The following is a 56,435-nucleotide window of genomic DNA, read 5'->3' as shown; positions in this document are numbered from 1 at the left end:
GATGCAGCCGATATTCAGGCACGTGCCGCCCAGCGCCTGGCCCTCCACCAGGATGGTCGGGATACCCAGTTGGCCGGCACGGATCGCCGCCACATAACCGCCAGGGCCGCCACCGATAATCAGCAGGGTGGTATTCAATGTCTGCGTCATGCCTTACTCCAGGAACAGGCTGGCGGGTTGTTCGAGCAGGCCGCGAATGGCCTGGATGAATTGCGCCGCGTCCATGCCATCGACCACGCGGTGATCGAAGGAGCTGGAGAGGTTCATCATCTTGCGCACCACGATCTGGCCCTTGATCACCATCGGCCGCTCGACAATGCGATTGACGCCGACGATGGCCACTTCCGGCAGGTTCAGCACCGGCGTGCTGACAATGCCGCCCAGCGCGCCCAGGCTGGTCAGGGTAATCGTCGAACCCGATAGCTCATCGCGGCTGGCCTTGCCGTTGCGCGCCGCCGTGGCCAAACGTGCGATTTCCTCGGCATTGCCCCACAGGCTGCGGGCTTCGGCGTGGCGCACCACCGGCACCATCAGGCCGACATCGCTCTGGGTGGCGACGCCCACATGCACCGCGCCGAGGCGGGTGATGACCTGGGCTTCGTCGTCGTAACGCGCATTGATCTGCGGGAAGTCGCGCAACGCCACGACCATGGCGCGCACGATGAACGGTAGCAGGGTCAGCTTGCCGCGTGTGGCGCCGTGTTTCTCATTGAGGTGCACGCGCAACTCGTCGAGGGCGGTAACATCGATTTCTTCAACATAGCTGAAATGCGCGGCGCGCCGGGTGGCGTCCTGCATGCGCTGGGCGATCTTGCGGCGCATGCCGATCACCGGGATCTGTTCCTCGGTGTTGCGTTCGGCGTAAGGGTTGGCCGTTGCCGAAGGCTTTGCCGCGCCTTGTTGCAGGTAGGCGTCGAGGTCTTCGTGCAGAATCCGCCCGGCGGGGCCCGTGCCCTGCACCAGGCGCAGTTGAATCCCGGCGTCCAGGGCGTGTTTGCGCACGGCGGGGGAGGCCAATGGGCGCTCGTCGGCGGCACGTGCCACGGGGGCCTGGGCCGCGACAACCGGTGCGGGCTTGCTTTCAACCACGACCGGTGCAGGCTTGGCTTCCATCACCGGTACGGCCTTCGGCGCCTCTTTGACGACCGGCGCATCCTTGGCGTTGCCCACGCCTTCCACTTCAATGCTGATCAGAATACTGCCCACCGCCATGACCTCACCCGGCTCGCCGCCGAGGGAGATCACCTTACCGTGCACCGGCGAGGGAATATCCACCATCGCCTTGTCGGTCATTACGTCCGCCAGCACCTGGTCTTCGACCACCATGTCGCCGACCTTCACATGCCACACCGACAGTTCAACTTCCGCGATGCCTTCGCCAATGTCCGGCATCTTGATAACGTGCGTGCCCATTCAGACCTCCATGACCCGTTTCAACGCCGCACCCACGCGGGACGGCCCTGGGAAATACGCCCACTCCTGCGCGTGCGGGTAGGGGGTGTCCCAACCGGTAACGCGTTCGATCGGCGCTTCCAGGTGGTGGAAGCAATGCTCTTGCACCAGCGACACCAGCTCGGCACCAAAGCCGCAGGTGCGGGTGGCTTCGTGTACCACCACGCAACGGCCGGTCTTCTTCACCGATTTGACGATGGTTTCCAGGTCCAGCGGCCACAGGCTGCGCAGGTCGATGACTTCGGCGTCGATGCCGGTTTCTTCGGCGGCCACTTGCGACACATACACCGTGGTGCCGTAGGTCAGCACGGTGACGGCCGAACCCGGACGCACGATGGCGGCCACGTCCAGCGGCACGGTGTAGTAACCGTCCGGCACCTGGGCTTGCGGGTGTTTCGACCACGGCGTTACCGGGCGGTCGTGGTGGCCGTCGAACGGGCCGTTGTACAGGCGCTTGGGCTCGAGGAAGATCACCGGGTCATCGTTTTCGATGGAGGCGATCAGCAGGCCCTTGGCGTCATAGGGGTTGGACGGCATCACCGTGCGCAGGCCGCAGACCTGGGTGAACACCGCTTCGATACTCTGGCTGTGGGTCTGGCCGCCGTAGATACCGCCGCCGCAGGGCATGCGCATGGTCAGTGGCGCGGTGAACTGGCCGGCCGAGCGATAACGCAGGCGCGCCGCTTCCGAGATGATCTGGTCGGTGGCGGGGTAGACGTAGTCGGCGAACTGGATTTCGGCCACCGGGCGCAGGCCATAGGCGCCCATGCCCACGGCCACGCCGATAATGCCGCTTTCCGAGATCGGCGCGTCAAACACCCGCGAGCTGCCGTACTTGGTCTGCAAGCCTTCGGTGCAACGGAACACGCCGCCGAAATAGCCCACGTCCTGGCCAAACACCACCACGTTATCGTCTCGTTCGAGCATCACATCCATGGCCGAGCGCAAGGCCTGGATCATGGTCATGGTGGTGGTGGTCATGGCGGTTTCCACTTCAATGCTGTTGTTGTGATCGTTCATGTCAGACCCCCAACTCTTGACGCTGGCGCTTCAAGTGCTCCGGCATCTCTTTATAGACGTCCTCGAACATGGTCGCGGCGCTTGGAATCTGGCCACCGGCCAGGGTGCCGTACTGTTCGGCCTGCTTTTGCGCGGCAATCACTTCGGCTTCAAGTTCGGCACTGACCGCCGCGTGTTCCTCTTCGGACCACTGGCCAATCCTGATCAGGTGCTGCTTGAGACGGGCAATCGGGTCGCCCAGGGGGAAGTGGCTCCAGTCGTCGGCGGGGCGGTATTTGGAAGGATCATCCGAGGTGGAGTGCGGACCGGCGCGGTAGGTCACCCACTCGATCAGCGTGGGCCCCAGGTTGCGGCGCGCGCGCTCGGCAGCCCAGGCCGAAGCGGCGTACACCGCGATGAAGTCGTTGCCGTCCACCCGCAGGGAGGCGATGCCGCAACCCACGCCGCGTCCGGCGAAGGTCGTTGCTTCACCACCGGCAATCGCCTGGAAGGTGGAGATGGCCCACTGGTTGTTGACTACATTGAGGATCACCGGCGCACGGTACACGTGGGCAAAGGTGAGGGCGGTGTGGAAGTCGGATTCGGCGGTGGCGCCGTCGCCGATCCAGGCGGAAGCGATCTTGGTATCGCCCTTGATCGCCGAGGCCATGCCCCAACCCACGCCTTGTACGAACTGGGTGGCGAGGTTGCCGGAAATCGTGAAGAAGCCAGCGTCTTTCACCGAGTACATGATTGGCAACTGGCGGCCCTTGAGCGGGTCGCGTTCGTTGGACAGCAACTGGCAGATCAGGTCTACCAGTGGCACTTCACGGGCCATCAGGATGCTTTGCTGGCGGTAGGTGGGGAAGCACATGTCGTCGATGTTCAAGGCCAGGGCCTGGGCGCTGCCGATGGCTTCTTCGCCAAGGCTCTGCATGTAGAACGACATTTTTTTCTGACGCTGGGCGACCACCATGCGGTTGTCGAAGATCCGCGTCTTGAGCATGGCGCGCATGCCTTTGCGCAGAATCTCCACCGGGACGCCTTCGGCCCACGGACCGAGGGCCTGGCCCTGGTCGTCGAGCACGCGGATCAGGCCCTTGGCCAGGTCGGCGGTGTCGGCGGGTTCTACGTCGATGGCGGGTTTGCGCACGGTGCCTGCGTCGGTCAGGCGCAGGTACGTGAAGTCGGTCTTGCAGCCTGGACGGCCCGAGGGTTCAGGGACGTGCAGACGCAGTGGTTCATACTGCTGGGTCATGGCTTTCTACGCTCTATCTTGTGAATTTCTTGTAGTGGGCGCGCTAGCTGACAGTCAGTCCCCGGGTAGGGGAAATCTTGTCCTACAACAATCATAGGCGTGGCGTAGAAGAATATTTATCTCTGTTTCGTTGCGCCCGCGGTCATTTGCGGATAAAAAACCTGCATAAACATAATAAACAGGTGAATTTGTCTCATGCGCAAACTGGACCGTACCGATATCGGCATTCTCAACGCTCTGCAGGAGAATGCACGGATCACCAACGCCGACCTGGCCCGCTCGGTCAACCTGTCGCCCACGCCGTGTTTCAACCGGGTGAAGGCGATGGAAGAACTGGGCCTGATTCGCGACCAGGTCACGCTGCTGGACGCCGACCTGCTGGGGCTGCACGTCAATGTGTTCATTCACGTGAGCCTGGAAAAGCAGAATGAGTTGGCGTTGCAGCAGTTCGAAGGGGCAATTGCGGACCGTCCGGAAGTGATGGAGTGCTACCTGATGGCCGGCGACCCGGACTACCTCATCCGCGTGCTGGTACCGACGATCCAGTCGCTGGAGCGTTTCATGATGGACTTTCTGACCAAGGTGCCGGGGGTGGCGAACATCCGCTCAAGCTTTGCGCTCAAGCAGGTGCGCTATAAAACCGCACTGCCGCTGCCGGCCAATGGCATCAGTCTGGGTGCCTGATAAAAGTGGGAGGGTGCTTGCCCTCGATAGCGGTGGATCAGCTACACATGATGTGTCTGACATACTGCAATCGGGGGCAAGCCCCCTCCCACATTTGATCCCATTACAGATCAGAGACCATTTTCAGAGTTGGTTGACGGGGATTTTCAGGTAGGTCACGCCGTTATCTTCCGCCGGCGGCATATTCCCCGCCCGCACATTCACCTGGATCGCCGGCAGCAGCAGCGTCGGCATTCCCAGCCCGGCGTCGCGTCGGGTGCGCATCTCGACAAACGCCGCTTCATCCACCCCGTCATGCACATGGATATTGCCTGCGCGCTGCTCGGCCACTGTGGTCCGGCACTTAGCCTCTCGGCCTTCCGGCGGGTAGTCATGGCACACGTACAGTTCGGTTTCCAAAGGAAAGGCCAGCAACTTGCGCATCGATGCATACAACTGCCGCGCATCCCCGCCGGGGAAATCACAGCGGGCGGTACCGACATCCGGCATGAACAGCGTGTCGCCCACCAGGATCAATCGGCCGTCGATCAGGTAGGCCATGTCCGCCGGCGTATGCCCTGGCACATGCAGTGCCTGGGCCTTTAGGTTGCCGATGTGAAACACCTCATCCGGCGCAAACAGGTGGTCGAACTGCGAGCCATCTACACGAAATTCCGGCTCCAGGTTGAACAGGTGCTTGAATACGCCCTGGACTTTGCTGATGGCCTGGCCAATCGCGATCTTGCCGCCCAAGGTGCGGCGCAGGTAGGGCGCCGCCGACAGGTGGTCGGCGTGGGCGTGGGTTTCCAGCAGCCACTGCACCTGCAAGCCGTGCTCGCGCACGAAGGCGATGACGTTATCGGCCTGGGCGGTGTCGGTGCGCCCCGAGGCCGGATCGTAGTTGAGCACTGAGTCGACAATGGCGCACGGGCCGCCGTCGGTTTCATAGACGACGTAGGTGTAGGTCGACGATGCCTCGTCCAGAAAGGCTTGAATCAACGCTGGCATGGCGAACGTCCCCGATGGAGAAAAAAGTAGTTACAATCAGTTTACGTTTTCACATAATGTTTCGAGCTTAAGTGACACAAAGGACCCGAGGCAAATGGAATCTACTCTGAGTGAAGGCGAAGTTGCCCAGTTGCGCGCATCGGCGTCCAAGGCCTGCTCCTTGCTCAAGGCCCTGGCCAATGAGGATCGCTTGCTCATCCTGTGCCAGCTGACCCAGGGCGAGCGCAATGTCGGCGAGCTGGAAGCCCTGACCGGCGTGCGCCAGCCCACGCTGTCACAACAGTTGGGCATCCTGCGTGACGAAGGGTTGGTGGCCACCCGTCGGGAAGGCAAATACATTTTCTACGGGCTGGCCAGCCATGAAGTGATTCAAGTGATGAAGACCCTGTCCGGGCTGTACTGCGGCGCGGTCATAAAAAGCTGGGCGTGACGCCATCCGGCAGCGACCCTTGTGTGCATGTATTACAAAGGCGATAGACCATGACCGACCAACACTGGGGCCCTACCATCAGTGGCGATATCGTAGTCATCGGCGGCGGCTCGGCGGGCATCGGCCTGCTGGCCAGCCTGCTCAAGCGCGATCCCCACCTGCATATCACCCTGATCGAACCGAGCGACCACCACTGCTACCAGCCCGCCTGGACCCTGGTCGGCGGCGGTGCCTACGACGTGAAGAAAACCCGCCGCCCACTGGCCGATGTCCTGCCCAATGGCGTCACCTGGGTACAGGCCGCCGTCACCGAACTGCTGCCCGATGCGCAGACCCTGGTGCTCGACAGCGGTCAGCGCGTCACCTGGAACAACCTGATCGTCTGCCCCGGCCTGCGCCTGGCCTGGGAAAAGGTCGAGGGGCTGCAAGACACCCTGGGCAAACATGGCGTCACATCCAACTACAGTTACCAGCACGCTGCTTACACCTGGCAGTTGGTGCAGCAACTCAAGGGCGGCAAGGCGATCTTCACCCAGCCGGCCATGCCGATCAAATGCGCGGGTGCGCCGCAGAAAGCCATGTACCTGTCCTGCGATCACTGGCTCAAACAGGGCACGCTGAACAATATCGACGTCGAATTCAACCTGGCCGGCGCCGCACTGTTCGGGGTGGCAACCTTTGTGCCGCCGCTGATGAAGTACGTGGAAAAATACAACGCCCGCCTGGCGTTCAATGCCAACCTGGTGAAAGTCGATGGCCCTGCGCGCAAGGCCTGGTTCGAGGTGAAGGACCCCGAGGGTAACGTCCGCGTCGAGGAGAAAACCTTCGACCTGCTGCACGTGGTGCCACCGCAAGTGTCCCCGGATTTTATCCGCCAAAGCCCACTCGCCGACGCCGCCGGTTGGTGTGAGGTGAATCCCCATAGCCTGCAGCACCTGCGGTATCCGCATATCTTCGGCCTGGGCGACGTGTGCGGCACCACCAACGCCAAGACCGCCGCAGCGGTGCGCAAGCAAATCGTGGTGGTTGCCGAAAACCTGCTGGCCCTGCGCAAACAGGCGCCGTTGCCGCTCAAATATGACGGCTACGGTTCCTGCCCCTTGACGGTGGAGAAGGGCAAGGTGGTGCTGGCCGAGTTTGGCTATGGCGGCAAGCTGCTGCCGACCTTTCCCCTGGACCCGACCCGGGCGCGTCGTTCGATGTGGTTCCTCAAGGCGACCTTGCTGCCGTGGTTCTACTGGAACGGCATGCTCAAGGGCCGCGAATGGCTGACCCGCCTGAGCAAGGTGGACTGAATGCTGCTCGCCAGTGTGTTGGGATTGTTGATGGGCCTGGTCATGGGCCTGACCGGCGCCGGTGGCGGCATCCTCGGGGTGCCTGCGCTGGTGCTGGGCCTGGGTTTGAGCATGACCCAGGCGGCGCCGGTGTCACTGCTCGCCGTGGGCGCGGCGGCTGCGGTGGGGGCGGTCGATGGTTTGCGCCATGGCCTGGTGCGCTACCGCGCGGCGTTGCTGATCGCCTTGCTTGGCGCGCTGTTTTCGCCGGTGGGGGTGTATCTCGCCCACCAATTGCCGGAAGCCCTGTTGATGGGGCTGTTCAGCGCATTGATGGTGCTGGTGGCCTGGCGCATGTTGCAGCGGGAAAAACGCGAGGCAGGGCCGAGTGACCACGGCACCGCCTCCTGGGGCCAGAAGAACTGCATGCTCGACCAGCACACCGGGCGCCTGGCCTGGACTGCCAAATGCAGCGCGACCCTGGCCGCTCTCGGCGCAGTGACCGGTGCGGTGTCCGGCTTGCTCGGTGTCGGCGGTGGCTTCCTGATCGTGCCGGCATTCAAGCAACTCACCGACGTGCAGATGCGCGGCATCGTCGCCACCTCCCTGATGGTGATCAGCCTGCTGTCGTTGATCGGCGTGGCCGGCGCGTTGCATGCCGGTGTGCGCATCGAGCCGGTGGGTTGGGTGTTTATCGCCGCGAGTATCGTCGGCATGCTGGCCGGTCGGCGTCTGTGTTCGGTGATTCCTGCGCGTACCTTGCAAGTGGGGTTTGCCAGCCTGTGTGTCGTGGTGGCCGTGGGCATGTTGGGCAAGGCCGGTCTTACATCCTAAGTGCCGGGCCTGGACTAAACCGAACTTGCCGGGCACCCGCTGCCCCTCCAAAGCGTCCGCAAATCAGGGCCAAGGCAGCGTATGCCATGGCCCACCGCCTTTTGATAATCGCCTCCGACATCAAGTCCCCGTTGCGGAGCGCACCATGCATAATAATAAGAACGTCCCCCTGCGTCTGTTACCTGTCTTTATCCTCGGCCTGGGCCTCAGCCCATTCGCCGACGCCGAAATCATGCTGTACGACAAGGACGAAACCACCTTCTCCACCGATGGCTACATCAACGCCTTCTACGTCAATAGTGACGTCGGCCGTGCCGGTGACCAATACGACCGCCGCCAGTCGCGTGTGAAGATGGGCTTCTTGCCCAACTACCTGGGCTTCAACATGACCAAGCAGGTGGACGACCTCAAGCTCGGCGACAACCTGAAGCTGGTGGCGGAGTACAACCAGTTCCAGATCGAGGCGCATGACACCCATGCCCAAAATGAAGACACCGATACCTTTGCCGTAGGTGCTGTCCTCACGTGGTAGTCATCTGAAATGCAATCAAAATGTGGGAGGGGGCTTGCCCCCGATAGCGGTGGATCAATCACTCATGCATCGACTGACACCCTGCAATCGGGGGCAAGCCCCCTCCCACATTGGATCTCCATTGGCTTTTGAGAGAGTGGTCTTGAAAGCCTCATCCCATCGCATCCCCCACCCAGTACCCAAGTAGCATAGGCCCATGCCCAGGCCCTTCGTACACTGATGCTTCAGAGGGGGAGGCAACGATGCACAACAGTGAAGGCGTAGTCAGCGCCATGTCCCAGGCCACCGATGCCGGGCAGGCCGCCGAGGAATTGGCCCAGCAACTGCTGCACCCGTACCTGGGTTTTGTGCTGTTTTTCTGTTCCGCGTCCTACGACCTCCAGGCCCTTGGCCAGGCCCTGCAACAGTGCTTCGGCAAGGTGCGTGTGGTCGGCTGCACCAGCGCCGGCGAAATCACGCCCCAAGGCTACGGCCGTAATTGCATCACCGCGATGGGCTTTAACCACGCGCACTTTTCCATCGCCACCGAGCTGATCGATCAGGTCGAGCACTTCAGCCTGATCGGTGCCCAGGACATGGTCGAACGTCTGGTCGGCGGCTGTCGCAGCAATACCCTGGCGCCGATCAAGGGCAACACGTTTGCGCTGACCCTGCTTGACGGCCTGTCCAGCCGCGAAGAAATGGTCCTCGCCGCCCTTAGCGCGGCCCTTGGGGATATCCCGCATTTCGGCGGCTCGGCCGGTGACGACAACTTCCTCACCCACACCCACGTGTACTTCAACGGCGTGTTCCACAGCGGCGCGGCGGTGGTGATGCTGGTCAACACCTGGCTGGATTTCGAGGTGTTCACCACCCACCATATCCTGCCGTGCACGGAAAAACTGGTGGTGACCGGCGCCGACAGCGCGTCACGCCGTGTGTTCGAACTCAACGCCGAGCCCGCCGCCGAAGAGTACGCGCGGCATATCGGTGTGGCGGTGGCCGACCTCGACCACCGCACGTTCGCCGCCCACCCGTTGGCGGTGCGTATCCACGACCAATACTACGTGCGCGCTATCCAGCAGGTGCATGAAGACCTCAGCCTGAGTTTCTACTGCGCGGTGGAAAACGGCATCGTGCTGACGGTGATGACGCCCGGCCCGCTGCTGCCGAACCTGCAGGCTCTGTTCGACGGCCTGCAAGCGCGCCTCGGCGACCTGTTGCTGACCATCGGCTGCGATTGCTTTTTGCGCCGCCTGGAGCTGGAGGACAACGGCACCCTCGAACAGCTCGGCGGTTACTTGCGGGACCAGCGGGTGATGGGTTTCAACACCTACGGAGAACAGTTCAATGGCATGCACATCAACCAGACCTTCACCGGGGTCGCCATTGCCCGAGGCCGGCGCTGACCTGCCCGCTCAGCTGGCCCGGCTGCAACAGGACAACCTCAAGCTGGCGCGGATCAATGTGGCGCTGATCGAGCGCATCGAGTCCGGCATGCCCCAGGGCAACAACCCCTACACCACCTTCCAGCATTCGGTGGTGCTGGCCGAGCAAGTGCGCGAGCGCACCGACGCGCTGAACCAGGCGATGGCCGAACTCAAGGCCAGCAACCACCTGCTGATCAACGCCCGCCTGCGTGCCGAAACGCTGCGTGGCGAACAGGCGGCGGCGCAGAAAGCCCAGGAGAGCGAGCGCTGGATCCGCCTGATCACCGACAACGTGCCGGCGCTGATTGGCTACCTGAATGCCGACCTGGTCTATGAGTTCACCAACAAGGTTTATGAAGAATGGTACTGCTGGCCGCGCGGCATGATGCTCGGCCAGAGCCTGCGCGAAGTGCACAGCGAGCAGCATTGCCAGCGCCTGGATGCCTACGTCGCCCGTGCCTTGGCGGGGGAGAGCGTGACCTTCGAGTTCGCCGAAACCAACATCAACCACCAGGAACGCTACATGCTGCGTTCCTATGTACCGAACATGCTCGCCAGTGGCGAGGTGGTGGGGATCTTCGTGTTGATCCGCGATATCACCGAACGCCGCCGCACGGCCGAAGCCTTGCACCAGGCCTACCAGCATCTGGAACAGCGCGTGGCCCAGCGCACCTCGGAGCTTACGTCGCTCAATGACCAACTGCTCAAGGAAATCGACGAGCGCCGTCGCATGGAAACCCGTCTGCGCGAAGCCAAGCTCGAGGCCGAGCAGGCCAACCTGTCGAAAACCAAGTTTCTCGCCGCCGTCAGCCATGACCTGTTGCAACCGTTGAATGCGGCGCGGCTGTTCACCAGTGCCTTGCTGGAGCGTCCCAGCGAAGCCCTGGTGCGCAATGTGAGCAACTCCCTGGAAGACGTGGAAAACCTGCTGGGGACCCTGGTGGATATTTCCAAGCTGGATGCTGGCGTGATCAAGGCCGATATCGCGCCGTTCGCCTTGAGTGAGTTGCTCGACAACCTCGCCGCCGAGTACACCCAGCTGGCCCGCGCCGAAGGCCTGGCGCTGCACTTTGTCGGCTGCTCTGCGTTGGTGCGCAGCGACATCCAGTTGCTGGCGCGGATCCTGCGCAACCTGCTCAGCAATGCCATTCGCTACACCTACCAGGGGCGGGTGGTGCTGGGTTGCCGGCGTCAGCAGCAGCGCCTGTTGATCCAGGTGTGGGACAGCGGCATGGGGATTGCCCAAGAGCGCTTGGAGGAGATTTTCCAGGAGTTCAAACGCGGCGACGTGCAGCGACCGGACCAGGACCGCGGCCTGGGCCTGGGCCTGGCCATCGTGGAAAAGATCGCCGGGATACTCGGCCATCGCATCAGCGTCAGGTCCTGGCCGGGCAAAGGCTCGATGTTCTCGGTGGAGGTACCGTTGAGCGCCACGGCCCCCAAGTCGCTGCCTGCGCCTTCCATGAGCGAGCCGTTGCTCGAGCGCCTGCAAGGTGCCCGGGTGTGGGTGCTGGATAACGACGCGGCGATCTGCGCGGGTATGCGTACCTTGCTCGAAGGCTGGGGCTGCCGGGTGATCACGGCGCTGTCGGAACAGGACCTGGCGCGGCAGGTGGACAACTACCATGCCGAGGCGGACCTGTTGATTGCCGATTACCATCTGGACGACGACCAGAACGGCGTGGACGCCGTGGCCCGCATCAACGCCCGGCGCGGGAGCGCGGTGCCGGCGTTGATGATCACCGCCAACTACAGCAATGAATTGAAGCTGCAGATACGTGAGCTAGGGCATACGTTAATGCACAAACCCGTCAGGCCCATGAAGCTGAAAACCGCCATGAGCCACCTGCTCAGCCGGCCCTGACGAAATGCAGATCAAATGTGGGAGGGGGCTTGCCCCCGATAGCGGTGCATCAATCAATGGATGTGCTGACTGACACTCTGCCATCGGGGGCAAGCCCCCTCCCACAGTTGATTTGTGGTGTGTCAAAGGGTCAGCGACGCAGGTACGAGCCGAGAATTGAAGCAGCAGATACGGGAGTTGGGGCATACCTTGATGCACAAGCCCGTCAGGCCCATGAAGCTGAAAATCGCCATGAGTCACCTGCTCAGCCGACCCTGACAAAATGCAGATCAAATGTGGGAGGGGACTTGCCCCCTCCCACAGTTGATTTGTGATGTGTCAAAGGGTCAGCGACGCAGGTACGAGCCGAGAATTGAAGCTGCAGATACGTGAGCTAGGGCATACGTTGATGCACAAACCCGTCAGGCCCATGAAGCTGAAAACCGCCATGAGCCACCTGCTCAGCCGGCCCTGACGAAATGCAGATCAAATGTGGGAGGGGGCTTGCCCCCGATAGCGGTGCATCAATCAATGGATGTGCTGACTGACACTCTGCCATCGGGGGCAAGCCCCCTCCCACAGTTGATTTGTGGAGTGTCAGACCGTCAGCGGCGCAGGTACGAGCCGAAATCGATATCCCCGGCACTGAGTATCGCCTGCACCCGGTTATGCACATTCAACTTGCGCAAAATCGCCGACACATGGGCCTTCACCGTGGTCTCGGCAATCTCCAGCGTATAGGCAATCTGCTTGTTCGATTCGCCCTTGGTCATCCGCTCCAGCACCAGCAATTGTTTACGGGTCAGTGCCTGCAAGAGCTCCGGGGCAAACCCCGGGCTGTCATTCATCCGCCGCTGCCCGGTGTTTTTCTGGGTGCGGATGATGTCCGGCGGCAGGTACACATTGCCGTTGAGAATCTGCTGGATCGCCTCGGTCATTTGCAGGCGCGGTGATGACTTGGTGATAAAACCCACGGCGCCGTAGGTGATGGCCTGCAGCACGATCTGTTTGTCCTGCTCGGCCGAGACAATCACCACCGGGATGGTCGGCGATTCGTTGCGCAGGTTGATCAGGCCGTTGAGGCCGTGCATGCCGGGCATGTTCAGGTCCAGCAGGATCAGGTCGAGGTCGTCATGTTCCTGGGTCAGGGCGAGGGCGCTGTCCAGGTCGGCGGTTTCCATCACATCGCTGCCGGGGAAACCGTCGCTGATGACGTTGTGGATCGCCTCGCGAAACAGCGGGTGATCATCGGCGATCAGGATTTTGTACATGGCCGTTCACCTTCTTGTTGTGGTTTTTTATTCAAAGGGTTCGGGTGTCGCAGCCATTACTGGCAGGTTTGCCGCTTCCCATGCATCCAAACCATCGCGGTACCAATACACAGTGGTATAGCCCAGGTTGGCGGCCCGTTTTACCGCGTTCCAACTCAGCCAGCAATCGGCGCGGCAGTAGAACACCAGCGGGCGCGCCAGGTTGCCGCCCGTGTACTTGTAAAGGTGACGCACAAAGTAACCTTGCCACTCGGGCGTGAGGTCGCCGTCGCCGGTATTGGCCAGCCAGTGACTGCCGGGCAGGTTGGCGTGGGGCTGGTCTTCGATGAAACGACCCTGTAGCCACGGGCGGCGGTACACGTCGATCAATACCGGTGCGGGCATCTGGGCCAACAGCGTCTGCAGGGCCGGGGTGTCGACAATGACGGCCCCGGGCAGGTGTTCGGGCGTGGGGCTGCGGTACAGGCTGATGCGGTAGCCATCGGCGGAAAACAGTGGCGTGTCGGCCTGTACGTGCGTGATGAACAGGCACAACAGTGCCGCAAGTGGCAGTCTAGCGGGCAGCATGGCGGGTCCGGTCCTTATCGTTATGCCCCATTACACGCCAGTCCCGCTGCCTTGGGAATGCGACGATAGACAGCAAAACCAGTACCAAAGTAGTAGGTCCCATTGGTCCCCGGGGTTCTAGCATGGCCAGAGGTACTGCCATGGGAGGCACTATGAACATCCTGCTGGTCGATGATCACGCCGTGGTCCGCCTGGGTTACGCCAGCCTGTTGCGCAGCGGGCTGCCGGGTGTGGTGGTGCGCGAAGCCGCGAGTGGCGAGGACGCCTTGACGCGGGTGCACGAAGCGGTACCCAACCTGGTGATCATCGGCTTTGGCCTGCCGGGTATCAGCGGCCTGGAAACCACCCGCCGCCTGCGCCAGCGCCTGCCGCAATTGCGCGTGCTGTTTTTCAGCCAGCATGCCGAGTTGCCCCTGGTGCGCCAGGCGCTGGAGGCCGGTGCGTCCGGCTACCTGACCAAAAGCGCGTTGCCGGCGGTGATGCTGGATGCGGTCGAGCGCATTCTTGACGGCCACACCTATATTGAACAGGACCTGGCCACCCAGCTGGCTTACCACCCCACCGACCGGCGCCTGCAAAGCATGACCCAGCGTGAGCTGGAGATTTTCCTGATGCTCGCCAAGGGCACCCCGGCGCGCGCGATTGCCGCTCAGTTGAGTATCAGCAGCAAGACCGTGTCCAATCACCTGACTTTGCTCAAGAGTAAGTTGCAGGTGAGTTCCCATGCCGAGTTGGTGCATTTGGGTATCGACATGGGGGTGGTGCGGGTGGCGGGTTAACGATCCCAGGTGGTCGGGCAATCCTTGCAACCGTCCATATTCGCGTCCTGGAAATTCGCATAGTGCTGGCGGCTCCCGGTGAGCGTGGCTTTTTCCAGGTTGCTTTCGCCGAACTTGGCTTCTTGCAGGTTGGCGTCGCTGAGGTCGGCGCCTTGCAGGTCGGCCTTGCTCAGCCAGGTCATCTCCAGGTCGGCCGCACGCAGGTTGGCGTGGTGCAGCTTGGCCCCCGACAGCCGGGCAAATTGCAGGTAGGCGGCGCTGAGGTTGGCGTTTTCAAACTGCGCACCCTGGGCGAACAGCCCCCAGCCTTGCACGGCCATCAGCGTGGCGCCGGTGAAGTCGGCCATGCGCAGGTTGGCTTGTTGCAGGCTGGCGCGGGTCAGGTTGGCGCCTTGCAGCTTGGCTTTTTCCAGGTTGGCCAGGTCGAGGTTGGCGTGGCGCAGATCGGCATCGCGCAGGTCGGCACCGGCCAGGTTCATTTTGCTCAAGTCCTGGTTGCTCAGGTCGGCGCCCTTGAGGTTGGCACCGGGGCATTGGCTGTGTGCGGCCAGGGTGCAGCCGTTGATGACCAGCGGCGCGTCGTCGCCCTCGTCGGCGTGAGCCAAGGGCAGGGATAGCAGGATTAAAAATGGCAGATATTTCATCGCGAGACCTCTGGGGATCCTGGGGTGAGCGGGCTTGCTGTGGCGAGCGGGCTTGCCCCGCGTTGGGCTGCGCAGCAGCCCAAAACCTGACGACTCGGTGAGGCTGGAGAAAAGCCGGGGGCCGCTTCGCTGCCCAACGCGGGACAAGCCCGCTCGCCACAAAGGATGACCCCGGCATATAGGGTGAGGTTACTTCTGCGCGGTTTTCAGGTCCCAGCTCGGGATCTTGAACACCCAGAACGACCCACCCTGTGCCACCGGCTTGGTCAGCTCCGCCATGTCGCCGCCCCACAACGGCACCGCGCCGCCGTAGCCGACTGTCACGCCGATGTACTGCTCGCCATCCTGTTCCCAGGTGATCGGCGGCGAGACGATGCCGCTGCCGGTCTGGAATTTCCACAGCTCTTTGCCGGTCTTCGCGTCGAAGGCCTTGAAGAAGCCGTCGCCGGTGCCGGTGAACACCAGGTTGCCCTTGGTCGCCAGTACGCCGGCCCACAATGGCAGGTGTTCCTTGTGCTCCCACACCACCTTGCCGGTGGTCGGGTTCATCGCCCGCAGGGTACCGACGTGGTCGTCATACATGCGCTTGATGCGAAAGCCCATGCCCAGGTACGCCGAGCCCTTCTTGTAGTTGACCTCTTCGGTCCAGTATTCCTCTTTCCACTGGTTGCCCGGGATGTAGAACAGCCCGGTGTCCTGGCTGTAGGCCATGGGGTTCCAGTTCTTGCCACCCAGGAACGGCGGCGAGACTTCCACCGGCTTGCCCTTGGTTTCACCCGGCAAAGGCTTGGCCGGACGCTGGCCTTCGTTTTCCACGGGGCGGCCGGTCTTCAGGTCGATGTGGCTGGCCCAGGTGATGTTGTCGACGAACGGGAAGGCGTTCTGCAGCTTGCCGTTGTTGCGGTCGACCACGTAGAAAAAGCCGTTGCGGTCGGCGTGGCCGGTGGCCTTGATGACTTTGCCGGCCTTGTCCTTGTAGTCGAACAGCACCAGCTCGTTGTTGCCGGAGAAGTCCCAGGCATCGTTCGGCGTGTGCTGGTAGAACCACTTCACTTCGCCGGTGCTCGGGTCGACGCCGACCTGGCCGGAGGTGTAGAGGCTGTCGAAGTCGTGGGGGTTGCCGTCCTTGGAGGTGCGCGCCCAGGTGTTCCACGGGCCAGGGTTGCCGGCGCCGACGATGATGGTATTGGTCTCGGCATCGAAGCTCGCACTCTGCCAGGGCGCGCCGCCGCCGTGGCTCCAGGCCTCGACCTTGCCGGTTTCGGTGGTCGGGTCATCCGGCCAGGACGGAGCCTTGACGTCGCCGGTCGGGGTGCTGTCCTTGCCGTTCAGGCGGCCCATGTGGCCTTCCACGAACGGGCGCATCCACACCTCTTCGCCGGTGTCCGGGTCGCGCGCATACAGCTGGCCGACCACGCCGAATTCATCGCCGGAGCTGCCCTGGATCAGCAGCACCTTGCCGCTGACCTTGTCTTTGATCAGCACCGGGGCGCCGGTCATGGTGTAGCCAGCGGCGTGGTCGCCGAACTTCTTGTTCCACACCACTTTGCCGGTGTTCTTGTCGAGGGCGATCAGGCGTGCATCGAGGGTGCCGAAGTAGATCTTGTCGCCGAAGATCGCCGCGCCCCGGTTGACCACGTCGCAGCACGGGCGAATGTTGTCGGGCAGGCGGTGGTTGTAGGTCCACAGGCGTTTGCCGGTCTTCGCATCGAGGGCGAACACCCGGGAATAGGAGCCGGTGACGTAGACCACGCCGTCGCTGACGATGGCCTGGGATTCCTGGCCACGCTGCTTCTCGTCGCCGAACGAATAAGACCAGGCCGGTGTGAGCTTGAACACGTTCTTGTCGTTGACCTGGGCCAGCGGGCTCCAGCGCTGGGCGTTGGTGCCCATGCCGTATTGCAGCACGTCCTTGGTGGTCAGGTGGTCGTTGGCGATGTCTTCCCAGGTGACGTTGCGGGTCTGTTTGGCAGGCTCGGCGGCGGCGAAGCTGGCCGCACTCAAGGACAGGCTGCCGACCAGCAGGAAGGCCTGCACGGCAAGGCTCAGCGGCGAGAGGGCGGGTAGCGATCTTATTGTCATGGTTGCAGTTCCCAGTGGAGGTTATGGCCTGCACAGGGTGCGATGTGAACGCCGTGGCGAATACGGAAAAAGTCCCGGTGTTGCCGGGACAATTTCCCGAACCGCCTCTGATTTAGCAGTGCCCCACAAGGCCTGCTACCAACGGATGAGAACCCGCCCACCAAAGCAGCATACGGGTCCTGCCGGGTGCTTCCTAAGATGGTTGCCATAGCCTCTGCCAAGAGGTTTTGCGTGCACTCCCGAGGGAAAAAATAATGACAACAAAACGCAACGCCTTGATTACCGCCTGCCTGCTCGCCAGTGCAATCAGCAGTGGATCCGCCTGGGCTCACGGCAACGTGACGCCCACCGCCGTGGAAACCAAAGGCCTCACCCCGATCAAGGACGCCGGCGTGCCGCTGGACGCCGATGGCTGGGCCGCCACCAACCCCTATCGCACCACGCCCGAACATGACAAAGCGGTGGAGGTCGGTGCGTCGGCCTATAACCAGAACTGCGCGGCGTGCCATGGCCTGGAAGCCAAGTCCGGTGGCATCGCCCCCGACCTGCGCATGCTCGATGCCGGCGACGCCGGCGATGAATGGTTCGTGGAACGTGTGCGCCACGGCGCCGTGCGCGATGGCCGGGTGTACATGCCGAAAATGGCCGACTACCTCAGCCAGGAAGCCCTGTGGGCGGTGCGCACCTACCTCGACAGCGTGCACGTCGAGGAGTAAGCCATGGGCCTGCGCGGGTGGTGGCTGTGCTGTGTGCCGATGCTGGCCTGGGGCGCGCCCGTGGACCCGGTGCCCTCGGTGATGTGGGCCTACTATCACCAGCGCTTGCTCGACAATGCAGCGTTTGTGTTCGACGAGCGGGTGAAGCTCCTGGCGCCGCCGTTCGCCGAGGATGCGCGCCAGGTGCCGCTGGAGATCGACGCCCGCGCCTTCAAGGGGGACGTGGTGAAGATCCTTGCCTGGGCCGAGCTGAACCCTCTGCCGCAGATCGTCGATTTCCAGCCGTTGGGGCCAGTACTGCCGTGGCTGTCGCTGCGGATTCGTATCGAACAGGCCACGCCGTTGCGTGCAGCGGTGCTCACCCGGGATGGCATGTGGCATGTCGGCTCGGCCCTGATCGATGCCGCCGGTGGCGGCTGCACCGCGCCCAGCGTGGTGCGCACCCAACCCGGCTGGGAAGAGCACCTGGGCGAAGTGCTCGGCGGCCGTTACCCGCGTGCCGAGTTCAGCCGCGTGAAACTGCAAGTTGCCCATCCGATGGATAACGGCATGATCAGCGGTATTCCCGAATTCTTTATCCACCAGGCCGAGCTGCGCGGCGCAGATAACCAACTGCTGGCACGCCTGGAACTGTTCCCCGCCGTCAGCGAAAACCCCAGCCTGGCCTTCGACATCGAAGGCCGCGAGCCCACGCGCCTGACCCTGCGCGACACCAGCGGCAACCAGTTCGAGGCGGCCATCCCATGAGCCTGCGCTGGATTGTGCTGTGGCTGCTGCTGTTCAGCCTGCCGGTGCTGGCGGACCTGGATTACGTCCTCAAACCTCGGTTGATCGCCGATAACACCTGGCTGCTGGAAGGCAGCACCGACAACTTCACCAGGGACAATGGCGGCAATATCGTCAATGTCGGGTTCATCGTCACCGAGCCCGGCGTGGTGGTGATCGACACCGGGCCGTCCAGGCGCTACGGCGAAGCCCTGCGCCAGGCCATCGCCCGTGTCACCGACAAACCGGTGATCCAGGTGCTGCTGACGCACCACCATCCCGACCACGCCCTGGGCAACCAAGCCTTCAGGGATGTACCGATTGGCGCCGTGGCCGGCACCAAGGATTTGCTGCATGAGCAGGGCGACAGCATGGCCGAGAACCTGTACCGCATGGTGGGTGACTGGATGCGCGGCACCGAAGTGGTGTTGCCCACCGAAGCCCTGCAAGCGGGGGTGAAAACCTTCGGCAGCCACGACCTGCAACTGCTGCACCTGCGCGGCCATACCGGCGCCGACCTGGCGATCCTCGACCGCAGGACCGGCGTGCTGTTTGCCGGCGACCTGGTGTTCTACCAGCGCGCACTCACCACGCCCCACTCACCGGGGCTGGCGATCTGGCTGGCGGATATCGCCACCCTGCAAGGCTTGCCCTGGACCCTGATCGTGCCCGGCCACGGCCCCATTGCGACCGACGCCAAACCCTTCGAACAGATGCGTGACTACCTCACCTGGCTCGATCAATTGCTACGCGACGGGGCAGCCCATGGCAGCGACATGCCCGAGCTGATCCGCAGCCCGATCCCCGAGCGATTCGCGGGCATCAACCTGAGTCGCTATGAACTGACCCGCAGCGTGACCCACCTGTACCCCCACTACGAACGCACCCAGATGCAGCCCATCAACACCCAACAATAAGCAGAGGCCTCACCATGATCTACGCCCAACCTGGCACCCCCGGCGCCATCGTCAGCTTCAAGCCGCGCTACGGCAACTACATCGGCGGTGAGTTCGTCGCGCCGATCAAGGGTGAGTACTTCACCAATACCTCGCCGGTCACCGGTGAAGTCATCGCCGAGTTCCCGCGTTCCAGCGCCGCCGATGTCGATAAGGCCCTTGACGCCGCCCACGCCGCCGCCGATGCCTGGGGCAAGACCTCGGCCCAGGACCGCGCCCTGGTGCTGCTGAAAATCGCCGACCGTATCGAGCAGAACCTGGAAGTGCTGGCTGTGGCCGAGACCTGGGACAACGGCAAGGCTGTGCGCGAAACCCTCAATGCCGACATGCCCCTGGCCGCTGACCATTTTCGCTACTTCGCCGGGTGTATCCGTGCCCAGGAAGGCGGGGCCGCCGAGATCAACGAGCACACAGCGGCTTATCATTTTCACGAACCATTGGGCGTGGTCGGGCAGATCATCCCGTGGAACTTCCCATTGCTGATGGCGGCGTGGAAACTCGCGCCGGCACTCGCCGCCGGTAACTGCATCGTGCTCAAGCCGGCCGAGCAGACGCCGTTGTCGATCATGGTGTTTGCCGAGCTGATCGGCGACCTGCTGCCGCCCGGCGTGCTGAACATCGTGCAAGGTTTTGGCCGCGAAGCCGGGGAGGCCCTGGCTACCAGCAAGCGCATCGCCAAGATCGCCTTTACCGGCTCCACCCCGGTGGGCGCGCACATCATGCACGCGGCGGCCGAGAACATCATCCCGTCCACCGTGGAGCTGGGCGGCAAGTCGCCGAACATCTTCTTCGAAGACATCATGAGCGCCGAGCCTGCGTTTATCGAAAAGGCGGCCGAAGGTCTGGTGCTGGCGTTCTTCAACCAGGGCGAAGTGTGCACCTGCCCCTCGCGGGCGCTGGTGCAGGAGTCGATCTACGAGCCGTTCATGGCCGAGGTGATGAAGAAGATCGTCAAGATCAAGCGCGGCAACCCGCTGGACACCGAGACTATGGTCGGCGCCCAGGCCTCGGAGCAGCAATACGACAAGATCCTGTCCTACCTCAAGATCGCCCAGGAAGAGGGCGCGGTGCTGCTCACCGGCGGCGCGGCCGAGCGCCTGGAAGGCGACCTGTCCAGCGGCTATTACATCCAACCGACCCTGCTCAAGGGCCACAACAAGATGCGTGTGTTCCAGGAGGAAATCTTCGGCCCGGTGGTGGGCGTGACCACCTTCAAGGACGAGGCCGAAGCCCTGGCGATTGCCAATGACAGCGAGTTCGGCCTGGGCGCCGGCCTGTGGACCCGCGACATCAACCGCGCCTACCGCATGGGCCGGGCGATCAAGGCGGGTCGGGTGTGGACCAACTGTTATCACCTGTACCCGGCGCATGCGGCGTTTGGCGGGTACAAAAAATCGGGCGTCGGGCGTGAAAACCACAAGATGATGTTGGATCACTACCAGCAGACCAAGAACCTGCTGGTGAGCTACGACATCAACCCGCTGGGCTTCTTCTGACCCTCTGATTGCAACGCGGTCCCCTGTGGGAGGGGGCTTGCCCCCGATAGCGGTGTGTCATTGACATAAATGTTGACTGACCCGCTGCCATCGGGGGCAAGCCCCCTCCCACATTTTGGCCTCTGTACATTCGCGACTAATGCAGTGCGCTTGATACTTCGAAAGTAGCATTCGCTGCCCCATCTCCCCCATGCATTAATGACCCCACCGGAATTTTCCGGAACAACAAGAGGACTGCCCCCATGTGGACCAAACCTGCGTTTACCGACCTGCGTATCGGCTTCGAAGTGACCATGTACTTCGCCAGCCGTTGATCGCGGGAGCTGTCGGAAGGATGCCTCTTTGGTCTGATTGCATTCGCAGCCGGATCGGTTAGTGTGGAGCGCATTCTTCCAAAATAATAAAAACAGGCTTTCCAATGAGCCCAAATCTGAGCCTCCTGCGTAAATTCGTCTCGCCTGAAATCATCTTTGGAGCCGGTTGCCGGCACAACGTCGGTAACTACGCCAAGACCTTCGGCGCGCGCAAGGTGCTGGTGGTCAGCGACCCTGGCGTGATCACCGCCGGTTGGGTGGCCGATGTGGAAGCCAGCCTGCAAGCCCTCGGCATCGACTACTGCCTGTACAGCGCCGTCTCGCCCAATCCGCGTGTCGAAGAAGTGATGACCGGCGCCGAGGTGTACCGCGAACACCACTGCGACGTGATCGTAGCCATCGGCGGCGGCAGCCCGATGGACTGCGGCAAGGCCATCGGCATCGTGGTGGCCCACGGGCGCAGCATTCTTGAGTTCGAGGGCGTCGACACCCTTCGTGTGCCCAGCCCGCCGCTGATCCTGATCCCCACCACCGCCGGCACCTCGGCGGATGTCTCGCAGTTCGTGATCATTTCCAACCAGCAGGAACGCATGAAGTTCTCTATCGTCAGCAAGGCGGTAGTGCCGGATGTGTCGCTGATCGACCCGGAAACCACGGCCAGCATGGACCCGTTCCTGTCCGCCTGCACCGGCATCGACGCATTGGTGCATGCTATCGAGGCGTTCGTTTCCACCGGCCACGGCCCACTCACCGACCCCCATGCGCTGGAGGCAATGCGCCTGATCAACGGCAACCTGGTGCAGATGATCGCCAACCCCACGGATATCGCCCTGCGCGAGAAGATCATGCTCGGCAGCATGCAGGCCGGGTTGGCGTTTTCCAACGCGATCCTCGGCGCAGTGCACGCCATGTCCCACAGCCTCGGCGGCTTCCTCGACCTGCCCCATGGGCTGTGCAACGCGGTGCTGGTGGAGCATGTGGTGGCGTTCAACTACAGCTCGGCGCCGGAGCGTTTCAAGGTGATTGCCGAGACGTTTGGCATCGACTGTCGCGGCCTCAATCACCGGCAGATCTGCGGGCGGCTGGTGGAGCATTTGATAGCGCTCAAGCGGGCCATCGGCTTCCACGAAACCCTGGGCCTGCATGGTGTGCGCGTGGCGGATATTCCGTTCCTGTCCCAGCATGCGATGGGGGATCCGTGCATCCTCACCAACCCGAGAGAGTCGAGCCAGCGTGACGTCGAGGTCGTCTATGGCGAAGCTCTCTGACGACCAGCAACGCGCACTCGCCGGGTTGCTGGGGCTGGGCGACCAGTCGGCGCGCAAGAGCCATTACCCGGAACTCACGGCGCGGCTGGATGAGCTGGAGGCTGAGCGCAAGCGCTATATCCGTCTCAATGACGAGTTGGAGCAGCGGGTCGCTGCACGCACCGATGAACTGTTGGAGGCCAACCACAACCTGCAACAGCAGATCGCCCAGCGCGAGCAGATCGAACAGGACCTGCGCGACGCCCGCGACGCCGCCCAGGCCGCCAACCGCAGCAAGGACAAATACCTCGCCGCCGCCAGCCACGACCTGTTGCAACCGCTGAATGCGGCACGCTTGTTGATCGCCACCTTGCGCGAGCGTCAGTTGCCCAGCGTCGAGCAGGTGCTGGTGGAGCGCACGCACCAGGCGCTGGAGGGCGCCGAGGACTTGCTCACCGACTTGCTGGACATCTCGCGGCTCGACCAGGCGGCGGTGAAGCCAGATGTGGCGCTGTACCGCCTGGATGAATTGTTCGCGCCGCTGGTCTCGGAGTTCCAGTCGGTGGCCCAGGCGGCCGGGTTGAACCTGCGGGTGCACACCGGCTGCTATGCGATCAGCACCGACTTGCGATTGCTGACGCGGATCTTGCGTAACTTCCTCAGCAATGCCTGCCGCTATACCGACGAAGGTTGCATCCTGTTGGGCGCGCGCAAGCGGGGCGATTGCCTGCGCCTGGAGGTCTGGGACACCGGACGCGGGATTGCGGAGGACCGGCTGGAGGCGATCTTCCTCGAGTTCAACCAGCTCGACGTCGGCCGCGCTGCGGACCGTAAAGGCGTTGGGCTGGGGCTGGCGATTGTCGAGCGGATCGCCGAAATCCTGGGTTACCCGATTGCCGTACGCTCGTGGCCGGGACGGGGCTCGATGTTCAGTATCGAGGTGCCGTTGAGTAACGAGATCCCTCTGCCGATCAGCCAGTTGCCGGCCCAGCCGACCACCGGCAACCCGCTGCCGGGACGGCGTCTGCTGGTGATCGACAACGAGGTGAGCATCCTCGACAGCATGCGCGCGCTACTCGGACAATGGGGCTGTGATGTGGTCACCGCCACCGACCAGACCGGAGCGTTGCTGGCGTTGGAGGGCAGGGCGCCGGAACTGATCCTGGCCGATTATCACCTCGACCATGGGGTGGTGGGGTGTGCGGTGGTCAAGCACCTGCGTGAGCATTTCGAACTGAACATCCCGGCCGTGATCATTAGCGCCGACCGCACCGACCAGTGCCGTAGGGCGTTGCGCCGGCTGGAAGCGCCGTTGCTGAACAAACCGGTCAAGCCCGGCAAGTTGCGGGCCGTGTTGAGCCAGTTGTTGGCCTAGGTCAACACGTCGCAGGTGCTTTTAGCCCATGCTCAAGGCCTGATCTAGAGCCTTGGAGTGGCCCATGAGTGCGGCATCTTTCAAATTACCCCTGGGCCTGGTCATCGCCGTGTTGGTGATGGCCGGGGTGCTGCTGTTGCCGGTGCCCGCCGACTTGCCGGTCGCCGGACACCGCATGCTGGCTATCCTCGCGTTTGCCGTGGTGGTGTGGATCACCGAAGCGGTGTCCTATGAGGCCAGTGCGATCATGATCACGTCGCTGATGGCCTTTCTGCTGGGCACCGCGCCGTCGTTGCAGGACCCCGCGCATGTGATCGGCACCAGCCCGGCGATCAGCATGGCGCTCACCGGGTTTTCCAACCCGGCGCTGGCGCTGGTGGCCGGGGCGCTGTTTATCGCAGCAGCCATGACCCACACCGGCCTGGACCGGCGTATCGCCTTGGTGACCCTGAGCCGGGTCGGTACCAGCACCCGACGCATCCTGCTGGGGGCGATTGCGGTGACGGTGCTGCTCAGCCTCGTGGTGCCCAGCGCCACGGCGCGCAGTGCCTGCGTGGTGCCGATCATGATGGGCGTGATCGCCGCGTTCGGCGTGGACAAACGCTCGAATATCGCCGCCGGCATCATGATCGTGGTGGCCCAGGGCACCAGCATCTGGAACGTCGGCATCCAGACCGCCGCCGCGCAGAACCTGCTCACCGTCGGTTTCATGGACAAGATGCTTGGCCAGCGCGTGTCGTGGATCGACTGGCTGATTGCCGGCGCGCCGTGGGCGTTGATCATGTCGGCGGTGTTGCTGTTCCTCGTGCTCAAGTTGCTGCCGCCGGAGACCGACAGCATCCCCGGCGGTAAAGAGGCGGTGGCGCAGTCGCTGGTGGAGATAGGGCCGATGACCGGCGCGCAGAAGCGCCTGTTGAGCGTTTCGGTGTTGCTGCTACTGGCCTGGGCCACGGAAGGGCGACTGCACAGTTTCGACACCACCTCGACCACCTACGCCGGCCTGGTGTTCCTGTTATTGCCGGGTATCGGCGTGATGACCTGGAAGGATGTGCAGTCGCGCATTCCGTGGGGAACGGTGATCGTGTTCGGGGTAGGCATCAGCCTGGGAACGGCGCTGCTGACCACCCAGGCCGGGCAATGGCTGGGCGCGCAAGTGGTGGCGCATACCGGGCTTGACCAGGTGGGGCCGCTGGGTGTGTTTGCGATTCTTGGTGCGTTCCTGATCCTGATCCACCTGGGCTTCGCCAGCGCCACCGCGTTGACCTCGGCGCTGTTGCCGATCCTGATCGCGGTGTTGCAGACCTTGCCGGGGGATTTCAGCCGGTTGGGCATGACCATGCTCCTGGGGTTTGTGATGAGCTACGGGTTTATCCTGCCGATCAATGCACCGCAGAACATGGTGTGCCTGGGGACCGGGACGTTCACGGCGCGGCAGTTCGCCAAGGTGGGGGTTCTGGTGACGCTGGTTGGCTACCTGTTGATGCTGGTATTCGCTGCGACCTACTGGAGTTGGCTCGGCTGGATCTGAATACACAGGACATCCCAGCGGGGCAGGGCGACAAGTCGACTTGCCCTCGTACATTTCAGGTTCTTCGCATCAATTATGCCCTCGACATGGCAAGATGAACTCCGCTCAGGTTTACTGTCTCTGAGTATGGGTTTACCTGAGTCATCGAATGAACAAATACACCCCCCACACCTGGGAGCCCCACGAGCGCCCGAGCCTGCCCGGTTCGCCGTCTACGCCGCTGCACCCGACGCACAAGCGTTGGCTGTTCGCGATGGTGGGCGTGCTGGTGGCGATTACCGGTGGGTTGGGAAACGCACTGGTCATCGCCAACCTGCAATACCTGCAAGGCGCACTCGGCGCGACCACCGCTGAAATGGCCTGGCTGCCCGCCGCCTATGTGATGACCAACGTGTGCATGAACCTGCTGCTGGTGAAGTTCCGCCAGCAGTTCGGGCTGCGTGCGTTTACCGAGGTGTTCCTGGTGCTGTACGCCTTGGTGACTTTCGGCCACTTGTTCGTCAACGACCTCAGCTCGGCCATCGCGGTGCGCGCGGCCCATGGCATGGTGGGGGCGGCGCTGAGTTCGTTGGGTTTGTACTACATGATCCAGGCGTTCCCGGCCAAGTGGCGCTTGAAGTCCCTGGTGCTGGGGTTGGGTACGGCGCAGTTGGCGTTGCCACTGGCGCGCCTGTTCTCCGAAGACTTGCTGCAAATTGCTGAATGGCGCGGGTTGTATCTGTTTGAACTGGGCATGGCGCTGATCTGCCTGGGCTGCGTATTCCTGCTTAAACTCCCGCCCGGCGACCGCTTCAAGACCTTCGAGAAACTCGACTTCCTCACCTTCGCCATCCTTGCCACCGGTGTCGCCTTGCTCTGCGCCGTGCTGTCCCTGGGCCGCATCGACTGGTGGCTGGAAGCACCGTGGATCGGCATCGCCTCGGCCTGTTCCCTGGTGCTGATCATGGCCGGGCTGGCCATCGAGCATAACCGCGCCAACCCGATGCTGATGACCCGCTGGCTGGGCAGCGGCGTGATGATCCGCCTGGCGCTGGCAGTGATCCTGATCCGCATGGTGCTGTCCGAGCAGTCCACCGGCGCCGTAGGCTTCATGCAGATGTTGAACATGAGCTACCAGCAGATGCACACCCTGTACGTAGTGATGCTGGCCGGGGCGATTGCCGGGTTGGTGGTCAGTGCGTTGACCATCAACCCGGCCCATTTGCTGATGCCGCTGGTGATTTCCCTGGCACTGATGGCCACCGGGTCGGTGATGGACAGTTTTTCCAGCAACCTGACCCGGCCGCAGAACCTGTATATCAGCCAGTTCCTGCTAGGCTTCGGCGGTACGTTTTTCCTAGGACCGACCATGGTATTGGGCACGAAGAACGTGCTAACCAACCCGCGCAACCTGGTGAGTTTCTCGGTAATGTTCGGTATCTGCCAGAACCTCGGCGGCCTGATTGGCGCGGCGTTGCTGGGCACGTTCCAAATCGTGCGCGAGAAGTACCACTCCAGCATGATCGTCGAGCATCTGACCCTGCTCGATCCGCGTGTGGCCGCGCGGGTATCGAGCGGCGGTTCGGCCTATGGCGGCATTGTCGCCGACCCCGAGTTGCGCAACCTCATGGGCATTCGCAGCCTGGCCACGGCGGCGACCCGCGAGGCGAACGTGATGGCCTACAACGATGTCTTCATGCTGATCGCGATCATCGCGATACTGACCATGATCTGGATCTTTATCCGCAGCCTGTGGCTGATGAGCACGACCAAAACAGCAGCCCCTCCCGTTCAACCCAGCGGCGCTTCTTCATGACCGAACCGACTTCCACCACCACGACCACCAACGCCATCGCCGCCACCCCGGAAGGCACCACGCCGCCAGGCGCCTCGGTCACCGAGCCACGTTCCCTGCGGGTGCGCATCGTCTCATCGCTGGGGTTTGCCGCGATTGCCATTGTCGGGGTTCTGATCGTGTTGTATGCCTGGCAGTTGCCGCCGTTCAGCAGCGCCGTGGAAACCACCGAGAACGCCCTGGTGCGTGGGCAGGTGACGATCATCGGCCCGCAACTGAGCGGCTATGTGTTCGAAGTGCCGGTGCAGGACTTCCAATACGTCAAGGCCGGTGACCTGCTGGTGCGCCTCGACGATCGCATCTACAAACAGCGCCTGGACCAGGCGCTGGCGCAACTGGCGGTGCAGAAGGCCTCGCTGGCGAATGTGGTGCAGCAGCGCAACAGCGCCGAAGCCACCATCAAGCTGCGCCAGGCAGCCTTGGTGGACAGCCAGGCACAAGCCCGCAAAAGCACGGCCGATTTGCGCCGCAATGAAGAACTGATCAGCGACGGCTCAGTGTCCAGGCGCGAGCTGGACGTGACCCGCGCCGCCAATGCACAGACCATCGCCGCCGTGGCCCAGGCCCAGGCCAGCCTGGAAATCGCACGACAGGACCTGCAGACAGTGATCGTCAACCGTGGCTCCCTGGAAGCTGCCGTAGCGAGTGCCGAGGCCGCGGTGGAGCTGGCGCGTATCGACCTGTCCAACACCCGCATCACTGCGCCGCGTGACGGTCAGTTGGGGCAGATTGGCGTGCGCCTGGGGGCCTACGTCAACTCCGGCGCGCAACTGATGGCGCTGGTGCCGCCGCAGCTGTGGGTGATTGCCAACATGAAGGAAACCCAGATGGACAACGTGCAGGTCGGCCAGCCGGTGACCTTCACGGTGGATGCCTTGAACCACCGCAAATTCCACGGCACGGTGCAGCATATTTCCCCGGCCACCGGTTCGGAGTTCAGCTTGTTGCAGGCGGACAACGCCACCGGCAACTTCGTGAAGATCGCCCAGCGCGTGCCGGTGCGGATCACCGTAGATCCGAACCAGGCCGAGAGCGAGCGGTTGCGGCCTGGGTTGTCGGTGGTCGTCAGTATCGACACTGCCGGGCGCCTGAAAAACGCTCCACCCTGACACAACACACATCAAAACTGTGGGAGGGGGGCTTGCCCCCGATAGCGGTGTGTCAGCTACCCACTGTATTACTGATTCACCGCCATCGGGGGCAAGCCCCCTCCCACATGTTGTATGTATTTGAGCTTGAAATGGAGTTGCACCGACTGATTGTGTTCCAGCAGTTTCAGGCCCGGCCGTCCTGCCAGGTGATGGGCATTCACCGGATGGCTCACCGGTTCGATGCAGAAGAACCCCAGCCCCGGTGGGCAGTACAGCAGGAAGTAGTCGGCGCCGGTGGCCTGGCATTCCAGCGTGTAGCCCAACTCTGGCTGCTCGATCAGGCAATGCCCGTCCCACTGGCAAAAGCCATTGTCCACCAGGCCTTCCGGCAAGGTTTTCAACGTCTGGAAGTCCCAGGCGGCGGGTACCGGTGCCAACCCCGTGGGCAGTTTCGACGCATCACTCATCCACACCTGCGAGGCCTTGGCCTGCAACCGCGTTTGCGCTGTGCGCGGCAGGTAGGGATGCAATCCCAAGCCATGCCACGCGGGGTTATCCGCCAGATGGGTCACCCGCAACGTGATGCTCAGTTCACCGCCGCGCAAGCAGAACCGCTGCTCGGCGCGATAGGCGAACGGTGTGTCGCACAGCAGTTCCAGCACCACTTCGTCCGCCGACTGGCTGACCATCTGCCACGCCTGTTGCCAGGCCGACCCATGAATGGGCAGCGGGTCGGTCAGGCTGTTCGGCGTGAGCGCCAGCCAGCCGTCGGGGTTATCGAACCCGCCTTGGGCGATCCGGTTGGACCAGGGTGCCAGCGGATAACAGCCAAGTTTGCCCGGCAGACCCGTATCCAGGGCCTGTTGGTCGCTGTGGCGCAACAACGGCTGGCCGCTGGCCCGCACGCGCCAGTTGACGATGCTTGCGCCCACGGCCGGGGCCAGGGTGAGGTGGGTCAGGTTGTCTTCCAGTTCGATCAGCATCACAGCACCACGCTTGGCAGCCACAACGACAGCGCCGGAATGTAGGTTACCGCCATCAGGATCAGGAACAGCACCCCATAGAACGGCAGCAGCGCTTTCACGGTCTTCTCGATGCTCACCTTGCCCACTGCGGCGCCCACGAACAACACCGCACCCACCGGTGGGGTGATCAGGCCGATGCCGAGGTTGACCAGCATGATCATGCCGAAGTGCACCGGGTCGACGCCCAGTCCGAGCACCACCGGCAGCAGGATCGGCGTGAGGATCAGGATCAGCGGCGCCATGTCCATCACCGTGCCGAGCAACAGCAGCATGATGTTGATGCACATCAGGATCACGTAGCGGTTGTCCGACAGGGTCAGGAACGCCGTGGTGATCTTCGCCGGGATCTGCATCAGGGTCATGATGTAGCCGAAGCTGGCGGCGAAGGCGATCAGGATCATCACGATGGAAATGGTGCGCACCGTGCGGTGCATCAGCTTGGGCAGCTCGCGCCATTTGTAGTCGCGGTAGATGAACATGGTCACGAAGAATGCCCACAGCACGGCAATCGCGGCCGATTCGGTGGCGGTGAAGATGCCCGAGAGGATGCCGCCGAGGATGATCACCATGGCCATCAGGCCCCAGAGGGCATCGGCGGCGATCTTCAGCGCCTGCTTCAGGGGAATGACTTCGCCCTTGGGGTAGTTGCGCTTTTTCGCGAAGATCAGGCACAGCACCATCAGGCAGGCGCTCATCAACAGGCCCGGCACCACGCCGGCCATGAACAGCGAGGCGATGGACACGGTGCCGCCGGCGGCCAGGGAGTAGAGCACCGAATTATGGCTGGGTGGCGTCAGCAACGCCTGCACCGAACCGCTGACGGTCACGGCGGTGGCAAATTCCCGCGGGTACCCACGGCGTTCCATTTCCGGGATCAGCACCGAGCCGACCGAGGCGGTATCGGCCACCGAGGAGCCGGAGATGGCGCCGAAAAACGTCGAGGCCATGATATTGACGAGGGACAGGCCGCCGCGCACAAAGCCCACCAGCACCCCGGCAAACGCCACCAGCCGACGTGACATGCCACCCTCGGCCATGATCGCTCCGGCTAGCACAAAGAACGGAATCGCCATCAGCGAAAACTTGTTCACGCCCCCGGCCACCTGAATCATCAGGGCCTGGAACGGGATGTCGATCCACCACGCGCCGATCAGTGCCGACATCCCCAGGGCGTAGGCCACTGGCATGCCCAGCAGGATCAAGGCGATAAAACTGCCCAACAGAATCAATGCATCCATTTCAGGCAGCCCCTTCGTTTTCTTCCACCAGGTCGAACCGCACCACGCGCCGCTGGCTCTGGTCGCCGAGCAGGAGTTTTTCCAGCACGAACACCAGGGTCAGCAGCCCGCCGATGGGGATTGGCATATAGGTGATGCCCACGCGCAGTGTGGGGATGGCGCTCATGAACTGGTTCCAGGTGGACAGGCACAACTTGGTGCCCCACACGGCCATGAACAGGCAGATCGTCGCCATCAACAGTTGCGCGACGATACCGGCGATCTGGCGTTGGCGTGGCGGCAGGCGGTCAGTCACCACCGCCACCGACATATGCGCACCCGCGCGGTAACTGGCGGCGGCGCCGACGAAGGTGAAGATCAGCATCAGCAGGATGGCGGTGGGTTCCGGCCAACTGGCGCCGGTGCCGAGGACGTAGCGGGCGAAGATGCCCCAGGGGATGATCAGCGCAACCCCCAGTACCGAAAGGCCGGCGACCCAGATACAGGTCATGTACAGGCGGTCGTTGATGCGCAGCAGTAAATTCTTCATGGCGTTCACCGTAACCGGGCGCGTCGATGCCGACCGCGCCGGGCCTTGCTAGAGAAGGAGGGCGTTACTGAACGGCGTCGATACGCTTGATGATATCGGCGTAAGCCGCGCCGTATTTGGCGCGCACCGGCGCGGTGGCGTCATAGAAGGGCTTTTTGTCGACGGTGATGAATTCCACGCCGGCGGCCTTGAGCTTGGTTTCACTGCTGGCGGACTTGGCGTCCCACAGCACGCGCTCGTCCGCCTGGGCGGCCTTGGCGGCTTTCTTCACCATGTCCTGCTGGGCGGGAGTGAGCTTGTTCCAGGTGATTTTCGACATCACGATGGGCTCGGGCAAGATCAGGTGTTCGGTGAGGGTGTAGTACTTGGCGTTCTGGAAGTGGTTGTGTTCGAGCAGGGTCGGCGGGTTGTTTTCCGCGCCGTCGATCACCCCGGTCTGCAGGGCGCTGAAGATCTCGCCGGTGTCCATGGCAATGCCGTTGGCCCCCATTTCATTGAAGGCCTCGATGAACAACGGGTTGCCTTGCACGCGGATCTTCATGCCCTTGAGGTCTTCGATCTTGCGCACCGGTTTCTTGGTGTAGAGGTTGCGCGTGCCACCGTCCATCCAGGCCAGGGCCACCAGGCCGAATTCCGAATCGGTGATCTTGGCGAGGATCTCATCGCCGATCTCGCCGTCGATGACCTTGCGCATGTGCGCCTGGTCACGGAACACGAACGGCAGGTTGAACACATTCACGTCCGGCACCACCGGGCCGACGATACCGAGGCTGACACGGGTCATCTGGACCGCGCCGACCTGGGCCTGTTCGACCACTTCTTTCTCGGAGCCCAGCACACCGCCGGGGAAGTACTTGAAGGTCAGTTCGCCATTGCTTTCCTTGGTCAGGGCCTTGCCCATGTTTTCTTCGGCGACGACGGTGGGGTAGCCGGCGGGGTGGATGTCGGCGAACTTGATTTCCAGGGCGTGTGCGGCGCTGGCGAGGGTCAAGCATGCAGCGGCGAGCAAGGTGCGTTTGAAGTCCATGGGGTGTCACTCCTGTCTTGTTATTGTTGTATTCAAGGCACAGCGATGCAGCTAGAGGGTGAACGTGGGCTCCGGCAATCCGACAACGCCGGGGTTGAGGGCGAACACGCCGCCGGACAGCGACTGGGGACTCTGGTCGTCACGGATCGAGGTGACGAACAGGGTGTCCAGGCGACTGCCGCCGAAGGCGCACATGGTGGGTTTCTTCACCGGTACGGTGAGGGAGCGGTCGAGGCGGCCGTCGGGGGTGAACCGGTGGATCAGGCCGGCGTCGTTGGCGCAGATCCAGTAGCAGCCGTCGGCGTCTACCGCCGCGCCGTCGGGGCGACCGAGGTAGTTGTGCATGTCCACGAAGACGCGGCGGTTGGAGGGCGTACCGGTGTCGGTGTCGTAGTCGAAGGCCCAGATCTGTTGCACCAAGGGGTGCGAGTCCGAGGCGTACATCGTACGGCCATCCGGGCTGAAGGCCAGACCGTTGAGGGTGATGAAACCGTCCAGTTGTGCATGGGGCGCGGCGCCGCAAGCGTAGCGGTAGAGGATGCCCTCGGCCGCATTCAAGCCCATGTTCAGCACCATGCTGCCGGCCCAGAAGCGGCCCTGGCGATCACAGCGACCGTCGTTCAGGCGCATGTCGGCGCGGGGGTGTTCGACACCGGCCAACGGCGTGGTGTCGAGGCTGCCATCGTTGTGCGGGGTCAGTTGGAAGAAGCCGGTTTCCATTCCCGCGACCCAGTTGCCGGCATCGGTGCGGGCGATACAGGCGAGCATCTGCGGGGCTTTCCAGGCGGCGAGATGGCCGGTGGCAGCACTCCAGCGTTGCAGGCCACCGTTGGGAATATCCACCCAGTACAGTGCGTTCTCCTCGGGCACCCACACCGGGCATTCGCCCACGGCGTTGCGGGCGTCGACGATCAATTCAGCGGTCATGGTCAGTCCCCGAATGGCCCGGCCGCGCAGAACGCGCCACCCTGGTAGACCTTGGCCGGGTCATCGGCGGCCACGGGTGGCTGGGTCTCGACCTGGGCGCGGAACACTTCCGAGCTGTCCTTGGGCGCAAAGCCCAGGTGCGCGGCGTAGCGGTTGTCCCACCAGGTGTCGAGGTTATCCGACATGCCGTACACCACGGTATGGCCGACGTTGGGCGTGTACAGCGCACGCTCCAGCAACTGTGTGAGGTCATCGAAACTCAGCCAGGTGTGCATCATCCGGCGGTTCTGCGGCTCCGGGAACGACGAGCCGATGCGGATGCTCACGGTCTCGATGCCATAGCGGTCGAAGTAGAAACTGGCCATGTCTTCGCCGTAGGACTTGGACAAGCCGTAGTAGCTGTCCGGGCGGCGCGGCGAGTGGGCGTCGAGCTGTTCACCCTGCTTGTAGAAGCCGATCACATGGTTGGAACTGGCGAAGATCACACGCTTCACGCCGTGGCGGCGGGCGGCTTCGTAGATATGGAAAATCCCGCAGATATTGGCGCCGAGCACTTCTTCGAACGAACGCTCAACCGAGACGCCGCCGAAGTGCAGGATGGCGTCGACGCCTTCCACCAGGTGGTGCACGGCTTGCTTGTCGGAAAGGTCGCAGGTCTGCACTTCTTCGGACGCGTCGGCGGCCGGCGCCATGTTGGCGATGTCCGACAGGCGCAGCACGTTGGCGTAGGGGCGCAGGCGCTCGCGCAGGACTTTGCCGAGGCCGCCGGCGGCACCGGTGAGCAGCAGGCGGTTGAATGGAACAGGCGTGGTTGTGGAAGTGGTCATGAGGGTTCCATTGTTGTTGTAGGTTGTCGTATGACTATATCGAAGTATCGTTAGGGATTCCCTGGGTTGTCAACGCTAATACAGGCGATGGGGTTTCAAATGCGGGATATGCATTGACTCGACGTCTGCGCCCGGCCGGCCCGAAACCTACAGCAGCGAAATCGGGTAGCTGATAAAGAGCCGGTTCTCGTCGAACTCGTTATTGCTGAAGTCCCGACGCATGGTCGAGTTGCGCCAGCGCACGTTCAAGTCCTTGAGTGCACCGCTCTGTACGGTGTAGGCCAACTCCGATTCGCGGCCCCATTCCTTGCCATCGGTGATCGCCCCGGTGTGCACGTTGCTGCCGCTGATGTAGCGGTTCATCAGGGTCAGCCCCGGAATGCCGAGCACCACGAAGTTGAAGTCATGGCGCACCTGCCAGGATTTCTCCTTGGCGTTGTCGTAGCTGGCGTTGTAGCTGTCGTTGGCCAGGGTGCCGCCACTGGTGCCATTGACCCGCATCCACACGCTGTCGCCGGTGAGTTTTTGCAGGCCTACATAGAAGGTGTTGCCGTTGTACCTGGCCGAGAGCAGGGCGAAAGCGGTCTTGTTGTCGAGGTCGCCGGCCAGCGCGCTGCCATCTTCCTTGCCGGTGAAAAAGCCGAGGTTGGCGCCCAGGGTCCAGTCGCCCACGGGTTGGCTGTGGGTCAGGTTGAAATACTGTTGCTGGTAGATGTCGGTGAGTTCGGCGTACCACACACCGACCTGGGTGCGTTTGTCGTTGAAGCTGTATTCGCCGCCACCGAAGTTGAAACGGTCGGAGGTGAACGCGGCCTTGCCGTTCATGAACATGTCTTCCATGCTCGCGTCGTTGCGCGGGCTGTTGCCGCGAAACTGGCCGCCGTAGAGGGTCAGGCCGGCGATCTCATTGGACGTGACCTGGCCGCCACGGAAGGTCTGGGGCAGGGAACGGCCATCGTCGGAGCGCAGGATCGGCAGCACTGGCATCCATTCGCCGACTTTCAGCTCGGTCTTCGATAGTTTGGTTTTCAGCGCCACACCCAGGCGCCCGAAGTTATCGGCCGGGCGGCCATCGCTGTGGATCGGCAGCAACTGCGTACCGCCGGTGCCTTTACCGCCATCGAGCTTTTGCGAATACAGGCCCAGCACATCAATACCGAAGCCCACCGTGCCTGTGGTGTAGCCGGACTTGGCATCGAGGATGAAGTTCTGCGTCCACTCTTCGGCCTTGCCCTGAGGATTGCTCGGGTTGGTGAAGTTGCGGTTGAAATAGGCGTTACGCAGGTTGAGCGTGGCTTTGGCGTCGTCAACGAAGCCTTCGGCATGGGCGTTGAGGGGAAGGGTGAAGGCCAGGCTGCCGAGACCGATAAAACCCAGGCGGACGGAGGAATTGCGGGCGAGTGAACTCACAGTGAAGCTCCCTTTCTTTTGTTGTTTTTATTATTTGTTATACGTTGTCGTACAACACTGGGTGCGATATTTGCGAGGTTTTCAGGCGCTGTCAAGTAGAAGTTATACGATGACCTGCCCGGTATGGAGGTTCAATGTAGGAGGGGGGCTTGCCCCCGATGACGGTGTGTTTCAGTCAACCATGAGCATCGGCGGCAAGGTGCCCAGGAGGGAAACGGCGGCGACGGCGGCAATCCCCAGCACCCACTCCAGCTTCACGCTGGCCTTCAGGCTGCCCAGGCGTTCTTCACAGCGCTCGATACGCAGCCGGTTCAACAGCGCCAGGGCCAACATGCCCAGCACCAGCAGCACCTTGATCAACAGGATCAGGGCGAACCCGTTGAACAACGGTGTAGGCCACAGTTGCCCGGTGAGTACACGCACGTTGATCAAGCCAGTCACCAGCAAGCCGGCGACCAGGCCATAACCCACACCGCTGAACCGTCGCAGGATCGGCTCCAGCGCAACAGGCGGGGATTGGCGCAGGATCAACACCAGCAGCAGCAACCCGCCGAGCCAGGCACCGACACACACCAGGTGCACCACCTGATTGAGGATCAGCAACCTGCCGCTGAGTCCGTCCAGCATGGCGCCATGGCCGACCGGTGCCAGTGTCGCCAGCAGCAGTGCGATCACTGGCAGGCGCATCATCGGCCATGGTTTGACCAACACGATCACCAGCAGCAGGTTCAGCAACAGATGCCACACCCACACCTGGCCAAAGAAGGTCTTGCCCAGCACCAGCTGTACGGTGGCCGGCTGCAATGCCGCGTCCCAGCGGCCGGCCATGCTCGCGGTGATCAGCAACAGCCAGGCGAGACCGGAGCCCAGCCCCAGCCAGGCCAACCCCCGGGTGATCCGCTCAAGTTGCCGGTCCAGCGCCGGTTGCGGTGCAGCGCCGAGCAGCCAGGGCCTGAATGCGCAGGCCCCGAACATCAACAACACGACGCTGAAATGCAGGAAACGGCACAGCACCAGCAGGGTAGCCATGGGTTACTGGCCGACCTTGAAGCTGTATTCGCCGTTGCTCTTGTGGGTGTCGACCGAGACCGCGTTCCACACCACTTTGTAGGTACCGGCGGCCAACGGGGCGGCCGGGGTGACCACCAGCACTTTCTTGTCGGCGTCCGGCGTTTCCAGGCCCTTGATCGCGATTTCGGTGCCGTCCTTGCTCAGGGACACCTTGGTGAAGGTGGCTTCGACGCCTTCGCTGAAGGTCAGGCGCAGGTCCTTGGGCGCAGCGACGCTGCTGTCGGCCGCTGGCTCCGCACCCTTGAGGTGGGCATGGGCAAACGCTGCCGAGGCGCCGAGCAAGGAAGCGAGCAGGGCGAGGGTGGTGAGGCTTTTCTTGATCAACATTGTTCAATACCTTCGGGGTCAGGGAGTCGGTAGAGCCATGTGCAGCAAGGGAAAGGGCTTGCCTTCGCCATCCAGCGGCGAGCGCGCGACCTGGATAAAACCATAGTGCAGGTAGAACCCCACGGCTTGTGGGTTTTGTTCGTTTACATCGACGGTGAGCGTGTCGTGACGGGCACGGGCGTGGTCCAGCAACTGGCGGCCGATGCCCTGGCCACGACGCTCGGGGTCGATAAACAGCATCTCCACATTGTTCCCGCCGGTACCGATAAAACCGGCGATGCCTTGTTGATCTTCATACACCCACACTTCCAGGGCAGGCATCGGCAGGTAGGTGTCGCGTACCAGGGGCAGCAAACGTTGAATGTCATCCTCGGGGAGGAAGTCATGGGTGGCGCGCACCGAGCGTTCCCACAGTGCTCCCAGCACGGTGTCGTCGGTGGCAACACGAGGTCGAATAGTCATTGCAATGATCCTTCATGGGGACCGCGATCCTAACCAATCCGATTTCCGGGGGAAAGGTTCGCGTCAGAAGTTTCACTATGGCCTGTCGCCCCGATCTAGAGCCGATGGTAGTCTTTAAGCCAAGTTGTTGTCAGGGAGCCCTTATGGGCAATCACAAGATCGGAATTCGTCGGGTCAACGTCGAAAAAATCCTGCTGGCCGCGGAGAAAATCTTCGCCGAAAAAGGCTACGGCAGCACCGCCATGGCCGACATCGCTGAAGAAGTGCAACTGCCGCGCTCCAACCTGCATTACTACTTCACCACCAAGAGCGAGCTGTACAGCGCCGTGCTGTTCGACCTGCTGGAAGTGTGGAAGCAGGACGCCCTGAGCTTCGAGACCTTCGATGACCCCCGGGTGGTGCTCAGCAGCTACATCCGCGCCAAGATGCAGCGCTCGCGCACGCGGCCGTATGGTTCGAAAGTCTGGGCCAACGAAATCATCCACGGCGCGCCGACCTTGGGTGAGGCGCTGGATGAAAGCCTGTACGACTGGGCCAAGATGAAGGAAGCGAAAATTCGCCAATGGGTGGAGGACAAACGCATCCTGCCGGTGGAACCATCGAGCCTGCTGTACATGATCTGGGCCTCGACCCAGCACTATGCGGACTTTGATCACCAGGTGAAAATCTTGAATGATCACCAGCCGTTGTCGGATATGCAGTTCGAGAAGGCGATCCAGACGGTGACCAGTGTGATTTTGCGGGGGATTGGGTTGGAGCCTTGATCTCTGTTGGGGTTGAGGGCCTCATCGGGGGCAAGCCCCCTCCCACACCTGACTGCATTTCACCTGAAAGAATGCGGTCGAATGTGGGAGGGGGCTTGCCCCCGATGCCGGTCTAAAGGCCTACACAGCCTCCCGGTAGGGATTCCTCGGATCCTGCGTCCAATTCAAAAACGGCTTGCCGGTGTCTATCGGTACCATCTCGATGCAATCGGCCACCGGACAGGTGATCTGGCATAGGTTGCAGCCCACGCACTCATCGTCGATCACCTCATATTTATGTGTGCCATCCGCCTGTTTCAGGCTGGCAATGGCCTGGTGCGAGGTGTCTTCGCAGGCGATATGGCAACGCCCGCAGCCAATGCAGGCGGCCTGATCGATCCTGGCGATCACCTGGTAGTTGATATCCAGGTACTTCCAATCCGTGGTGTTGCCCACCGCTCGCCCGGAGAACTCCTGCAGGCTGGTGTAACCCTGGCTGTCCATCCAGCGCGACAGCCCGTCCTTCATTTCCTCCACAATGCGAAACCCATGCAGCATTGCCGCCGTGCACACCTGCACCGCGCCGCAGCCCAGGGCGACGAACTCCGCCGCATCGCGCCAGTTGCCGATGCCGCCAATGCCGCAGATCGGCAGGCCTTGGGTCTGCGGGTCGCGGGCGATTTCGGCGACCATGTTCAGCGCAATCGGCTTCACCGCTGAACCGCAGTAACCGCCGTGGGTGCTTTGGGTGCCGACTACAGGCAGGGCAACCATGCGCTCCAGGTCCACACTGGTGATGGAGTTGATGGTGTTGATCAGTGACACCGCATCCGCACCGCCGCGGTACGCCGCCCGCGCTGCTACGCGGATATCGGTGATGTTCGGGGTGAGCTTGACGATCACTGGCAGCGAGCAGTACGTCTTGCACCAGCGCGTCACTTGTTCCACGTACTCCGGCACCTGGCCCACCGCCGCGCCCATGCCGCGTTCCGGCATGCCGTGGGGGCAGCCGAAGTTCAGCTCGATACCGTCGCAGCCGGTGGCTTCAACCAGCGGCAGGATGTTTTTCCAGGACTCCTCGACGCACGGCACCATCAGCGACACGATGAGTGCACGGTCGGGCCAGTCCTTTTTCACCTGGGTGATTTCCCGCAGGTTGATCTCCAGCGAGCGGTCGGTGATCAGCTCGATATTGTTGATGCCCAGCACTTCCCGGTTGGCGCCGTAGTGCGCCGAGTAGCGTGACGACACGTTGACCGCCGCCGGGTCTTCGCCCAGGGTTTTCCACACCACGCCGCCCCAGCCGGCTTCGAAGGCGCGGACCACGTTGTAGGCTTTGTCGGTGGGCGGCGCGGAGGCCAGCCAGAATGGGTTGGGGGCCTTGATACCGGCGAACACAATCGAGAGATCGGCCATTACGCAGCCTCCACAGTCAGCATGAGTTGGGCGTGCATGGCTTCGGCGGCCAGCTTGCCGTGTTGCACCGCCTGCACGGTGAGGTCCTGGCCGAGGCTGACGCAATCGCCGCCGGCGTACACCCCGGGAATGCTGGTGCGCAGCTGTTCGTCGACGAAAATACGCTCGCCGACCCGGTGCAGTTGCTCGGCCAACGGGTCGCGCAGGGCCTCGTTATCGAAACCCTGGCCGATGGCTTTGAAGATTGCGTCGGCGGCCAACTCGAAGGTTTCACCGGTGGGGTGCAGACGGCCGTTTTCCATACGTGTGCGCAGGAAGCGCATGCCGCGTACATGACCCAGGTCATCCAGCAGCACGGCTTCGGGCTGGGCCCAGGTCAGCAGGCGCACCTGGTTGGCCTTGGCGATATCCTGTTCGTGGTGGGTGGCGCCCATGTCCGCCAGGCCGCGACGGTATACCAGGTTCACATCGCGGGCGCCGAGGCGGGCCATTTGCACGGCCATGTCGACGGCGGTGTTGCCGGCGCCAAGCACGATGCAGTGATCGGCCAGGGGCAGTTGGGTGAGGTCGTCGGCCTGGCGCAGTTCGCGGATGTAGTCGGTGGCGGCGAGCAGGCCGGGCGCGTCTTCATTCGGCAAGCCGAGCTGTTTGCTGGCGGCAAGGCCGAGGCCGAGGAACACCGCATCGAAGTGCTGGTGCAGGTCGCTCAACGTCAGGTTGTCCCCCAGGCGCTGGCCGTGGCGGATCTCGATACCGCCGATCTGCAAGAGGAAATCCAGCTCCTTCTGCGCAAAGTCATCCACCAGTTTGTACTTGGCGATCCCGTATTCATTCAGGCCGCCGGCTTTTTCCCGGGCTTCGAAAATCACCACGTCGTGACCGTGCATGGCACTGCGATGGGCGCAAGACAGACCGGCAGGCCCGGCACCGACCACGGCAATCCGTTTGCCGGTAGGCGCGGCGCGGTGGAAGGGGTGTTCGCTGAAGTGCGCGTTGTCGATGGCGTAGCGTTGCAACAGGCCGATCAGCACCGGAGCGCATTCTTCGGCGTTGTTACGCACGCAGGCTTGCTGGCACAGGATTTCGGTGGGGCACACCCGCGCGCAACTGCCGCCGAGGATATTGGCCGAGAGAATCTTCTGCGCCGCGCCTTGCACGTTTTCGGTGTGGATGTTGCGTATGAACGACGGGATATCGATTTCGCTGGGGCACGCGTTCACGCAGGGCGCGTCGTAGCAATACAGGCAGCGCGAGGCTTCCAGTTGGGCCTGGCGGGCGTTGAGGGGCGGTGCCAGGTCGGTGAAATGGCTGGCGAGTGTCGGTCCATCCTCAACGGGATGGGGGAGATGGGTCAGGGTCTGGATCACGGTGTTGGCCTCACGGTTATTGAGGTGCTGCCTCTGATGGGCATTGGTTTTTTTGTTGCTTGCACTGGCCTCATCGGGAGCAAGCCCCCTCCCACATTGACCCCATTCCAACAGGATCAACGCGGTCAAGTGTGGGAGGGGGCTTGCCCCCGATAGCGGTCTCAGCGCTTCACAGCCACTGGCCTGGAATGCTCAGCCCGCTTGCTCAACTGCTCGAACACCGGCGGATACGCCGGCCGCTCCACATAACGCCCGGCCCCGCGCTCGGCGCGCAGATCGCCATCGGCCCAGACCAGCTTGCCCTGGCTGATGGTGTGGCTGGGCACACCGCGTACGGTCTTGCCTTCGAAGATGTTGAAGTCGACCTGCTGGTGATGGGTCTTGGCGGAAATGGTCCGCGCGCCCTGTGGGTCCCACAGCACCAGGTCGGCATCCGCACCCACGCGAATTGCACCTTTGCGCGGGTAGAGGTTGAAGATCTTCGCAGTGTTGGTGGAGGTCAGCGCCACGAACTCCTGCATCGACAGGCGCCCGGTGTTCACGCCTTCATCCCACAACAGCGCCATGCGGTCTTCGATACCGGCGGTGCCATTGGGGATCTTGCTGAAGTCGTCGCGCCCGGCGGCTTTTTGCTCGGCGCAGAAGCAGCAGTGGTCGGTGGCGGTGGTGTGCAGGTTGCCCGATTGCAGGCCGTGCCAAAGCGCGTCCTGGTGCCCGCGGGGTCGGAACGGCGGGCTCATCACGTAGCCGGCAGCGGTCTGCCAGTCGGGGTGTTGGTAGACGCTGTCGTCGAGCAACAGGTGCCCGGCGAGGACTTCACCGTAGACCGGCTGGCCTTTGGCACGGGCGTAGGTGATTTCGTCCAGCGCTTCTTTGGTGGACACATGCACCAGGTACAACGGCGTGCCGAGGGTCTCGGCGATGCGGATCGCCCGGCTGGCCGCTTCGCCTTCCACCTGCGACGGACGCGACAGCGGGTGCGCTTCCGGCCCGGTGATGCCCTGGGCCATCAGCTTGCGTTGCAGGTGATACACCAGCTCGCCGTTTTCCGCATGCACGGTGGGCACTGCGCCCAGCTCCAGGCAGCGCTCGAAGCTGGCGACCAGGGTGTCGTCCGCCGCCATGATCGCGTTCTTGTAGGCCATGAAGTGCTTGAAGCTGTTGATGCCGTGGTGGCTGACCAGCTCGGCCATTTCCTCGCGCACCTGCTCGCTCCACCAGGTGATCGCCACATGGAAGCCGTAATCGGAGGCGGACTTTTCCGCCCAGCCGCGCCATTGGTGAAAGGCTTCCAGCAAGGATTGCTGTGGGTTGGGAATGACGAAGTCGATGATCGACGTGGTGCCTCCCGCCAGGCCCGCCGCCGTACCGCTGAAAAAGTCTTCACTGGCCACGGTGCCCATGAAGGGCAATTGCATATGGGTGTGGGGGTCGATGCCGCCGGGCATCAGGTATTGGCCGCTGCCATCGAGTATTTCAGTGCTGGCGGGAATATCCAGGTTCGTACCAATAGCCCGGATCAGACCGCCTGCGCACAATACATCGGTGCGGTAACTTTCATCATGGGTAATAACGGTGGCGCCACGGATCAACAGCGACATGTCGAGTTCCTCACAGGCTTGACCGGCTTGTGCCAGTTCTAAGTGTTGTATTGCTGCTTGCCGATGGTCGGTTAATTCCTGTCATCGGTGACAGGAATAGAAACTAGCCCGAGTTTTTCGATTGGGCAAGAAGATTTTTTATAAGCATATATCGTTTTCAAACTATTGATTTTTAAGGATAAAAATCAATAATCACCAAAATGTAGCGACCTCTCACCATTTTGACGCACTTGACAGGTTCTTGAATTGAGCAACATTTCCTATTGCAAATCAGACGCTTGAGACATGCCTCTTGACGGGCAGGGGAAATAAAAATAATTGTGTTGCACCAGATTGAGTCCTGATGGTTCGGGCAACTTGCGCACTATTTAGCCTGAGTAAGGCGGCAAGTACCGAAGGCGCAATCGGAAAGCTGATAAACATCAGCACGTTATATAAGCGGTGAGGGTGCGGTAACGCTTGTCGGCACGGTTATTGAGTGCAGAGGCGGCTGGCCGGGCCCGTGATGTCATGTTGTTTACGAGGTACTCCGGCCGCCTGCACCCAACTGCAGGCGCGCAACAATAATTCGAAAAAACCGTGGAGCGGCCATGCAACAGAACAGATCGCAAGTCATTGAACGCAACGGCCTGTACGAACTCGACGCCGGCCCCGACGTCCTCGACAGCCCTCGCTACAACCACGACATGGCACCGACCAAGGTGCACGAACGCACCTGGAACAAGTGGCACATCACCGCGCTGTGGGTCGGTATGTCGATCTGCGTGCCCACGTATACGCTGGGTGGCGTGCTCACTGCGTACTTCGGGCTGTCGGTGGGCGAGGCGCTGATGGCGATCCTGCTCGCGAACATCGTGGTGCTGATTCCGCTGACCCTCAACGCCTTTGCGGGCACCAAGTACGGCATACCGTTTCCGGTGTTGTTGCGGTCGTCATTCGGCATCCTCGGCTCCAATGTGCCGTGCCTGATCAGGGCGTTGGTGGCCTGTGGCTGGTTTGGTATCCAGACCATGTTTGGCGGGTTGGCGATCCACCTGTTCCTGGGCTCGATCTTCGAGGGGTGGAAGTCCCTTGGCGGCACCGGCGAGGTGATCGGTTTCATGATTTTCTGGTGCCTGAACCTATGGGTGGTGCTGCGTGGCGCCGAATCGATCAAGCGCCTGGAAACCTTGTCGGCGCCGTTGCTGGTGGCGGTGGGCATCGGCCTGCTGGTGTGGGCGATGCCCAACGTGTCGATCAGCGAATTGATGGCGATCCCGCCCAAGCGTCCCGAGGGTGCGAGCCTGACCGGTTACTTCATGGCCGGGCTCACCGCGATGGTAGGGTTCTGGGCCACCTTGTCACTGAACATTCCCGATTTCAGCCGCTACGCCAAAAGCCAGAAGGACCAGATTCTCGGGCAGATTTTCGGCCTGCCGCTGACCATGTTCCTGTTCGCCGCCCTCGGCGTGATCATGACCGCCGCTTCGGTGAAACTGGTGGGCGTGAGCGTGTCCGATCCGGTGACACTGATCGGGCATATCCAGAGCCCGGTGTGGGTGGCCGTGGCCATGGCGCTGATCATCGTCGCCACCTTGTCCACCAACACCGCCGCGAACATTGTCTCGCCCACCAATGACTTCCAGAACATCGCGCCCAAGCTGATCAACCGCACCACGGCGGTGATCCTCACCGGCCTGGTCGGGCTGGCGTTGATGGCCCATGAGCTGCTGAAGAAACTCGGCCTGATCGTTTCCGAGGTGAGCCTGGAGACCGTCTACTCCAACTGGTTGCTCGGCTATTCCAGCCTGCTGGGGCCGATCGCCGGGATCATGGTGGTGGACTATTTCATCACCCGCAAACAGCAATTGGACCTGGCCGGCCTGTATCGCGATGACGTGTACCCGGCATGGAACTGGAGCGGTTTCATCGCCTTCGGCGTGCCGGTGGTGCTGACCTTGCTGTCGTTGGGCAGCGATGCGTTCAGCTGGTTCTACAGCTATGGCTGGTTTACCGGTTCGGCGCTGGGTGGGTTGTTGTATTACGGCCTGAATGCCAAGCGCGGGGCCACGCCGGTCACCGTCAATCCATAAGAAGAAATGTAGCCTGAGGAGATCCCCATGAACGCTGCCCTGGACGTTCTGCAATCCACCCATCAGCACATCAACCGCGACCGCCTGTGGCAATCGCTGATGGACCTGGCCAGGCTCGGCGCCACGCCCAAGGGGGGTGTGTGTCGCCTGGCCCTCACCGACCTCGACCGCAAGGCCCGCGATCTGTTCGTGCAGTGGTGCGAAGACGCCGGTTGCACCGTGACCGTCGACGGCATCGGCAATATCTTCGCCCGCCGCCCCGGACGCAACCCTGACCTGCCGCCGGTGATGACCGGCAGCCATATCGACACCCAGCCCACCGGCGGCAAGTTCGACGGTTGCTTTGGCGTGCTGGCGGGGGTGGAAGTGCTGCGTACGCTCAATGACCTCAAGCTGGAGACCGAGGCACCGTTGGAAGTGGTGGTGTGGACCAACGAAGAAGGTTCGCGCTTCCCGCCCTGCATGATGGGCTCGGGGGTGTTTGCCGAGAAATTCACCCTGGCCGATACCTTGGCCAAGGTCGATGTGGATGGCGTCAGTGTGGGCGATGCGCTGAATGCGATTGGCTACGCGGGCTCGCGGCCGGTCAGCGGGCACAAGGTGGGAGCGTATTTCGAGGCGCATATCGAACAAGGGCCGATCCTTGAGGATGAGAAGAAGACGATTGGCGTGGTGCTCGGCGCCTTGGGGCAGAAGTGGTTCGACCTGAAACTGCGTGGCGTCGAGGCGCATGCGGGGCCGACGCCGATGCACCTGCGCAAGGATGCCCTGGTGGGCGCGGCAGCGGTGGTGGCGGCGGTGAACGCAGCCGCATTGGCGCACCAACCTCATGCATGTGGGACGGTGGGTTGCCTGCAGGCTTATCCGGGATCGCGCAACGTCATTCCCGGTGAAGTGCGCATGACCCTGGATTTTCGTCACCTGGAGCCGGCGCGCCTGGACTCGATGATCAGTGAGGTGCGCAAGGTCATTGAGGACACCTGCACCAAGCATGGGCTCAGTTTCGAGATGGAGCCCACCGCTGACTTCCCGCCGCTGTATTTCGATCAGGGCTGCGTAGACGCGGTGCGCAATGCCGCCAATGGCCTGGGCTTGTCGAACATGGATATCGTCAGCGGGGCAGGGCACGACGCAATTTTCGTCGCCGAACTGGGCCCGGCGGGGATGATTTTCGTGCCGTGTGAAGGTGGCATCAGCCATAACGAAATCGAGAATGCTGCACCGGATGACCTGGCGGCGGGATGTGCGGTGTTGTTGCGCGCGATGGTTGCAGCGTCAGCCGCTATCGCCAGCGGCAAGCTGGCCGCCTGAAATGCAGTAAAAAATGTGGGAGGGGGCAAGCCCCCTCCCACAATGAGTGTGTGTTCGGCTTTATATCCAGATTGCATCCCACAGCGGGTAGTCGCCAATCTTCTCTACCAACCCTGCCCTCAATGGGTTAGCCACCACATACCTGGCCATTTTCACCAAGTCATCTTCCTTGCGCAGTGCCCGGTCGTGGAAGCTTTCCTGCCAGAGTCTTCCCTTGCGTCCGCTTAGGCCGTTGACGGACCGCGTGCTCTTGGATTTCACCTGCCGCATCAGGTCCGCCAACGAGCCTTTTTTCAACTCAATAAGCCAATGAAAGTGGTCAGGCATGATCACCCACGCCAGCGAGTTTGCGAGCCCTCGGTACTGAGCCAGGCGAAACTGCCATACCACCAGTCGACCGAGGTGGAAGTCGCTGAATATCGGTAGGCGTTCGTGGGTGTTGGTGGTGATCAGGTAGATGCGGTTGGGTTCGCTGAAGCGTCCGATGCGCAGCCGATGTGAAGCGGGTAAATCTGCCATTCCCTGGCCCTCTCAAGGTGTGTTCAGAGAGGCTAGATCGGTGTGTAAAAGGCTGATTGGCCGGCCTTTGGCAGGATGTGTCTGGAAGAACGCCATCGGGGGCAAGCCCCCTCCCACATTGGTTCTGCGGCGTTCATACATTGTGTGTCTGGCACAGGAGCAGGGTGGAAGGGGACAAGCCCCCTCCCACATTGGTTCTGCGGCGTTCATATATTGTGTGTCTGGCACAGGAGCAGGGTGGAAGGGGGCAAGCCCCCTCCCACATTGGTTCTGCGGCGTTCATACATTGTGTGTCTGGCACAGGACAAGTGTGGGAGGGGGCTTGCCCCCGATTGCGGTAGTCAGTTGACAGTTATGTGACTGACCCACCTTATCAAGCACCCGGCTGCCAGCCACCGCCAAGCGCCGTCACCAACCCCACACTCGCCTGCAACTGCCGCGTCTGCACCGCCTGCAACGTGCGCTGCGCCTGTAACGCTGCCGTCTGCGCCGTCACCACATCCAGATAACTCACGGCCCCCGCCTGGTAGCTGTTCATCGCCAGCGCTTGGGTATGCTGCGCCGCATCCGTCGCTGCTTGCTCGTCCTGCGCCTCCTGTTGCAAATCCCGTAGTTGCGCCAGATTGTCTTCCACCTCGCGCACGGCCTTCAGCACCTGGCTGCGGTAGTGCGCCGATGCCTCTTCGAATTCGGCTTTGGCCTGGCGCTCGTTGGCGCTCAGGCGGCCGCCGTCAAAGATCGGCAGGTTCACCAGCGGCCCCAGCGCCCAGTAGCGATTACCGGCGGACAGCAGGTTGCCGACGCCTTGCGTCTGCCCGCCAATCAACCCGGTCAGGCTGAAATCCGGATACCACGCTGCCTTCGCTACGCCGATGTTGGCGTTGGCGGCAAACACCCGCCGTTCCGCCGCTGCAATATCCGGCCGACGTTGCAGGAGATGGCTTGGCAGCTGCGATGGAATGCCCGGCAGTGCAATCAATTGCGGGCTCGGCGGCACGGTGAACTGGCTGGCCGCCACGCCCACCAGTTCACCGATGGCATGCTCGGTCAGGTTGCGTTGCCCACGGACTTCATCCAACTGCGCCTTGGCTTCGGCCAGTTGATTCTGTGCACGCGTCAGGTCCAGCTCCGAGGCGATCTGACCCTCATACCGGCTGCGGGTCAGTTGCAGGGCCTGGCTGAAATCATCCAGCGAACGCTTGAGAATCCGCGCCTGTGCATCCAGCCCATTGAGCTGCACATACAGGCTCGCCAGTTGATGTTGCAAGCTCAGGCGCGCCACCGCCAGGTCGTCACCCGACGCTTGCGCCTGGGCGTCACCCGCCGCCACCTGGTTGCGGATTTTGCCCCACAGGTCCAGGTCGTAACTCAACGAAAACCCTGCGCTATTGCTGTTGTACACCGACGGCTGCGTGGTCCCGCGTAGCGGCCGTGAATCCGACTGGCGCTGGCGCAACGGCTGTGCGCTGGCGGTGATCTGCGGGAACAGCCCGGCATGCAGTTGGCTGGCGTACGCCTGGGACGCATCGAAGTGCGCCAGTGCCGCCGCCAGGTCCGGGTTGGCCTTGAGCAGTTGCTGTTGCAGGTCGTTCAGGCGCGGATCGTGGTAGAGCTTCCACCATTCGGGTGCCAATTGGTCGGACGGTTGCGCGCTGTGCCAGGGACCGTCGCTGGTCTGTTCGCGGTAGTTCGCAGGCAGGTCAATCGGCGGCACTTTGTAGGTGGGCGCCATCGAGCAACCCTGTAGAGCCAGCAGCATCAGTGCAACGAGGGGCTTAAGCCTTGGGCGCATGCGTACCTCCAGCGGCGGCTGCCAGTTGTACCGGGTCGCCTTCGCGCAGGGCGTCGGGCGGGTTGTCGACCACGCGGTCGGCGGGTTTCAGGCCTTGGTCGATGACCAGCCGTTCACCGAGGTCGAGGCCGATATGGATGTCCTGCAAGTGCACATGATTCTGCGCATCCAGCACCGCCACTTGGGTGCCCTGGGCGCGGAAGATCAACGCGCTGGCCGGGATGCTCACGCCATGGGTGTCCGCCGGGATCGGCAGGGTCGCTTCGGCGTAATCGCCGGGCAGCAGCTCGCCGTTGGGGTTGTCGGCCACGAACTGCGCGAGGAGGGTGCCGGAACGCCGGTCGATGGCGGTGGAGTCGCCGATCAGGCGGGCCTTGAAGTGCTCGCCGGGATGCTCGGGCACGGTCAATTCGGCTTCCAGGCCGGGGTGGATGACCGCCGCGTAGTTCTGCGGCACCGGCACATACAGGCGCAATTGGTGGGTGTCGGCGATGTTGAACAGCTCCGGGTCGCTGTCGGTGTCGGCCTTGATCAACTGGCCGATATCGGTGTTACGTGCAGTGATGGTGCCGGCGAACGGCGCGCGGATAGTCTTGTAGCTTTCCAGTGCGATCAGCCTGGCGTAGTCGGCAGCGGCGGCCTCGGCGTTGGCTTTGGCGGCGGCGGCATTGGAAGTTTTCTCATCGGCTTCCTGGCGCGACACCGAGTGGCTCGCCAGCAAGTTCTGCCAGCGCGTGGCGGTGGTGGCGGCCAGGCGTGCGTTGGCCTGTTCCTGCACCAGGCGTGCGTGGGTCTGCGCCAGTTGTTGGTCGAGGTCGGGGCTGTCGATCTCGGCAAGGATTTGCCCGGCTTCGACCCGCGTCCCGATGTCGGCTTTCCAGTCCTTGAGGTAACCGCTGACCCGCGCATGGATCGGTGCCTTGCTCCAGGCTTCCAGGTGCGCGGGCAGGCGCAGGGTATCGCCGGCCGCATTCTGCTGCGGTTGGAACACCATCACCTGCGGGATGGCGGCGGTCTCGGTCCAGGCCGTGACCGACTGTTCGTGCAAGGTACGGGCGTGCAGGCCGTTGGCGACCAACAGGGCGGCCAGGGTCAGGCCGCCGACACCCATGAGCATCAGACGCTTGCGCGAGGGTTTGTGATCAGACGACATGAGACGTTTCTCCAGCTGTAGCACGATTAGGGTGACGACCGTGGACCAGGCTGAAGACCACGGGTACAAACAACAGGGTGGCGGTGGTGGCGAGGATCAGGCCACCGATCACCGCGCGGCCGAGCGGGGCGTTCTGTTCTTCGGACATCGCCAGGGGCAACATGCCGATGATCATCGCCAGGGCGGTCATGCACACCGGACGAAAACGCGTGTAGCCGGCTTCCAGCGCCGCCTTCAATGCATCGCCATGTTCGGCCAGGCGTTCGCGGCAGAAACTCACCACCAGGATCGAGTTGGCGGTGGCGACGCCCATGCACAGGATCGCGCCGGTCAGTGCCGGCACCGACAAGGACGTGCCGCTGAGGAACAGCATCCACACGATCCCCGCCAGCGCCGCCGGCAAGGCGGTGATGATCACGAACGGGTCGACCCATGATTGGAAGTTGACCACGATCAGCAGGTAGATCAGCACCACCGCACCGAGCAGGCCAAAACTCAAGCCGCTGAACGCTTCATGCAGTGCATCGATCTGCCCATGCAGGCTGATCACCGCGCCTTTGGGGCGCATGGCGGCGGTGTCATCCAGCACTTTCTGCACGTCACGGGCCACGCCGCCGAGGTCGCGGCCTTGCACGTTGGCATACAGGTCCAGGGTCGGCTCGATGTTGTAGTGGGTCACCACCGCCGGGCTCTGCACGCGGGAGATGGTGGCTACACCGCCGAGGATCTGCGACTGGCCGTTAGCACCGGTCACCGGCAGGGCTTCCAGCGAGGGCAGGCTGTCGAGGCGGTATTGCGGGGTGGCCGCGACGATGGAATAGGACACACCGTTGGCCGGGTTGAGCCAGAAGGTCGGCGCCACCTGGGAACTGCCGGCGAGGGACGCCACCATGCTGTTGGTCACGTCGCGCTCGGTGATACCCAGGCCATTGGCGCGCAGGCGGTCGACGTTCACTTGCAGCGACGGGTAGCCGGTGGATTGCTGGATACGCAGGTCGGCGATGCCCGGTACGTTTCGCAGGCGTCGCTCAAGCTCCACTGCATAGGCGCGGTTTTCTTCATCACTGCGCCCGGAGATCTTCACGTCCAGCGGAGCCGGGGCGCCAAAGTTGAGAATCTGGCTGCTGATGTCCGCCGGCAGGAAGGCAAAGTGGCTGCCGGGAAAACTTTGCGGCAGGGCTTCACGCAGTTTTTTCACGTAATCGGCGGTGGGCGCATGGTCCTTTTTCAGGGTGACCTGTATATCGCCATCCTGCGGACCGATGGTGCCGCTGCTGCTGTAGGCCATGTCGATGCCGCTGAGCGGAATGCCGATGTTGTCGACGATGGTGTCCAACTCTTCGGCGGGGATGACTTCGCGGATCCGCGCTTCGATGCGGTCGAAGGCTGCGGCGCTTTCTTCGATACGCGTGCCCAGTGGCAAGCGCACGTGCAGGGCCAGGGCGCCGGCGTCGGTGGCCGGGAAAAAATCCTGGCCCAAGCTCGGCAGCAGCAGGAACGACGCCAGCACACAGGCCAGGAAGCCGACGATAAAACGCTTGCGATTGCCCAGCGCCAAGGTCAGCAAGCCGTGGTAGGTGTCGCGGATATTCGAGAAGTGACGCTCGAAGCCCTGCTGGAAATTCAGCACTGATTGCAGCACGCGATTGCGCGGTTTCGGGTGCTGTTCACCCTCGTGGTGGTTGATGAATTCATCTTCCGGGTGATGCCCGGCGCCTGGCTCCGGCGTGTGCGGCTTGAGCAGGAACATCGCCAGGGTCGGCACCAGCGTCCGCGAGAGGATGAACGAACTGGCCATGGCAAAGATCACCGCCAGGGCCATCGGCCGGAACAGGTAACCGGCGATGCCTTGCAGCAGGAACATCGGCACGAACACGATGCAGATGCACAGCAGCGAGACGAACGCCGGGCCGACAATTTGCGCGGCACCGTCGAGGATCGCGGTCTTCACCGCCTTGCCTTGCTCCAGATGCCAGTTGATGTTTTCGATGGTCACCGTGGCGTCGTCCACCAGGATGCCCACGGCCAGCGCCAGCCCGCCCAACGTCATCACGTTGAGGGTTTGCCCGCTGGCCGCCAGCAACGCGATGGCCGAGAGCACGGCGAGGGGAATCGACGCGGCGATGATCAGCGTCGAACGCCAGCTGCCGAGGAACAGCAGGATCATCGCACTGGTCAGCAGCGCGGCAATGATGCCTTCCTGGGCCACGCTGCCCACCGATTGCTTGACGAACACCGATGCGTCGCCGAGCAGCGAGGTCTTCAGCGACGGCGGCAGGGTTTCGTTGATGCGCGGCAACATCTGGCGGATGCCGTCGATGATCGACAGGGTGGAAATGCTGCCGTTTTTCAGCGCCGGCATCAGCACGGCGCGGTGGCCGTCGACGCGCACAATATTGGTCTGCGGTGGCGAGCCGTCACGCACGTGCGCCACCTGGCCAATCGTGATCAGCGCACCGTCGACGGTCTTGATCGGCAGGTCGTTGAGTTCGTCGATGGCCTTGGGGCTGTTGTTGAGCAGGATCGTGTATTCGTCGGGGCCGAGTTTGGCGGTGCCCACCGGGATGATCTGGTTCTGCAGTGCCAGGGCGTTACCCACGTCCTGCGCCGACAGGCCTTTGGCAGCCAGCGCCTGTGGGTCGAGGTCGAGGGTGATCTGGCGTTGCTTGCCACCCATCGGTGTCGGCATGGCCAGGCCGGGCAGGGAACTGAGCGGCAAGCGAATGTTGTTCTGCACCAGGTCGCGGATCTTGGCTTCCGAGAGGCTGGGGCTGGAGAACGCCATTTGCAGGATCGGCACCGTGGAGGCGCTGTAGTTGAGGATCAGCGGCGGCGTGATGCCGGGTGGCATTTGCTTGAGCACGGTTTGTGAAACCGCCGTCACTTGGGCATTGGCGGTGCGGATATCCACGCCGGGCTGGAAGAAAATCTTGACGATGCCCATGCCGGGCAGCGATTGCGATTCGATATGTTCGATGTCGTTGACGGTGGTGCTCAGGGAGCGTTCGTAGGTGTAGATCACCCGGCCGGCCATGGCGTCCGGTGACAGGCCGTTGTACTGCCAGACCACGGCGACCACGGGGATGCCGATATCCGGGAAAACATCAGTAGGGGTACGCAGGGCCGCCATTGGCCCGATGATGCAGATGAAGATGGCCAACACGATAAAGGTGTATGGCTTTTGCAGTGCGGTCTTTACCAGCCCGAGCATGCGTGAAACCTCCGGAAGGAGCAGGATTGCAAACCCCGGCAGTCTCACGCGACCCACCTAACACGCACCTTTCAGCCAGGTGAAGGAACATTTAGGTTAGGGCTGAAGATCGTTTCATATGTATTCATTTGTTCTACAAAGGTCAGCTCCTCAAGCTTGCAACCCATCGGACACATAGTCTTTCTTTGGAGCCCTGCCATGTCACTCAAACCTTTATTGTTGATTCCTGCCCTTGGTGCTGTGCTGTTGTTGTCGGCATGTGCCGGCCCGATCCCCAAGGCTGACCCGAGCGAAGCGTGGATCGGTCTGAAAGAAGAAGCGCCGAATGACCTGATGGCCGAGCGGGTAGACGGCAAGCGCGTGGATGACGGACGCTTTTTTGAAGTGCCACCAGGCGATCATCGCCTGGATGTGACGCTGTTCGAGGAAGAACCCGGCGACGACAATCAGCAAGACTGCCAGGGGCGTGTCGAGTACAAGCACTTCAAGGCGGGTGAGCACTACACCCTGGTCGAATCCAGCCTGGGTACTACCGTGCGTGCGTCCTTGATGGACGGGCACGGCAAGGAAGTTGCGGCCACTCAGGACTTCAATTGCATGCCAGGCTAGGCGTGATGCACCGCGGCCTTGTGAGGCTTGGCGGGTGCCGTCGGTTTGACGTGGGGGTGATGGTGCCGGCGGGCAATGCGCAACACCCCCCACAGCATGGCGCCGGCTACCGCCAGCCAACCGCAGATCAACAGGAAAATCGTCGTTGCAAGGCTCATTCGGGCCTCCTTTCGCCCCGCAGGGGGCACACACAGTCTTCTCAATGGACAGTCTAGCTACCCGGCGGTTGCCTGCTATTGACCAATGGTCGAGTGCGACCAACTTCTTTGCTATATCCACGCCCCCTGCACAATCGCGATTGGGCTATGATCAGGGCCCTTACCGGCAGTCGATCAAGAGAGTAGAAAATTGCGGTTACGGTCGAACCTGAAAATATCCTTGTTAGTTGCTTGTGCCCTGGGCCTCGCGGCCTGTTCCTCCGCACCGTCGAGGCTGGCGGGCCTGCCGGAGCGAGTCGAACTCAATGGCGTGCCGACCTTTCGCAGCGAGGCTTATCAGAGCGGTCCTACATCGTTAGCCAGCATGCTGTCGCAACAAGGCATTGTCATGACACCGGGGTTGCTGGATAAGCCATTGCATCTGCCGGGCGGTGAAGCGGACCTTGAACGCAACATGCAGGTACTGGCGCGTGAGTACGGGCTGATGGTGTATCCGCTGGATGCGAAGCTGACGGCGGTGCTGGCACAGGTGGCGGCGGGTTATCCGGTGATGGCGCGGATTGGTGGCGGGTTGTGGTCCGACGCGCACTACGTGGTAGTGGTGGGGTTCAATCAGCAGAAAAGCACGGTGCTGCTGCGCTCAGGCATGGATCGGCGCCTGTTGATGAGCTTCGGCGACTTCGAGTCAAAATGGAAAAGTGCCGGGAACTGGGCAATCCTCACCCAGCGCCCGAGCCAACTGCCAGCCAACGTCGACGCGCAGCGCTGGCGGGATGCGGCTGGCGCGACGGCTCAGGCCGGGCAGGAGCGGGCGGCGGCGCAGGCACTGAAGGTGTTGGCGGAAAGCAAATAAAAAACGGCGCTATCAAGCGCCGTTTCTTATGGTCGGTTATCGACGCGCTTCTGCAGCATTCGGCCGATTTTTCAGGTTCTTGTCGGCCTTGTAGCGCAACGCCACATCCGGCACCGACCCGCTCTTGCCGGTTTCAACCCAATTGCGGATACGGCTGGCATCGGCAAAGTGGGTGAATTTGCCGAAAGCGTCCAGGATCACCAATGACACCGGGCGGTTGCCCATGCTGGTCACCAGCACCAGGCAGTGGCCGGCCTGGTTGGTGAAGCCGGTCTTGGTCAGCTTGATGTCCCAATTGGCGCGGTTGATCAGGTGGTCGGTGTTGGAGAAGCCCAGGGTGTAGTTGGGCTTGCGGAACGACACGGTCTTTTCCTTGGTGGTGCTCAATTGGCTCAGCAAGGGGTAGTGACGCGCGGCGGCGAGCAGTTTGCTCAGGTCACGGGCGGTGGACACGTTGTGGATCGACAGGCCGGTGGGTTCCACGTAGTGAGTGCTGGTCATGCCCAGCGCCTTGGCCTTGGCGTTCATCGCGGCAATAAACGCCGGGTAACCGCCTGGATAGTGGTGTGCCAGGCTGGCGGCGGCGCGGTTCTCCGAGGACATCAGGGCGATCAGCAGCATTTCTTTACGTGGCATCTCGCTGCCGATTTTCACCCGGGAAAACACGCCTTTCATTTCCGGCGTGTCCTTGATGTTGATATCGATGTATTCATCCATGTTCTGCTTGGCTTCCAGCACCACCAGGCCGGTCATCAACTTGCTCACCGAGGCGATCGGCACCACCACGTCGGGGTTGCTGGAATAGATGACCTTGTTGGTCTGCAGGTCCACCAGCATGGCGCTGCCGGAGGCGATTTGCAGTTTGGAGGTATCACGCGGGGCCTGGGTGGTTTCGGCGGCGTGAGCGAAAGTGCCTGTAAACGCAAAAAATAGGCTGACGATAGAGAGACGAATTTTCACGCGGATGAACTCGCTAAAAAAGTAAGGAAATACCGTTCGGGAACGGTTTTTGGATAAATGCCGTTACATTTTAGGAGTATGGATCGGAAACTGTCGAATGTTCTTCTGGAACCAGACGAAAGTGCTTAAAAACTAAGAAAAAACAGGATTTATTACGCGCAATAAAAAGCCCTGCGATAAAGCAGGGCTTTTTCAGTACACCCGGTTATTAAGCGTGCAGGGTCTCTGCGGCGTACAGGGTGTTTTCCAGCAGGCACGCGCGCGTCATCGGGCCGACACCGCCGGGTACCGGGGTGATCCAGCCGGCGCGGGGCAGGGCGGTCTCGTACACCACGTCGCCGACCAGCTTGCCGTCTTCCTGGCGGTTGATGCCCACGTCGATGACGATGGCGCCTTCCTTGATCCACTCACCCTTGACCAGGCCCGGCTTGCCGGCGGCAACCACCACAAGGTCGGCGCGGCCGACGTGGCCGGCGAGGTCCTTGGTGAAGCGGTGGGTAACGGTCACGGTGCAGCCGGCCAGCAGCAGTTCCATGGCCATCGGGCGACCGACGATGTTGGACGCGCCAACGACCACGGCGTCGAGGCCGTACAGGTCGACACCGGTGCTTTCCAGCAGGGTCATGATGCCCTTCGGCGTGCACGGGCGCAGCAGCGGGATACGCTGGGCCAGGCGGCCGACGTTATAAGGGTGGAAACCGTCGACGTCTTTGTCCGGACGAATGCGCTCCAGCAATTTGGAGGCGTCCAGGTGCTCGGGCAATGGCAGTTGAAGCAGGATGCCATCAATCTTCGGGTCGTCGTTGAGGCCGTCGATCAGGTCGGTAAGGGCCTGCTGGGTGGTCTCGGAAGGCAAGTCGTAGGCCTTGGAAATAAAGCCGACCTCTTCACAGTCTTTACGCTTGTGCGAGACATAAACCTGAGAGGCAGGATCGCTGCCGACCAGGATCACCGCGAGGCCAGGCGTGCGCAGGCCTTGCTGGCTGCGCTCGGTGACTCGTTTGGCGATCTGCTGGCGCAGGCTGGCGGCGATTGATTTGCCGTCGATAAGTTGTGCAGTCATTACGCGTGATTAACCATCGAGAGGGGGAAGAAAAGTGCGCGCATTCTCGCATGCCAAGGCGTGAGGGCAAAGGCGCTTGGTCTGCAAATTGCCCTAACCCCTTAAATAAAATGAATTTTTTTCAAAAAAGATTTGACGGGTTTGGAGGGCGTCTATACTATTCGTCGCACTTGTCGGGCACAGCCTAGCACTGGTTAAGAAGGCCGAGCAGAATAGCGTGTTGTTCTGCAAGGCTGGAAGCACTTAGTTTGTAATCCTCCAAGAGTACAGATTAATAAGGCGCCCGTAGCTCAGCTGGATAGAGCATCCGCCTTCTAAGCGGATGGTCGCAGGTTCGAGTCCTGCCGGGTGCGCCATTAGGCAGCTTTGGCACAAGTAGCGTCAGATGGTGGGCGTA

At 62.3% G+C, this 56,435-nt stretch carries 51 protein-coding genes, 1 tRNA gene and 2 pseudogenes (1 of these 54 running past the window's edge); 25 read left to right on the top strand and 29 right to left on the bottom strand.

Going from position 1 to position 56,435, the window contains the following annotated elements:
- The 4 genes in view from lpdA to AC3WP7_RS15320 are tightly spaced (at most 3 nt apart) and all read right to left on the bottom strand, a layout consistent with a single transcriptional unit that may run on beyond the window.
- Positions 1 to 150, bottom strand: partial view of a dihydrolipoyl dehydrogenase gene (gene lpdA, locus AC3WP7_RS15335; RefSeq protein ID WP_092244659.1) — the 5' portion only. The gene continues 1,230 nt to the left of window position 1, outside the view; only the first 150 of its 1,380 coding nucleotides appear in the window; the start codon lies at positions 148 to 150; the stop codon falls past the left edge of the window.
- A 3-nt stretch (positions 151 to 153) separates the two neighbouring features.
- Positions 154 to 1,413 (bottom strand): dihydrolipoamide acetyltransferase family protein, encoded by a 1,260-nt coding sequence (locus AC3WP7_RS15330; protein WP_092244662.1) that lies wholly within the window; start codon positions 1,411 to 1,413, stop codon positions 154 to 156.
- Complete coding sequence (locus AC3WP7_RS15325; protein ID WP_016978112.1) at positions 1,414 to 2,472, bottom strand: alpha-ketoacid dehydrogenase subunit beta; 1,059 nt, start codon at positions 2,470 to 2,472, stop codon at positions 1,414 to 1,416.
- A gap of 1 nt (position 2,473) precedes the next feature.
- Complete coding sequence (locus AC3WP7_RS15320; RefSeq protein WP_092244665.1) at positions 2,474 to 3,709, bottom strand: 3-methyl-2-oxobutanoate dehydrogenase (2-methylpropanoyl-transferring) subunit alpha; 1,236 nt, start codon at positions 3,707 to 3,709, stop codon at positions 2,474 to 2,476.
- 195 nt (positions 3,710 to 3,904) lie between these two features.
- Between AC3WP7_RS15320 and bkdR the strand changes: the two genes are divergently transcribed.
- A complete protein-coding gene (bkdR, locus tag AC3WP7_RS15315) occupies positions 3,905 to 4,393 on the top strand; it encodes a Bkd operon transcriptional regulator BkdR (protein WP_092244668.1) in 489 nt (162 codons plus the stop codon).
- A gap of 123 nt (positions 4,394 to 4,516) precedes the next feature.
- Here the strand turns inward: bkdR and AC3WP7_RS15310 are convergent, their stop codons facing one another.
- Complete coding sequence (locus tag AC3WP7_RS15310) at positions 4,517 to 5,380, bottom strand: MBL fold metallo-hydrolase (RefSeq protein ID WP_092244671.1); 864 nt, start codon at positions 5,378 to 5,380, stop codon at positions 4,517 to 4,519.
- Positions 5,381 to 5,474: 94 nt separating this feature from the next.
- On the opposite strand from AC3WP7_RS15310, the gene AC3WP7_RS15305 reads away from it, so the two are divergent.
- The 7 genes and pseudogenes from AC3WP7_RS15305 to AC3WP7_RS15275 form a co-directional block, all read left to right on the top strand.
- On the top strand, positions 5,475 to 5,810 hold the full coding sequence (locus tag AC3WP7_RS15305) for an ArsR/SmtB family transcription factor (RefSeq protein WP_005789341.1): 336 nt from the start codon (positions 5,475 to 5,477) through the stop codon (positions 5,808 to 5,810).
- A 50-nt stretch (positions 5,811 to 5,860) separates the two neighbouring features.
- The gene (locus AC3WP7_RS15300) at positions 5,861 to 7,105 is read left to right on the top strand and encodes an NAD(P)/FAD-dependent oxidoreductase (protein WP_102591726.1); all 1,245 of its coding nucleotides are present in this window, start codon (positions 5,861 to 5,863) and stop codon (positions 7,103 to 7,105) included.
- Positions 7,106 to 7,918, top strand: coding sequence for a sulfite exporter TauE/SafE family protein (locus AC3WP7_RS15295; protein ID WP_102591727.1), 813 nt, complete (start codon positions 7,106 to 7,108; stop codon positions 7,916 to 7,918). It begins immediately after the preceding gene.
- A gap of 145 nt (positions 7,919 to 8,063) precedes the next feature.
- A pseudogene (locus AC3WP7_RS15290) lies at positions 8,064 to 8,393 on the top strand (porin); the annotation flags it as partial.
- 299 nt (positions 8,394 to 8,692) lie between these two features.
- Positions 8,693 to 9,838 (top strand): nitric oxide-sensing protein NosP, encoded by a 1,146-nt coding sequence (nosP, locus tag AC3WP7_RS15285; RefSeq protein WP_092244679.1) that lies wholly within the window; start codon positions 8,693 to 8,695, stop codon positions 9,836 to 9,838.
- Positions 9,780 to 11,723, top strand: coding sequence for a PAS domain-containing hybrid sensor histidine kinase/response regulator (locus AC3WP7_RS15280; RefSeq protein ID WP_102630131.1), 1,944 nt, complete (start codon positions 9,780 to 9,782; stop codon positions 11,721 to 11,723). Before nosP ends, AC3WP7_RS15280 begins: the two co-directional genes overlap by 59 nt.
- A gap of 138 nt (positions 11,724 to 11,861) precedes the next feature.
- Positions 11,862 to 11,981, top strand: a pseudogene (locus AC3WP7_RS15275) (hypothetical protein); the annotation flags it as partial.
- A gap of 326 nt (positions 11,982 to 12,307) precedes the next feature.
- Here the strand turns inward: AC3WP7_RS15275 and AC3WP7_RS15270 are convergent.
- The gene (locus AC3WP7_RS15270; RefSeq protein WP_058427587.1) at positions 12,308 to 12,973 is read right to left on the bottom strand and encodes a response regulator transcription factor; all 666 of its coding nucleotides are present in this window, start codon (positions 12,971 to 12,973) and stop codon (positions 12,308 to 12,310) included.
- A 27-nt stretch (positions 12,974 to 13,000) separates the two neighbouring features.
- Positions 13,001 to 13,540: a PQQ-dependent catabolism-associated CXXCW motif protein gene (locus AC3WP7_RS15265; RefSeq protein ID WP_093528036.1), complete on the bottom strand. Its 540-nt coding sequence runs from the start codon at positions 13,538 to 13,540 to the stop codon at positions 13,001 to 13,003.
- Between the two features lie 152 nt (positions 13,541 to 13,692).
- Here AC3WP7_RS15265 and AC3WP7_RS15260 point away from each other — a divergent pair, with 152 nt between their 5' ends.
- Entirely contained in the window at positions 13,693 to 14,319 is a 627-nt protein-coding gene (locus AC3WP7_RS15260) for a response regulator (RefSeq protein ID WP_071492078.1), read from the top strand.
- Here AC3WP7_RS15260 and AC3WP7_RS15255 read toward each other — a convergent pair.
- Both AC3WP7_RS15255 and exaA read right to left on the bottom strand, forming a co-directional pair.
- Positions 14,316 to 14,963 (bottom strand): pentapeptide repeat-containing protein, encoded by a 648-nt coding sequence (locus tag AC3WP7_RS15255; protein ID WP_102591728.1) that lies wholly within the window; start codon positions 14,961 to 14,963, stop codon positions 14,316 to 14,318. The genes AC3WP7_RS15260 and AC3WP7_RS15255 overlap by 4 nt on opposite strands.
- A gap of 189 nt (positions 14,964 to 15,152) precedes the next feature.
- On the bottom strand, positions 15,153 to 17,045 hold the full coding sequence (gene exaA / locus AC3WP7_RS15250) for a quinoprotein ethanol dehydrogenase (RefSeq protein ID WP_102591729.1): 1,893 nt from the start codon (positions 17,043 to 17,045) through the stop codon (positions 15,153 to 15,155).
- 254 nt (positions 17,046 to 17,299) lie between these two features.
- Between exaA and pedF the strand changes: the two genes are divergently transcribed.
- The 10 genes from pedF (at position 17,300) to AC3WP7_RS15200 (ending at position 28,385) form a co-directional block, all read left to right on the top strand.
- Positions 17,300 to 17,761, top strand: a complete 462-nt coding sequence (gene pedF, locus AC3WP7_RS15245; protein ID WP_071492075.1) for a cytochrome c-550 PedF — start codon at positions 17,300 to 17,302, stop codon at positions 17,759 to 17,761.
- Between the two features lie 3 nt (positions 17,762 to 17,764).
- Positions 17,765 to 18,508 carry a quinoprotein dehydrogenase-associated SoxYZ-like carrier gene (locus AC3WP7_RS15240; protein WP_071492074.1) on the top strand — a complete coding sequence of 248 codons (744 nt, stop codon included), beginning with the start codon at positions 17,765 to 17,767 and terminating at the stop codon, positions 18,506 to 18,508.
- On the top strand, positions 18,505 to 19,443 hold the full coding sequence (locus AC3WP7_RS15235; RefSeq protein ID WP_371914784.1) for a quinoprotein relay system zinc metallohydrolase 1: 939 nt from the start codon (positions 18,505 to 18,507) through the stop codon (positions 19,441 to 19,443). Before AC3WP7_RS15240 ends, AC3WP7_RS15235 begins: the two co-directional genes overlap by 4 nt.
- 14 nt (positions 19,444 to 19,457) lie before the next feature.
- Positions 19,458 to 20,978, top strand: coding sequence for an acetaldehyde dehydrogenase ExaC (gene exaC, locus AC3WP7_RS15230; RefSeq protein ID WP_102591730.1), 1,521 nt, complete (start codon positions 19,458 to 19,460; stop codon positions 20,976 to 20,978).
- A gap of 242 nt (positions 20,979 to 21,220) precedes the next feature.
- Positions 21,221 to 21,292: a pyrroloquinoline quinone precursor peptide PqqA gene (pqqA, locus tag AC3WP7_RS15225; protein ID WP_010209364.1), complete on the top strand. Its 72-nt coding sequence runs from the start codon at positions 21,221 to 21,223 to the stop codon at positions 21,290 to 21,292.
- Between the two features lie 104 nt (positions 21,293 to 21,396).
- A complete protein-coding gene (ercA, locus tag AC3WP7_RS15220) occupies positions 21,397 to 22,560 on the top strand; it encodes an alcohol dehydrogenase-like regulatory protein ErcA (protein WP_102591731.1) in 1,164 nt (387 codons plus the stop codon).
- Positions 22,544 to 23,914, top strand: coding sequence for an ATP-binding response regulator (locus tag AC3WP7_RS15215; protein ID WP_102591732.1), 1,371 nt, complete (start codon positions 22,544 to 22,546; stop codon positions 23,912 to 23,914). Before ercA ends, AC3WP7_RS15215 begins: the two co-directional genes overlap by 17 nt.
- Positions 23,915 to 23,978: 64 nt before the next feature.
- Entirely contained in the window at positions 23,979 to 25,442 is a 1,464-nt protein-coding gene (locus AC3WP7_RS15210) for a DASS family sodium-coupled anion symporter (protein ID WP_102591733.1), read from the top strand.
- Positions 25,443 to 25,590: 148 nt separating this feature from the next.
- Entirely contained in the window at positions 25,591 to 27,237 is a 1,647-nt protein-coding gene (locus tag AC3WP7_RS15205; RefSeq protein ID WP_102591734.1) for an MFS transporter, read from the top strand.
- Positions 27,234 to 28,385 (top strand): HlyD family secretion protein, encoded by a 1,152-nt coding sequence (locus tag AC3WP7_RS15200; RefSeq protein WP_093528026.1) that lies wholly within the window; start codon positions 27,234 to 27,236, stop codon positions 28,383 to 28,385. Before AC3WP7_RS15205 ends, AC3WP7_RS15200 begins: the two co-directional genes overlap by 4 nt.
- Before the next feature lie 68 nt (positions 28,386 to 28,453).
- Here the strand turns inward: AC3WP7_RS15200 and AC3WP7_RS15195 are convergent, their stop codons facing one another.
- The 10 genes from AC3WP7_RS15195 to AC3WP7_RS15150 form a co-directional block, all read right to left on the bottom strand.
- Positions 28,454 to 29,350, bottom strand: coding sequence for an aldose 1-epimerase (locus tag AC3WP7_RS15195; protein WP_102591735.1), 897 nt, complete (start codon positions 29,348 to 29,350; stop codon positions 28,454 to 28,456).
- Positions 29,350 to 30,630, bottom strand: a complete 1,281-nt coding sequence (locus AC3WP7_RS15190) for a TRAP transporter large permease (RefSeq protein ID WP_092244716.1) — start codon at positions 30,628 to 30,630, stop codon at positions 29,350 to 29,352. Before AC3WP7_RS15190 ends, AC3WP7_RS15195 begins: the two co-directional genes overlap by 1 nt.
- 1 nt (position 30,631) lies before the next feature.
- Positions 30,632 to 31,159 (bottom strand): TRAP transporter small permease, encoded by a 528-nt coding sequence (locus AC3WP7_RS15185; protein ID WP_071492065.1) that lies wholly within the window; start codon positions 31,157 to 31,159, stop codon positions 30,632 to 30,634.
- A gap of 64 nt (positions 31,160 to 31,223) precedes the next feature.
- The gene (locus tag AC3WP7_RS15180) at positions 31,224 to 32,186 is read right to left on the bottom strand and encodes a TRAP transporter substrate-binding protein (protein ID WP_071492064.1); all 963 of its coding nucleotides are present in this window, start codon (positions 32,184 to 32,186) and stop codon (positions 31,224 to 31,226) included.
- Positions 32,187 to 32,237: 51 nt separating this feature from the next.
- Positions 32,238 to 33,113, bottom strand: coding sequence for an SMP-30/gluconolactonase/LRE family protein (locus AC3WP7_RS15175; protein WP_093124258.1), 876 nt, complete (start codon positions 33,111 to 33,113; stop codon positions 32,238 to 32,240).
- Positions 33,114 to 33,115: 2 nt separating this feature from the next.
- The gene (locus AC3WP7_RS15170) at positions 33,116 to 33,940 is read right to left on the bottom strand and encodes an NAD-dependent epimerase/dehydratase family protein (protein WP_071492062.1); all 825 of its coding nucleotides are present in this window, start codon (positions 33,938 to 33,940) and stop codon (positions 33,116 to 33,118) included.
- A 147-nt stretch (positions 33,941 to 34,087) separates the two neighbouring features.
- Positions 34,088 to 35,350, bottom strand: coding sequence for an OprD family porin (locus AC3WP7_RS15165; RefSeq protein WP_102591736.1), 1,263 nt, complete (start codon positions 35,348 to 35,350; stop codon positions 34,088 to 34,090).
- 171 nt (positions 35,351 to 35,521) lie between these two features.
- Positions 35,522 to 36,379: a copper homeostasis membrane protein CopD gene (copD, locus tag AC3WP7_RS15160; RefSeq protein WP_071492060.1), complete on the bottom strand. Its 858-nt coding sequence runs from the start codon at positions 36,377 to 36,379 to the stop codon at positions 35,522 to 35,524.
- A gap of 3 nt (positions 36,380 to 36,382) precedes the next feature.
- A complete protein-coding gene (gene copC / locus AC3WP7_RS15155) occupies positions 36,383 to 36,748 on the bottom strand; it encodes a copper homeostasis periplasmic binding protein CopC (protein WP_102591737.1) in 366 nt (121 codons plus the stop codon).
- 18 nt (positions 36,749 to 36,766) lie between these two features.
- Complete coding sequence (locus AC3WP7_RS15150) at positions 36,767 to 37,210, bottom strand: GNAT family N-acetyltransferase (protein ID WP_092244734.1); 444 nt, start codon at positions 37,208 to 37,210, stop codon at positions 36,767 to 36,769.
- Positions 37,211 to 37,353: 143 nt separating this feature from the next.
- Between AC3WP7_RS15150 and AC3WP7_RS15145 the strand changes: the two genes are divergently transcribed.
- Positions 37,354 to 37,974, top strand: a complete 621-nt coding sequence (locus AC3WP7_RS15145; protein ID WP_025854871.1) for a TetR/AcrR family transcriptional regulator — start codon at positions 37,354 to 37,356, stop codon at positions 37,972 to 37,974.
- 120 nt (positions 37,975 to 38,094) lie between these two features.
- Here the strand turns inward: AC3WP7_RS15145 and preA are convergent, their stop codons facing one another.
- From preA to hydA, 3 genes are all read right to left on the bottom strand, one after another.
- Positions 38,095 to 39,369: an NAD-dependent dihydropyrimidine dehydrogenase subunit PreA gene (gene preA / locus AC3WP7_RS15140; RefSeq protein WP_092244737.1), complete on the bottom strand. Its 1,275-nt coding sequence runs from the start codon at positions 39,367 to 39,369 to the stop codon at positions 38,095 to 38,097.
- Entirely contained in the window at positions 39,369 to 40,736 is a 1,368-nt protein-coding gene (locus AC3WP7_RS15135; RefSeq protein WP_102591807.1) for an NAD(P)-dependent oxidoreductase, read from the bottom strand. Before AC3WP7_RS15135 ends, preA begins: the two co-directional genes overlap by 1 nt.
- A 161-nt stretch (positions 40,737 to 40,897) precedes the next feature.
- The gene (gene hydA, locus AC3WP7_RS15130) at positions 40,898 to 42,337 is read right to left on the bottom strand and encodes a dihydropyrimidinase (protein WP_102591738.1); all 1,440 of its coding nucleotides are present in this window, start codon (positions 42,335 to 42,337) and stop codon (positions 40,898 to 40,900) included.
- A 590-nt stretch (positions 42,338 to 42,927) separates the two neighbouring features.
- Between hydA and AC3WP7_RS15125 the strand changes: the two genes are divergently transcribed.
- Together AC3WP7_RS15125 and AC3WP7_RS15120 are read left to right on the top strand one after the other, a co-directional pair.
- Positions 42,928 to 44,409 (top strand): NCS1 family nucleobase:cation symporter-1, encoded by a 1,482-nt coding sequence (locus tag AC3WP7_RS15125; RefSeq protein WP_093512921.1) that lies wholly within the window; start codon positions 42,928 to 42,930, stop codon positions 44,407 to 44,409.
- 27 nt (positions 44,410 to 44,436) lie between these two features.
- Positions 44,437 to 45,720 (top strand): Zn-dependent hydrolase, encoded by a 1,284-nt coding sequence (locus tag AC3WP7_RS15120; protein ID WP_071492054.1) that lies wholly within the window; start codon positions 44,437 to 44,439, stop codon positions 45,718 to 45,720.
- Between the two features lie 60 nt (positions 45,721 to 45,780).
- Here the strand turns inward: AC3WP7_RS15120 and AC3WP7_RS15115 are convergent, their stop codons facing one another.
- From AC3WP7_RS15115 to AC3WP7_RS15100, 4 genes are all read right to left on the bottom strand, one after another.
- Positions 45,781 to 46,239, bottom strand: a complete 459-nt coding sequence (locus AC3WP7_RS15115) for an REP-associated tyrosine transposase (protein ID WP_093124221.1) — start codon at positions 46,237 to 46,239, stop codon at positions 45,781 to 45,783.
- 373 nt (positions 46,240 to 46,612) lie between these two features.
- The gene (locus AC3WP7_RS15110) at positions 46,613 to 48,031 is read right to left on the bottom strand and encodes an efflux transporter outer membrane subunit (protein ID WP_102591739.1); all 1,419 of its coding nucleotides are present in this window, start codon (positions 48,029 to 48,031) and stop codon (positions 46,613 to 46,615) included.
- Positions 48,015 to 49,184 (bottom strand): efflux RND transporter periplasmic adaptor subunit, encoded by a 1,170-nt coding sequence (locus tag AC3WP7_RS15105; protein ID WP_093512914.1) that lies wholly within the window; start codon positions 49,182 to 49,184, stop codon positions 48,015 to 48,017. Before AC3WP7_RS15105 ends, AC3WP7_RS15110 begins: the two co-directional genes overlap by 17 nt.
- Positions 49,174 to 52,395 (bottom strand): efflux RND transporter permease subunit, encoded by a 3,222-nt coding sequence (locus AC3WP7_RS15100; RefSeq protein ID WP_092244758.1) that lies wholly within the window; start codon positions 52,393 to 52,395, stop codon positions 49,174 to 49,176. Before AC3WP7_RS15100 ends, AC3WP7_RS15105 begins: the two co-directional genes overlap by 11 nt.
- Positions 52,396 to 52,593: 198 nt before the next feature.
- Here AC3WP7_RS15100 and AC3WP7_RS15095 point away from each other — a divergent pair, with 198 nt between their 5' ends.
- A complete protein-coding gene (locus tag AC3WP7_RS15095; RefSeq protein ID WP_058426814.1) occupies positions 52,594 to 53,004 on the top strand; it encodes a PA0061/PA0062 family lipoprotein in 411 nt (136 codons plus the stop codon).
- Here AC3WP7_RS15095 and AC3WP7_RS15090 read toward each other — a convergent pair.
- Positions 53,001 to 53,162, bottom strand: coding sequence for a hypothetical protein (locus AC3WP7_RS15090; RefSeq protein ID WP_172963331.1), 162 nt, complete (start codon positions 53,160 to 53,162; stop codon positions 53,001 to 53,003). The two genes, AC3WP7_RS15095 and AC3WP7_RS15090, sit on opposite strands and share 4 nt — an antisense overlap.
- Positions 53,163 to 53,352: 190 nt before the next feature.
- On the opposite strand from AC3WP7_RS15090, the gene AC3WP7_RS15085 reads away from it, so the two are divergent.
- Entirely contained in the window at positions 53,353 to 54,015 is a 663-nt protein-coding gene (locus AC3WP7_RS15085; protein WP_102591740.1) for a C39 family peptidase, read from the top strand.
- A gap of 36 nt (positions 54,016 to 54,051) precedes the next feature.
- Here the strand turns inward: AC3WP7_RS15085 and pbpG are convergent, their stop codons facing one another.
- Complete coding sequence (gene pbpG, locus AC3WP7_RS15080) at positions 54,052 to 54,975, bottom strand: D-alanyl-D-alanine endopeptidase (RefSeq protein ID WP_071492048.1); 924 nt, start codon at positions 54,973 to 54,975, stop codon at positions 54,052 to 54,054.
- 208 nt (positions 54,976 to 55,183) lie between these two features.
- On the bottom strand, positions 55,184 to 56,038 hold the full coding sequence (folD, locus tag AC3WP7_RS15075) for a bifunctional methylenetetrahydrofolate dehydrogenase/methenyltetrahydrofolate cyclohydrolase FolD (protein ID WP_071492047.1): 855 nt from the start codon (positions 56,036 to 56,038) through the stop codon (positions 55,184 to 55,186).
- Positions 56,039 to 56,317: 279 nt separating this feature from the next.
- Here folD and AC3WP7_RS15070 point away from each other — a divergent pair.
- Positions 56,318 to 56,394, top strand: a tRNA-Arg gene (locus tag AC3WP7_RS15070).
- The last annotated feature ends 41 nt before the right edge of the window (positions 56,395 to 56,435 follow it).

The sequence above is a fragment of the Pseudomonas sp. FW305-3-2-15-C-LB1 genome (assembly GCF_058787615.1).
This window is presented reverse-complemented; position numbering and strand designations above follow the sequence as displayed.

Bases quoted from the DNA above. Each gene is read 5' to 3' on its own strand.
- AC3WP7_RS15270 (WP_058427587.1), bottom strand. From the start codon at position 12,973: ATGTACAAAATCCTGATCGCCGATGATCACCCGCTGTTTCGCGAGGCG.
- nosP (WP_092244679.1), top strand. From the start codon at position 8,693: ATGCACAACAGTGAAGGCGTAGTCAGCGCCATGTCCCAGGCCACCGAT.
- hydA (WP_102591738.1), bottom strand. From the start codon at position 42,337: ATGTCGCTGTTGATCCGTGGCGCCACCGTTATTACCCATGATGAAAGT.
- AC3WP7_RS15265 (WP_093528036.1), bottom strand. From the start codon at position 13,540: ATGCTGCCCGCTAGACTGCCACTTGCGGCACTGTTGTGCCTGTTCATC.
- AC3WP7_RS15305 (WP_005789341.1), top strand. From the start codon at position 5,475: ATGGAATCTACTCTGAGTGAAGGCGAAGTTGCCCAGTTGCGCGCATCG.
- AC3WP7_RS15240 (WP_071492074.1), top strand. From the start codon at position 17,765: ATGGGCCTGCGCGGGTGGTGGCTGTGCTGTGTGCCGATGCTGGCCTGG.
- AC3WP7_RS15105 (WP_093512914.1), bottom strand. From the start codon at position 49,184: ATGTCGTCTGATCACAAACCCTCGCGCAAGCGTCTGATGCTCATGGGT.
- AC3WP7_RS15115 (WP_093124221.1), bottom strand. From the start codon at position 46,239: ATGGCAGATTTACCCGCTTCACATCGGCTGCGCATCGGACGCTTCAGC.
- AC3WP7_RS15145 (WP_025854871.1), top strand. From the start codon at position 37,354: ATGGGCAATCACAAGATCGGAATTCGTCGGGTCAACGTCGAAAAAATC.
- AC3WP7_RS15125 (WP_093512921.1), top strand. From the start codon at position 42,928: ATGCAACAGAACAGATCGCAAGTCATTGAACGCAACGGCCTGTACGAA.
- ercA (WP_102591731.1), top strand. From the start codon at position 21,397: ATGAGCCCAAATCTGAGCCTCCTGCGTAAATTCGTCTCGCCTGAAATC.
- folD (WP_071492047.1), bottom strand. From the start codon at position 56,038: ATGACTGCACAACTTATCGACGGCAAATCAATCGCCGCCAGCCTGCGC.
- AC3WP7_RS15210 (WP_102591733.1), top strand. From the start codon at position 23,979: ATGAGTGCGGCATCTTTCAAATTACCCCTGGGCCTGGTCATCGCCGTG.
- copC (WP_102591737.1), bottom strand. From the start codon at position 36,748: ATGTTGATCAAGAAAAGCCTCACCACCCTCGCCCTGCTCGCTTCCTTG.
- AC3WP7_RS15195 (WP_102591735.1), bottom strand. From the start codon at position 29,350: ATGCTGATCGAACTGGAAGACAACCTGACCCACCTCACCCTGGCCCCG.
- AC3WP7_RS15100 (WP_092244758.1), bottom strand. From the start codon at position 52,395: ATGCTCGGGCTGGTAAAGACCGCACTGCAAAAGCCATACACCTTTATC.
- AC3WP7_RS15280 (WP_102630131.1), top strand. From the start codon at position 9,780: ATGGCATGCACATCAACCAGACCTTCACCGGGGTCGCCATTGCCCGAG.
- AC3WP7_RS15260 (WP_071492078.1), top strand. From the start codon at position 13,693: ATGAACATCCTGCTGGTCGATGATCACGCCGTGGTCCGCCTGGGTTAC.
- AC3WP7_RS15295 (WP_102591727.1), top strand. From the start codon at position 7,106: ATGCTGCTCGCCAGTGTGTTGGGATTGTTGATGGGCCTGGTCATGGGC.
- exaC (WP_102591730.1), top strand. From the start codon at position 19,458: ATGATCTACGCCCAACCTGGCACCCCCGGCGCCATCGTCAGCTTCAAG.
- AC3WP7_RS15200 (WP_093528026.1), top strand. From the start codon at position 27,234: ATGACCGAACCGACTTCCACCACCACGACCACCAACGCCATCGCCGCC.
- AC3WP7_RS15235 (WP_371914784.1), top strand. From the start codon at position 18,505: ATGAGCCTGCGCTGGATTGTGCTGTGGCTGCTGCTGTTCAGCCTGCCG.
- AC3WP7_RS15330 (WP_092244662.1), bottom strand. From the start codon at position 1,413: ATGGGCACGCACGTTATCAAGATGCCGGACATTGGCGAAGGCATCGCG.
- AC3WP7_RS15325 (WP_016978112.1), bottom strand. From the start codon at position 2,472: ATGAACGATCACAACAACAGCATTGAAGTGGAAACCGCCATGACCACC.
- AC3WP7_RS15180 (WP_071492064.1), bottom strand. From the start codon at position 32,186: ATGGACTTCAAACGCACCTTGCTCGCCGCTGCATGCTTGACCCTCGCC.
- exaA (WP_102591729.1), bottom strand. From the start codon at position 17,045: ATGACAATAAGATCGCTACCCGCCCTCTCGCCGCTGAGCCTTGCCGTG.
- AC3WP7_RS15215 (WP_102591732.1), top strand. From the start codon at position 22,544: ATGGCGAAGCTCTCTGACGACCAGCAACGCGCACTCGCCGGGTTGCTG.
- AC3WP7_RS15170 (WP_071492062.1), bottom strand. From the start codon at position 33,940: ATGACCACTTCCACAACCACGCCTGTTCCATTCAACCGCCTGCTGCTC.
- AC3WP7_RS15205 (WP_102591734.1), top strand. From the start codon at position 25,591: ATGAACAAATACACCCCCCACACCTGGGAGCCCCACGAGCGCCCGAGC.
- pedF (WP_071492075.1), top strand. From the start codon at position 17,300: ATGACAACAAAACGCAACGCCTTGATTACCGCCTGCCTGCTCGCCAGT.
- AC3WP7_RS15255 (WP_102591728.1), bottom strand. From the start codon at position 14,963: ATGAAATATCTGCCATTTTTAATCCTGCTATCCCTGCCCTTGGCTCAC.
- AC3WP7_RS15320 (WP_092244665.1), bottom strand. From the start codon at position 3,709: ATGACCCAGCAGTATGAACCACTGCGTCTGCACGTCCCTGAACCCTCG.
- AC3WP7_RS15150 (WP_092244734.1), bottom strand. From the start codon at position 37,210: ATGACTATTCGACCTCGTGTTGCCACCGACGACACCGTGCTGGGAGCA.
- AC3WP7_RS15120 (WP_071492054.1), top strand. From the start codon at position 44,437: ATGAACGCTGCCCTGGACGTTCTGCAATCCACCCATCAGCACATCAAC.
- AC3WP7_RS15090 (WP_172963331.1), bottom strand. From the start codon at position 53,162: ATGAGCCTTGCAACGACGATTTTCCTGTTGATCTGCGGTTGGCTGGCG.
- bkdR (WP_092244668.1), top strand. From the start codon at position 3,905: ATGCGCAAACTGGACCGTACCGATATCGGCATTCTCAACGCTCTGCAG.
- preA (WP_092244737.1), bottom strand. From the start codon at position 39,369: ATGGCCGATCTCTCGATTGTGTTCGCCGGTATCAAGGCCCCCAACCCA.
- AC3WP7_RS15110 (WP_102591739.1), bottom strand. From the start codon at position 48,031: ATGCGCCCAAGGCTTAAGCCCCTCGTTGCACTGATGCTGCTGGCTCTA.
- copD (WP_071492060.1), bottom strand. From the start codon at position 36,379: ATGGCTACCCTGCTGGTGCTGTGCCGTTTCCTGCATTTCAGCGTCGTG.
- AC3WP7_RS15310 (WP_092244671.1), bottom strand. From the start codon at position 5,380: ATGCCAGCGTTGATTCAAGCCTTTCTGGACGAGGCATCGTCGACCTAC.
- AC3WP7_RS15175 (WP_093124258.1), bottom strand. From the start codon at position 33,113: ATGACCGCTGAATTGATCGTCGACGCCCGCAACGCCGTGGGCGAATGC.
- AC3WP7_RS15185 (WP_071492065.1), bottom strand. From the start codon at position 31,159: ATGAAGAATTTACTGCTGCGCATCAACGACCGCCTGTACATGACCTGT.
- AC3WP7_RS15095 (WP_058426814.1), top strand. From the start codon at position 52,594: ATGTCACTCAAACCTTTATTGTTGATTCCTGCCCTTGGTGCTGTGCTG.
- AC3WP7_RS15190 (WP_092244716.1), bottom strand. From the start codon at position 30,630: ATGGATGCATTGATTCTGTTGGGCAGTTTTATCGCCTTGATCCTGCTG.
- AC3WP7_RS15300 (WP_102591726.1), top strand. From the start codon at position 5,861: ATGACCGACCAACACTGGGGCCCTACCATCAGTGGCGATATCGTAGTC.